This window comes from Candidatus Poriferisodalis sp. (assembly GCF_965215815.1).
GTDB lineage: Bacteria > Actinomycetota > Acidimicrobiia > Acidimicrobiales > Poriferisodalaceae > Poriferisodalis.
The window spans coordinates 1,147,314-1,204,369 of record NZ_CBDCEO010000012.1 but is presented as its reverse complement, the minus strand read 5'-3'; the positions used below and the strand labels follow the sequence as shown (position 1 = coordinate 1,204,369).

General features: G+C 65.7%; 53 protein-coding genes, 1 tRNA gene and 2 pseudogenes (1 of these 56 only partly in view). 31 read left to right on the top strand and 25 right to left on the bottom strand.

The window, feature by feature from the left end:
* Positions 1-34 precede the first annotated feature (34 nt).
* On the top strand, positions 35-655 hold the full coding sequence (locus tag ACOOHB_RS07350) for a hypothetical protein (RefSeq protein WP_420444142.1): 621 nt from the start codon (positions 35-37) through the stop codon (positions 653-655).
* Positions 656-771: 116 nt separating this feature from the next.
* On the top strand, positions 772-1,020 hold the full coding sequence (locus tag ACOOHB_RS07345; protein WP_420444141.1) for a hypothetical protein: 249 nt from the start codon (positions 772-774) through the stop codon (positions 1,018-1,020).
* A gap of 82 nt (positions 1,021-1,102) precedes the next feature.
* On the opposite strand, the gene ACOOHB_RS07340 is transcribed toward ACOOHB_RS07345, so the two are convergent.
* On the bottom strand, positions 1,103-1,357 hold the full coding sequence (locus ACOOHB_RS07340) for a hypothetical protein (protein WP_420444140.1): 255 nt from the start codon (positions 1,355-1,357) through the stop codon (positions 1,103-1,105).
* A gap of 167 nt (positions 1,358-1,524) precedes the next feature.
* On the opposite strand from ACOOHB_RS07340, the gene ACOOHB_RS07335 reads away from it, so the two are divergent.
* The gene (locus ACOOHB_RS07335; protein WP_420444139.1) at positions 1,525-2,034 is read left to right on the top strand and encodes a hypothetical protein; all 510 of its coding nucleotides are present in this window, start codon (positions 1,525-1,527) and stop codon (positions 2,032-2,034) included.
* Positions 2,035-2,070: 36 nt separating this feature from the next.
* On the opposite strand, the gene ACOOHB_RS07330 is transcribed toward ACOOHB_RS07335, so the two are convergent.
* The 4 genes from ACOOHB_RS07330 to ispH all read right to left on the bottom strand — a co-directional run bounded on the left by ACOOHB_RS07330 (position 2,071) and on the right by ispH (position 4,147).
* Complete coding sequence (locus ACOOHB_RS07330; RefSeq protein WP_420444138.1) at positions 2,071-2,343, bottom strand: type II toxin-antitoxin system Phd/YefM family antitoxin; 273 nt, start codon at positions 2,341-2,343, stop codon at positions 2,071-2,073.
* 106 nt (positions 2,344-2,449) lie between these two features.
* Entirely contained in the window at positions 2,450-2,806 is a 357-nt protein-coding gene (locus ACOOHB_RS07325; RefSeq protein WP_420444137.1) for a hypothetical protein, read from the bottom strand.
* Entirely contained in the window at positions 2,803-3,057 is a 255-nt protein-coding gene (locus ACOOHB_RS07320) for a hypothetical protein (protein ID WP_420444136.1), read from the bottom strand. The genes ACOOHB_RS07325 and ACOOHB_RS07320 overlap by 4 nt, the downstream gene beginning before the upstream one ends.
* Positions 3,058-3,094: 37 nt before the next feature.
* Positions 3,095-4,147 carry a 4-hydroxy-3-methylbut-2-enyl diphosphate reductase gene (gene ispH / locus ACOOHB_RS07315; RefSeq protein WP_420444135.1) on the bottom strand — a complete coding sequence of 351 codons (1,053 nt, stop codon included), beginning with the start codon at positions 4,145-4,147 and terminating at the stop codon, positions 3,095-3,097.
* A gap of 92 nt (positions 4,148-4,239) precedes the next feature.
* Here ispH and ACOOHB_RS07310 point away from each other — a divergent pair, with 92 nt between their 5' ends.
* From ACOOHB_RS07310 to ACOOHB_RS07285, 6 genes and pseudogenes are all read left to right on the top strand, one after another.
* Positions 4,240-5,814, top strand: a complete 1,575-nt coding sequence (locus ACOOHB_RS07310) for a DUF512 domain-containing protein (protein ID WP_420444134.1) — start codon at positions 4,240-4,242, stop codon at positions 5,812-5,814.
* Positions 5,811-7,202, top strand: coding sequence for a ribosome biogenesis GTPase Der (gene der / locus ACOOHB_RS07305; RefSeq protein ID WP_420444133.1), 1,392 nt, complete (start codon positions 5,811-5,813; stop codon positions 7,200-7,202). Before ACOOHB_RS07310 ends, der begins: the two co-directional genes overlap by 4 nt.
* Entirely contained in the window at positions 7,199-7,432 is a 234-nt protein-coding gene (locus ACOOHB_RS07300; protein ID WP_420444132.1) for a hypothetical protein, read from the top strand. The genes der and ACOOHB_RS07300 overlap by 4 nt, the downstream gene beginning before the upstream one ends.
* Positions 7,433-7,507: 75 nt before the next feature.
* A tRNA-Pro gene (locus ACOOHB_RS07295) sits at positions 7,508-7,585 on the top strand.
* A 24-nt stretch (positions 7,586-7,609) separates the two neighbouring features.
* Positions 7,610-8,224 (top strand): DUF6642 family protein, encoded by a 615-nt coding sequence (locus ACOOHB_RS07290; protein WP_420444131.1) that lies wholly within the window; start codon positions 7,610-7,612, stop codon positions 8,222-8,224.
* Positions 8,225-8,470: 246 nt separating this feature from the next.
* A pseudogene (locus ACOOHB_RS07285) lies at positions 8,471-8,767 on the top strand (DUF427 domain-containing protein).
* A 19-nt stretch (positions 8,768-8,786) separates the two neighbouring features.
* Here ACOOHB_RS07285 and ACOOHB_RS07280 read toward each other — a convergent pair.
* Positions 8,787-10,055 carry an NAD(P)/FAD-dependent oxidoreductase gene (locus tag ACOOHB_RS07280; RefSeq protein WP_420444130.1) on the bottom strand — a complete coding sequence of 423 codons (1,269 nt, stop codon included), beginning with the start codon at positions 10,053-10,055 and terminating at the stop codon, positions 8,787-8,789.
* A 265-nt stretch (positions 10,056-10,320) separates the two neighbouring features.
* On the opposite strand from ACOOHB_RS07280, the gene ACOOHB_RS07275 reads away from it, so the two are divergent.
* Both ACOOHB_RS07275 and ACOOHB_RS07270 read left to right on the top strand, forming a co-directional pair.
* Positions 10,321-12,729, top strand: a complete 2,409-nt coding sequence (locus tag ACOOHB_RS07275) for a ribonucleoside-diphosphate reductase subunit alpha (RefSeq protein WP_420444129.1) — start codon at positions 10,321-10,323, stop codon at positions 12,727-12,729.
* Between the two features lie 186 nt (positions 12,730-12,915).
* Positions 12,916-13,875: a ribonucleotide-diphosphate reductase subunit beta gene (locus ACOOHB_RS07270; RefSeq protein ID WP_420444680.1), complete on the top strand. Its 960-nt coding sequence runs from the start codon at positions 12,916-12,918 to the stop codon at positions 13,873-13,875.
* A 31-nt stretch (positions 13,876-13,906) separates the two neighbouring features.
* Here ACOOHB_RS07270 and meaB read toward each other — a convergent pair whose 3' ends face one another.
* Positions 13,907-14,896 carry a methylmalonyl Co-A mutase-associated GTPase MeaB gene (gene meaB, locus ACOOHB_RS07265; protein WP_420444128.1) on the bottom strand — a complete coding sequence of 330 codons (990 nt, stop codon included), beginning with the start codon at positions 14,894-14,896 and terminating at the stop codon, positions 13,907-13,909.
* Positions 14,897-14,952: 56 nt separating this feature from the next.
* On the opposite strand from meaB, the gene ACOOHB_RS07260 reads away from it, so the two are divergent.
* Positions 14,953-15,507: a hypothetical protein gene (locus tag ACOOHB_RS07260; RefSeq protein WP_420444127.1), complete on the top strand. Its 555-nt coding sequence runs from the start codon at positions 14,953-14,955 to the stop codon at positions 15,505-15,507.
* Between the two features lie 49 nt (positions 15,508-15,556).
* Here ACOOHB_RS07260 and scpA read toward each other — a convergent pair whose 3' ends face one another.
* The gene (gene scpA, locus ACOOHB_RS07255; protein WP_420444126.1) at positions 15,557-17,821 is read right to left on the bottom strand and encodes a methylmalonyl-CoA mutase; all 2,265 of its coding nucleotides are present in this window, start codon (positions 17,819-17,821) and stop codon (positions 15,557-15,559) included.
* Positions 17,818-19,317, bottom strand: a complete 1,500-nt coding sequence (locus tag ACOOHB_RS07250) for a methylmalonyl-CoA mutase family protein (protein ID WP_420444125.1) — start codon at positions 19,315-19,317, stop codon at positions 17,818-17,820. The genes scpA and ACOOHB_RS07250 overlap by 4 nt, the downstream gene beginning before the upstream one ends.
* A gap of 625 nt (positions 19,318-19,942) precedes the next feature.
* Between ACOOHB_RS07250 and ACOOHB_RS07245 the strand changes: the two genes are divergently transcribed.
* The 7 genes from ACOOHB_RS07245 (at position 19,943) to ACOOHB_RS07215 (ending at position 30,365) form a co-directional block, all read left to right on the top strand.
* Positions 19,943-20,611 carry a hypothetical protein gene (locus ACOOHB_RS07245; RefSeq protein ID WP_420444124.1) on the top strand — a complete coding sequence of 223 codons (669 nt, stop codon included), beginning with the start codon at positions 19,943-19,945 and terminating at the stop codon, positions 20,609-20,611.
* A gap of 550 nt (positions 20,612-21,161) precedes the next feature.
* The gene (locus tag ACOOHB_RS07240) at positions 21,162-22,793 is read left to right on the top strand and encodes an HNH endonuclease (protein ID WP_420444123.1); all 1,632 of its coding nucleotides are present in this window, start codon (positions 21,162-21,164) and stop codon (positions 22,791-22,793) included.
* A gap of 231 nt (positions 22,794-23,024) precedes the next feature.
* Positions 23,025-25,916 carry a leucine--tRNA ligase gene (leuS, locus tag ACOOHB_RS07235; protein ID WP_420444122.1) on the top strand — a complete coding sequence of 964 codons (2,892 nt, stop codon included), beginning with the start codon at positions 23,025-23,027 and terminating at the stop codon, positions 25,914-25,916.
* A 63-nt stretch (positions 25,917-25,979) separates the two neighbouring features.
* The gene (locus ACOOHB_RS07230; protein WP_420444121.1) at positions 25,980-27,662 is read left to right on the top strand and encodes a thiamine pyrophosphate-binding protein; all 1,683 of its coding nucleotides are present in this window, start codon (positions 25,980-25,982) and stop codon (positions 27,660-27,662) included.
* 291 nt (positions 27,663-27,953) lie between these two features.
* The gene (locus tag ACOOHB_RS07225) at positions 27,954-28,235 is read left to right on the top strand and encodes a helix-turn-helix transcriptional regulator (RefSeq protein ID WP_420444120.1); all 282 of its coding nucleotides are present in this window, start codon (positions 27,954-27,956) and stop codon (positions 28,233-28,235) included.
* Positions 28,236-28,237: 2 nt separating this feature from the next.
* On the top strand, positions 28,238-29,512 hold the full coding sequence (locus ACOOHB_RS07220; protein ID WP_420444679.1) for a HipA domain-containing protein: 1,275 nt from the start codon (positions 28,238-28,240) through the stop codon (positions 29,510-29,512).
* Between the two features lie 100 nt (positions 29,513-29,612).
* A complete protein-coding gene (locus ACOOHB_RS07215; RefSeq protein ID WP_420444119.1) occupies positions 29,613-30,365 on the top strand; it encodes an SOS response-associated peptidase in 753 nt (250 codons plus the stop codon).
* Between the two features lie 47 nt (positions 30,366-30,412).
* On the opposite strand, the gene ACOOHB_RS07210 is transcribed toward ACOOHB_RS07215, so the two are convergent.
* A complete protein-coding gene (locus ACOOHB_RS07210; protein WP_420444118.1) occupies positions 30,413-30,811 on the bottom strand; it encodes an HIT family protein in 399 nt (132 codons plus the stop codon).
* A gap of 97 nt (positions 30,812-30,908) precedes the next feature.
* Between ACOOHB_RS07210 and ACOOHB_RS07205 the strand changes: the two genes are divergently transcribed.
* The 7 genes from ACOOHB_RS07205 to ACOOHB_RS07175 all read left to right on the top strand — a co-directional run bounded on the left by ACOOHB_RS07205 (position 30,909) and on the right by ACOOHB_RS07175 (position 35,166).
* Positions 30,909-31,523, top strand: a complete 615-nt coding sequence (locus ACOOHB_RS07205; protein WP_420444117.1) for a CDP-alcohol phosphatidyltransferase family protein — start codon at positions 30,909-30,911, stop codon at positions 31,521-31,523.
* 75 nt (positions 31,524-31,598) lie between these two features.
* A complete protein-coding gene (gcvH, locus tag ACOOHB_RS07200; protein WP_420444116.1) occupies positions 31,599-32,000 on the top strand; it encodes a glycine cleavage system protein GcvH in 402 nt (133 codons plus the stop codon).
* 5 nt (positions 32,001-32,005) lie between these two features.
* Positions 32,006-32,458, top strand: a complete 453-nt coding sequence (locus tag ACOOHB_RS07195; protein ID WP_420444115.1) for an FHA domain-containing protein — start codon at positions 32,006-32,008, stop codon at positions 32,456-32,458.
* Positions 32,455-33,390, top strand: coding sequence for a MerR family transcriptional regulator (locus ACOOHB_RS07190; protein ID WP_420444114.1), 936 nt, complete (start codon positions 32,455-32,457; stop codon positions 33,388-33,390). The genes ACOOHB_RS07195 and ACOOHB_RS07190 overlap by 4 nt, the downstream gene beginning before the upstream one ends.
* 42 nt (positions 33,391-33,432) lie before the next feature.
* On the top strand, positions 33,433-33,957 hold the full coding sequence (locus ACOOHB_RS07185; RefSeq protein ID WP_420444113.1) for a bifunctional nuclease family protein: 525 nt from the start codon (positions 33,433-33,435) through the stop codon (positions 33,955-33,957).
* Positions 33,958-34,038: 81 nt separating this feature from the next.
* Complete coding sequence (locus ACOOHB_RS07180; protein WP_420444112.1) at positions 34,039-34,446, top strand: CapA family protein; 408 nt, start codon at positions 34,039-34,041, stop codon at positions 34,444-34,446.
* A 96-nt stretch (positions 34,447-34,542) separates the two neighbouring features.
* A complete protein-coding gene (locus tag ACOOHB_RS07175; protein ID WP_420444111.1) occupies positions 34,543-35,166 on the top strand; it encodes a MerR family transcriptional regulator in 624 nt (207 codons plus the stop codon).
* 41 nt (positions 35,167-35,207) lie between these two features.
* Here ACOOHB_RS07175 and msrB read toward each other — a convergent pair whose 3' ends face one another.
* The 6 genes from msrB to ACOOHB_RS07145 all read right to left on the bottom strand — a co-directional run bounded on the left by msrB (position 35,208) and on the right by ACOOHB_RS07145 (position 39,133).
* The gene (gene msrB, locus ACOOHB_RS07170; RefSeq protein ID WP_420444110.1) at positions 35,208-35,618 is read right to left on the bottom strand and encodes a peptide-methionine (R)-S-oxide reductase MsrB; all 411 of its coding nucleotides are present in this window, start codon (positions 35,616-35,618) and stop codon (positions 35,208-35,210) included.
* A gap of 130 nt (positions 35,619-35,748) precedes the next feature.
* A complete protein-coding gene (locus ACOOHB_RS07165) occupies positions 35,749-36,726 on the bottom strand; it encodes an RCC1 domain-containing protein (protein ID WP_420444109.1) in 978 nt (325 codons plus the stop codon).
* A 170-nt stretch (positions 36,727-36,896) separates the two neighbouring features.
* Positions 36,897-37,328: a type II toxin-antitoxin system VapC family toxin gene (locus ACOOHB_RS07160; RefSeq protein ID WP_420444108.1), complete on the bottom strand. Its 432-nt coding sequence runs from the start codon at positions 37,326-37,328 to the stop codon at positions 36,897-36,899.
* The gene (locus ACOOHB_RS07155) at positions 37,315-37,563 is read right to left on the bottom strand and encodes an AbrB/MazE/SpoVT family DNA-binding domain-containing protein (protein ID WP_420444107.1); all 249 of its coding nucleotides are present in this window, start codon (positions 37,561-37,563) and stop codon (positions 37,315-37,317) included. The genes ACOOHB_RS07160 and ACOOHB_RS07155 overlap by 14 nt, the downstream gene beginning before the upstream one ends.
* A gap of 65 nt (positions 37,564-37,628) precedes the next feature.
* Entirely contained in the window at positions 37,629-38,699 is a 1,071-nt protein-coding gene (locus tag ACOOHB_RS07150) for an LLM class flavin-dependent oxidoreductase (RefSeq protein WP_420444106.1), read from the bottom strand.
* Between the two features lie 59 nt (positions 38,700-38,758).
* A complete protein-coding gene (locus ACOOHB_RS07145) occupies positions 38,759-39,133 on the bottom strand; it encodes a hypothetical protein (protein ID WP_420444105.1) in 375 nt (124 codons plus the stop codon).
* 143 nt (positions 39,134-39,276) lie between these two features.
* On the opposite strand from ACOOHB_RS07145, the gene ACOOHB_RS07140 reads away from it, so the two are divergent.
* The 3 genes from ACOOHB_RS07140 (at position 39,277) to ACOOHB_RS07130 (ending at position 41,741) form a co-directional block, all read left to right on the top strand.
* Entirely contained in the window at positions 39,277-40,137 is an 861-nt protein-coding gene (locus ACOOHB_RS07140; RefSeq protein WP_420444104.1) for an enoyl-CoA hydratase/isomerase family protein, read from the top strand.
* An 89-nt stretch (positions 40,138-40,226) separates the two neighbouring features.
* The gene (locus tag ACOOHB_RS07135) at positions 40,227-40,523 is read left to right on the top strand and encodes a DUF1330 domain-containing protein (protein ID WP_420444103.1); all 297 of its coding nucleotides are present in this window, start codon (positions 40,227-40,229) and stop codon (positions 40,521-40,523) included.
* Positions 40,524-40,538: 15 nt separating this feature from the next.
* Positions 40,539-41,741: an aromatic ring-hydroxylating oxygenase subunit alpha gene (locus ACOOHB_RS07130; RefSeq protein ID WP_420444102.1), complete on the top strand. Its 1,203-nt coding sequence runs from the start codon at positions 40,539-40,541 to the stop codon at positions 41,739-41,741.
* A 30-nt stretch (positions 41,742-41,771) separates the two neighbouring features.
* Here ACOOHB_RS07130 and ACOOHB_RS07125 read toward each other — a convergent pair whose 3' ends face one another.
* The 7 genes and pseudogenes from ACOOHB_RS07125 to ACOOHB_RS07095 all read right to left on the bottom strand — a co-directional run bounded on the left by ACOOHB_RS07125 (position 41,772) and on the right by ACOOHB_RS07095 (position 51,662).
* Entirely contained in the window at positions 41,772-42,854 is a 1,083-nt protein-coding gene (locus ACOOHB_RS07125; protein ID WP_420444101.1) for a pyridoxal-phosphate-dependent aminotransferase family protein, read from the bottom strand.
* Positions 42,855-42,917: 63 nt separating this feature from the next.
* Positions 42,918-47,366, bottom strand: a complete 4,449-nt coding sequence (locus tag ACOOHB_RS07120) for a cadherin domain-containing protein (RefSeq protein WP_420444100.1) — start codon at positions 47,364-47,366, stop codon at positions 42,918-42,920.
* 150 nt (positions 47,367-47,516) lie between these two features.
* A pseudogene (locus ACOOHB_RS07115) lies at positions 47,517-47,648 on the bottom strand (oxidoreductase); the annotation flags it as partial.
* Between the two features lie 101 nt (positions 47,649-47,749).
* The gene (locus tag ACOOHB_RS07110; protein WP_420444099.1) at positions 47,750-49,342 is read right to left on the bottom strand and encodes a class I adenylate-forming enzyme family protein; all 1,593 of its coding nucleotides are present in this window, start codon (positions 49,340-49,342) and stop codon (positions 47,750-47,752) included.
* Between the two features lie 46 nt (positions 49,343-49,388).
* Positions 49,389-50,435 carry a peptidase M29 gene (locus tag ACOOHB_RS07105; RefSeq protein ID WP_420444098.1) on the bottom strand — a complete coding sequence of 349 codons (1,047 nt, stop codon included), beginning with the start codon at positions 50,433-50,435 and terminating at the stop codon, positions 49,389-49,391.
* Positions 50,436-50,514: 79 nt separating this feature from the next.
* A complete protein-coding gene (locus ACOOHB_RS07100) occupies positions 50,515-51,219 on the bottom strand; it encodes a histidine phosphatase family protein (RefSeq protein WP_420444097.1) in 705 nt (234 codons plus the stop codon).
* A 56-nt stretch (positions 51,220-51,275) separates the two neighbouring features.
* Positions 51,276-51,662, bottom strand: coding sequence for a hypothetical protein (locus ACOOHB_RS07095; RefSeq protein WP_420444096.1), 387 nt, complete (start codon positions 51,660-51,662; stop codon positions 51,276-51,278).
* A gap of 295 nt (positions 51,663-51,957) precedes the next feature.
* Here ACOOHB_RS07095 and ACOOHB_RS07090 point away from each other — a divergent pair, with 295 nt between their 5' ends.
* Positions 51,958-53,250: a serine hydrolase domain-containing protein gene (locus tag ACOOHB_RS07090; RefSeq protein WP_420444095.1), complete on the top strand. Its 1,293-nt coding sequence runs from the start codon at positions 51,958-51,960 to the stop codon at positions 53,248-53,250.
* A complete protein-coding gene (locus ACOOHB_RS07085; RefSeq protein ID WP_420444094.1) occupies positions 53,250-54,662 on the top strand; it encodes a mycothione reductase in 1,413 nt (470 codons plus the stop codon). The genes ACOOHB_RS07090 and ACOOHB_RS07085 overlap by 1 nt, the downstream gene beginning before the upstream one ends.
* Positions 54,663-54,715: 53 nt before the next feature.
* Here ACOOHB_RS07085 and ACOOHB_RS07080 read toward each other — a convergent pair whose 3' ends face one another.
* Positions 54,716-56,152: a hypothetical protein gene (locus ACOOHB_RS07080; protein ID WP_420444093.1), complete on the bottom strand. Its 1,437-nt coding sequence runs from the start codon at positions 56,150-56,152 to the stop codon at positions 54,716-54,718.
* Positions 56,153-56,241: 89 nt separating this feature from the next.
* Positions 56,242-57,056, bottom strand: the 3' portion of a protein-coding gene (locus ACOOHB_RS07075; protein ID WP_420444092.1) for an isopenicillin N synthase family dioxygenase. It continues 163 nt past the right edge of the window; the window shows 815 of its 978 coding nt (coding positions 164-978); its start codon lies off the right edge, out of view; it ends in the stop codon at positions 56,242-56,244.

Here is a 57,056-nt window from a genome sequence, read left to right as displayed (position 1 = left end):
CGCGAAGTCCTCTTCGCCGACAGCGATGGCGGTCATGGTGTCGCTGCCTGGCAGCGATGCTCCTCACGGGCTCGCCGCCGTCGACGGTTCCGGCACCGTGTCCACAGTGACAGCGACACTCAACGATGGCGAAGCGTTTTTGGCGGTGTTGATCATCGACGACGCCGACGATCCCACCGAGTTCCGTTTCCAAGGGGCTGTGCCCAGTGGACACACGGCCGAAGTGCAATCGAATGGATCTGTGACGATCTACGACGCAAGCGTGAACCCGGCCGGGGGATGGGCAGCACCTTGGGCCCAAGACGCTGAGGGCGCCTCAGTGTCGACTAGCTTCGCCGTGGAGGGCACCACACTGGTGCAGACAATAAACCACATCGGCCACGCCTACCCCGTGATCGCTGACCCGTGCGGAAGCTGGGCACAGTTCATTGCATGTGCGGCTGTGGTTGTTGCCGTCATCGCCGCGATCTCGGCGTGTGGATCCGGCGTTGGTGCGCCCGCTTGTGGCCTGGTGATCGCCGCAGCTGTTGTTGCTGTCGGTACGGCGACGGTAGCGCACATCGAGCCGACGCCATCGCCGCAACCGTCGCAACCGTCAACTCCTGAGACACGGCCGCGGTCTCAGCCGTCGTGCAGCAGACCCGGTTGTCGTTGACAGCAGCGCCGCCCGCTCGTCGGGCACGCGTGGCGCCCGCTGTGCTGTATGCGTCGGTGATGGTTCAATTGGTCGCGCATGCCCGCGCTGGGGTGTTCGGTTGGGGTGCACCCTGGATGGCTGCCCCCTTCGCTGGCGTCGCGGTGCTGTGCTGGCTGCTGCGCCGCTACGGCGGTGCTGGCGACGCGGCGGTCTTTGCAGGGAATGGGGCGGTCGCAATGGCGGTTTTTTTCGTGGCCACGGCCGGAGTCGACGACGCGAATGCGGCTTGGCTTCCGGTGGCGTGGGCGGCTGGGATTCCCATGCTTGCGGCTAGCTGCATCATGCTCATCGCCAGACGGCGCTCAGCCGGTTCCAACAGCTAGCCCCCTTAATCCGACCAGCAGTCCAATCTCGGGCATCTTTATCGCGTCAACGGCAGTCTTTGCGACGACTCGTCGTGAGTTGTCAAGCGACCGTTGCGGCCAGCGTGGCCAGCACGTTGCTGGCTGCGGTGGTGCGGTCGGCTGCGGCGATGCGAGCTTCTGGCGCGACAGCGAGGCTTGCGTGCACTGCGGTCTCCATCGCGCCCAGCAGGTTGGTGGTGGCGAAGCAGAGGTCCGAGCGGCCCGGCATCCAAACATCACCGAATCGCGCCTGTGCCGCATCGGCCACATCTGACCGGTCACGGTGGCTGAGCGTCGTCTGGGCCAGCACGGCCACGGGTCCATCGAAGCGGAATTGCTGAGAGCATTCGCGACTCCATACGGTACTTAGCAGTCGGTTCCGCCGTCGCCTCGATGTTCTGGTTTATTGCGATTCGTTCGCTTCGCAGCCTGCTGAACGCGCCCGAGGCACCTGTCCTGCCATCGAATCGACTCCGGATCGCCGTGAACCACCTCATGATTCCGGGGATTGCTGTGCCGGCTTTGCTGCTGTTGCTCGACTGCCGCGTGCGCGACTGGTGGAGCGTCGGGCTTGTTACGCTCACCGTCTCGGCCTTCTGGCAGATTGCGCTGACCCGGATCAGATTCGCCGACGGGATGTTCTGTCGAGGAGTTCGCATCGTCAATGCGAAGGGACTGCAAATTCACCCGATCTCACAGCCGGCTTGGTGGCAGTCCATTTTGCGAGCAGTGATTCTCGGAGCCGTCGTTGCACTTCCGGCGGGCATCGCATTCAGCATCGCTGAAGCACTCTTGTCTAGAGGCAGTAGTGGATTGCCACCAGACTGGCTCGCCGGTTGTTGCTTACTTCCGTCGCTAGTGCTCCTGTTGTCGATCATGCTCCATCGCAAGGGCCAAGGATTTCACGACCTCGTTGCCCGGACGGCCGTGGTTCCGGCGGACAAGGACAAGTGCGGTTTGCCCCGGCCTGACTTATGGCGACCCTGTTGGTAGGCCTAGGCACGGGCGCTGCCCCGATGGACTGTGCCGCTAGATCTCGTCGAGTCGAACGAATTCACCCGCTGCGAATTCGGCTTCGCCGTGCGCAATCGCGGCCATCGTGTCGTCGTCGCCCGGTATGTGCAGAGTCTCGGCAAGTGACTCGTACTCGTCACGGGTAACGATCACGGCTACGGGACGTCCGTGCTTGGTGATGACGCACTGTGTGCCGGTGCGGTTGATTTCATCGACGATCTCGCTGAGGCTGCTGCGAACGTCGGTCAATGCTGCCGTCGATGGGACGGGTTCGAGCCGCGATGACACAGGGAAAGCGTGCAGCATTCTGTACAGATTGTGCAGCAAGATCTCAGCCGACCGATGTCTTCCGTGTGGCTCGCATTCCCCAGATTGAGCGGGAGTTCGGTGTCGCTCAGAGCTCTGCTGCGTCGACGCCGAGCCTGCGCATATCGGCGGCGTCAGTGGTGAGGACCTTGACGCCGAGTTGGTCGGCAAGCACGGCAAGGCTGGCGTCGACGACATCGCTCGTGCCGGTCTGGGCACAACGCTGACCGACGACGCGAGGGTCTCCGAAGGGGTACACGTCCATCGCCTTGACCAGCATCGCCAACGGCACCTGCCTGGCAGGATCGCGCCATGCTTGGGCCAGAGCGGCATCATTCGTCGCCGGAACAACTCCGTCGGCTTGCATCTGGCGGACCAGCGCCAGGACGACTCGTCTTTTCGCAGGGTTGTCGAGCGCGATGAACGCGCCGGCATCGAGGATCACCGATTCGACCAGATCTCCTCAGCGCGGGCTGTCTCCGCCTCGGTCGGTTCTCCCCACTCGGTGATGGCCCACTCGACGAATTCGTATATGGCGTCGAATTGAGCGTCCCTCGCTGCCAAGAGCCGAAGCCCTTCTTCCACCGCCTCGCGTTCAGTGCGGCGTCGAGCGGCAGTCGACCTGAGGTCGCGCAGTGCCTCTGGCCCCAGGAACATGGCCTTGCGTCGTGGCTTGTCGAAGGCAACGTCAGGCATACAACAAGCATACATGAGGCGCTGTCTCCGTGAGCCGTCATTTCGTGTCGATCGATGTCGCAGCGAGCGAGGCGAGCACATCACTCGCAGCTGTCGTTCGGTCGGCGGCACTGACGCGTGCGGCTGGTGCCACAGCGAGGCTGGCATGCACGGCGATCTCCATGGCACCCAGCAGGTCTCGCAGCTCTCGTGGCGGCGGGAAGTACTCGTCTTCGTCGGTGATGGTCACCTCGGTGGTGCCTTCGGCAGGGGCAAGTCTCGCGATGACGGCTTCAACGAGCTCCTCCGGCGCGGAGGCCCCCGCAGTGACTCCCACCGAGCCGAACAGGTCGTCGGGTAGCTCGGCGGCAGCGTTCACCCGAAGTACCCGATCGCAGCCCGACTCCGCGGCCACCTTGGCGAGGGCCATGGTGTTCGAGGAATTCGCCGAGCCGATGACCACAACGGCGTCGCAGGTTCCGGCAATCTTCGCCAGCGCGCCCTGGCGGTTGGTGGTCGCAAAACACAGGTCCGAGCGGCCCGGCATCCACACGTCACCGAAGCGAGCCTTGGCGGCCTCGGCAACCTCTGACCAGTCACGGTGGCTGAGCGTCGTCTGGGCCAGCACGGCCACGGGTCCATCGAAGTCGTCAAGAGCGTCCACGTCGGCCGGCTCGGACACCAGTGAGATCGAGGCGGGCGCCACCGCCATGGTCCCCACTGCCTCGTCGTGACCCTCGTGGCCCACGTACACGACTCGGTAGCCCTTCCCAGCACGCACGCGCACCTCGTGGTGCACCTTGGTGACCAGCGGGCAGATGGCATCGACCACGTAGCCGCCCCGCTGGCGAGCCTCGTCGACGACCTCGGGCGCCGAGCCGTGAGCCGACAGCATCAGCGGCCGGCCAGCGGGCACTTCGGCCACGTCATCGACGAACACCACCCCAAGCCGTTCGAAGCGATCGACCACTAAGCGGTTGTGCACTATCTCGTGGTAGCAGTACACGGGCGGTGCGAACGTTCGGACCATCCAGGCGAGCGCCTTGATGGCCATCTCCACGCCGGCGCAGAAGCCGCGAGGCGCGGCCAGAAGCACCCGGTCGACTGCCACGACGACGACGCTACCGACCCAGTGCAGCAACACAGTGTGGCAATTGGGCCGAACCAGCAGGGTGAGCGGCGACAGCTTCCTATCCTGAACCCATGTCCCGGCCGGTTGTTGTGGCGGTGGAGCCCGGCTCGGCGGCCGAGGTTGCCGGATTGGCTGTGGGCGACGAGGTGGTTTCGATCGACGGCGTCGTGCCGACCGACGTGATCGCCTGGCAGCTGCTGCTTGACGAAGCCGATCCCTGCCTCGAAGTCGTGCGAGCCGGCAGCGCGGTCCAACTCAATGTCAGCAAGGACGCCGGGGTTCGGTTGGGCGCCGAGGTGAACGCCGCGATCTTCGACCGGGTCCAGACGTGCGACAACCATTGCGAGTTCTGCTTCATCTACCAGTTGCCGCCGGGGCTGCGCCGAAGCCTCTATCTCAAGGACGACGACTATCGGCTGTCGTTTCTCTACGGGAACTTCACAACGCTGACTCGCTTCACCGAGCTGGATCTCGAGCGGGTGATCGACGAGCGCCTGTCACCGCTGTACGTATCCATCCACGCCACCGACCCCGACGTGCGGTCTCGGATGCTGCGAAACCCGCGCGGAGCGACGAGCCTGCGATGGCTGGGCGCCTTGCTGGATGGCGGCATCGAAGTGCACGGCCAAGTGGTGGTGTGCCCGGGTGTGAACGACGGCGCAGTGCTGGCGGACACGCTGCTGGGCGTTCTGGACCGGTTCTCGTCGCTCGCAACATTGGCGGTAGTTCCGCTGGGTGTGAGTTCCCACCAGCGGGAGCCAGCGATGCGGCCGCACACCGCAGCCGAGGCAGCGTCAGTGATCGATCTGTGCGAAGAGTGGCAGCGGCGTTTCGGAGACGTGCTGGGGCGGCGCTTGGTGTTCGCCGCCGATGAGTACTACCTGCTCGCTGAGCGGCCCTTCCCGGACGCATCGACCTATGGCGAATTCCCGATGCACGAGGACGGCATCGGCATGGCGCGAGCCTTCGAGCAGGAGTTCAGGGCCTCAGCACCGGATGCACCCGACGACGGCAACGGGGCGCCACAGCTTCGCGCGCCAGCTGCCGGCTTCTTCTCATGGGTCGACGGAGCGCCGGCGGAGGGCTACCGGGCGGTCCGGGTGCCGGGGCACGGTGCCAACCGCAGCGGCGAGGTGGACGCCGACGGTTTGCCGCTCAGCCTCGGCTCGGTGTGGGTGGATGTGCCGGTGTCACGGCGGACGCGGCGAGCCCGGCCCGACGTCGACCGGGCGATCGGCATCCTCACCGGCACCTACGGCGCTGCTGTGCTCGAACCGCTGGTGGCTGCGTGGCGCACAGACGCGGCTGCCCGCGATGGGTCCGGCGTGCCTGACGTGCGCATCATCGAGGTCTCCAACCAGTTCTTCGGCGGCAACATCGGCGTGACAGGACTGCTCGCTGGTGCCGACGTCGCGACAACGCTGGCCGGCGAACCGCAGGGGAATCGTTATTTGTTGGCAGACGTGTGCCTGTCGGGCGGCAAGTTCATCGATGGCAGGACGACCGAAGAGCTGCCCCAGCCCGTCGAGATCGTCCCGACGAACGGCACCGCTCTGCGGCAGCTGCTCGATGCTGCGGTGCGATCCGAGCTTGCACGGGCGTCGGGCAACGAGGCTGTGCCTCACCCAGCGGGAGCAGCCCGATGAACGAGGGTCTGCCCGTGGTGGGGATCGTGGGGCGGCCCAACGTGGGCAAGTCCACCCTGTTCAACCGGCTGGTCGGGCGACGCGAGGCCGTGGTGGCGCCCGAGCCGGGTGTGACTCGCGATCGCAAGATGGCCCCCGCCGCATGGCGCGGGCACAAGTTCCTGGTGGTGGACACCGGCGGTTGGTCCGCTGCCGGCAACACACTCGACGACAAGGTGTCGGCGCAGAGCGAGCGAGCGATGGCCGACGCCGACGTGCTGCTGCTGCTGGTCGACGTGACCGTCGGCATCACCGAGGCTGATGCCCGCATCGCAGCCATGCTGCGCCGCAGCGGTCGGCCGACCCTGGTCGTTGCCAACAAGGCCGACAGCGGCACCCGTGACGACGGGCGATGGGAGTTCAACCGCTTGGGCCTCGGCGAGGCGTGGGCGACGTCCGCGTTGCACGGCCGCAACGTCGGCGACCTGCTCGATCAGCTGCTGGAACTGCTCGACGTGGATGAAGCCGATGCAAGCCTTGACCACGACGACGGTCAGTTGCTCAACCGCGGCAATGAGGCATCGCAAGACGAAGACCCGACCGCCCAAGATGAGTCCGGCCAAGATGACCAAGACGCCCAAGACAAGGTGCCGGCGGTAGTGATCGTGGGCCGCCCCAATGTGGGCAAGTCGACCTTGTTCAACCGGCTCATCGGCGACGAACGGTCTGTGGTGCACGACCGGCCCGGCACGACCCGCGACACCATCGACACCCTCGTGGAAACCGAGGCCGGGCCCGTGCGGTTCGTGGACACCGCGGGCATGCGGCGCAAGGCCCGGGTCGACGCGGACACCGAGTACTACGCCAACCTGCGGGCGCTGCGTGCCATCGACGCCTGCGACGTGACATTGCTGGTCATTGATGCCACTGAAGGCGTGACGGCGCAGGACCAGCGGCTTGCTGAGCGCATCGACGGCGCCGGTTGCCCGATAGTTGTGCTGATCAACAAGTGGGAGACGCTGGACGCCGAGCACCGTGAAGGCGTGCTCGGGGAATTGGCGCGTCGCCTGCACTTCGTGGGCGAAGCGCCGGTGCTGCGCATCAGCGCGCTCACGGGTCGGGGCGTGCACCGGCTGGTGCCCGCAATCGAGGCTGCCATGGAGGCGTATGAATCGAGAGCGCCGACGGCCAGGGTGAACGAGATCATCCAGCTGGCGCAATCCGCCCAGCCAGCCCCCGGCGGGGCACGGGTGCTGTATGCCACACAGGTCGCCACGCAGCCACCGACGTTCACACTCTTCGCCAACCGTGAACTGCCGGCAACCTACCTGCGTTATCTCGAGCGTCGCTTGAGGGAGGCGCTGGGCCTGGCCAAGACACCTCTGAGGCTGCGAGTGCGACGACGATGAAGCACCGTGCGCCATCCAGCGCGCAACGGCTGAACCGTCGCCCGCAGGCGGCCGATGTGGCCCACCCGGAACGACGGCCTCACGGCCGCGACGACCGTCGAGCGCAGCGGCGCAGCGGCGCCCCGTGGCATTTCTGGCTCGTCGTCGTTATGGCAACGGTGTATCTGGGCTGGCGGGCCATCGAGGGCGTCGTGTGGCTCATCGGGTGGATCGGCGGCGCGATCGGCTGAGCGTTCGGGCCGGTCGGATCGGAGAATCCATCGGCGGCTCGCAGCGCGAATGAGGCGGTATCGTGCTCGCCTACACGGGCTGTGGCGCAGTCTGGTTAGCGCACTGGTCTGGGGGACCAGGGGTCGGAGGTTCAAATCCTCTCAGCCCGACCACACTCAGACTGACCTAGGTCGTTCATGGCGAAGGATGCTGCAGCAACGGCGGTCACTCCCACTGTGGGGGCGACGCGGCGATTGGCCACCGGCGTGTTCGCATTCGAGGGCGACGACTCTGACGCCGATCTCCGCCAGCAATTCGGCGTGGCTTCGCTGCTGTATACCGTGCGTGAGCTCAGCGGGCTGAAGTTCATCCGCAGGGACATCGGAAGAGCAGGCGAGCTCTACTACTACGTGCGCAAGTGGACCCAGCAGCGCTACCGGGACTACCAGGTGGGCCATTTCGGGTTCCACGGCAAGCCCGGCGAGCTGTGGCTGAGCGGTTCGACCAAGGTGACCCTGGACGAACTGGCCGAGGTCATTGACGGTCGAGCCGGTGACCGCATCATCTACTTCAGCTCGTGCGAGATCATGGGCACCGACGACGCGGCATTGCGACGCTTCCGTGAACGCACCGGTGCGAGCGCAGTGATCGGGTTTCTCAAGCGGGTAGGAGGCAGTCTGGAGCTTCCGGCGTTCGAGCTCTTGCTGCTGCAGGCGCTGAGCAATGACGTCAAGATTGCGAACGTCGAAGGCCGTCTGCGCAGCCAGCATCCCTATCTATGCGACCTGCTCGGCCTCAAGATCATCCGCTGACCGCAACTGCAGTCTGATCTTCTCAACCCGTCCACCACCAAGAGTCGGTCTGCCAAGATGGAAGCGCGAACGGCGTGAAGGAGAAGCAACGATGAGCAGCACGGCGGGCTGTCGGGCACGCCGCCTATCCGCTAACGCTCTGAGCGTGGGGATCCTCGAAACCGGCCCGAGATGGATGCGTAGCCGGGGCGGTGTCGAATCCTCGAGGAGGAAAGCAGATGAGAGCCGGGTCGGTTGACCGTCCGGGTGGATGGCGTGGTTGTGGCGGAATCCACCTCGGCTGTGGTGCTCACGGAGGGGCGGTTGCCGCCGCGCCACTACCTGCCCGCTTCGGACGTGCAGATGGGCCTGTTCAGCCGGTCCGGCACATCGACCCATTGACCGTGGAAGGGCGATGCCAGCTACTGGTCAGTAGCAGTCAACGGTCAGAGTTACAGCGATGTCGTGTGGTCGTATCCCGATCCCATCCCTGAGATGTCCGGGATCGCCGGGATGATGAGCTTCTACGCCGAGCGCGACGAGGTTTCCCAGACCATTTCCTGAGCGCCGGCCCGGAGGACACTCAGCTCAGCGTGGCGGCTAGTTCGAGTGCTTCGTCCCAGGTGGGGTGGCTGGCCAGTAGGCGGCGGAATCGCACGAACGGCCTGATCGCATCGAGTGCCATGACAGCGCTCAGGCGGCCGTCGCGCCGGTAGCCGGCCAAGAACGAACGGTGCGACGCGGACCCGACCAGCACCTCGACGTCATCGTCGGCGTCGGGGTGTCCGGCGACCTGGATACGGGCGTCGTACTGGTCGGACCATACGAAGGGCACTGAGTTGTACGGCTGCGCCTCGTCGGGGACTACCAAGTTGCGCCCGACCGCCATGCCATGTTCGACCGCTGCTGTCCAGTGCTCGACTCGAATGGGCGCCTCGCCATACCACGGGCCGAACCACCCATTCGGAGCCCGGGCGACGTCACCCACGGCGTAGACACCCGGCGGACCGCAGCACAGTGTGGCGTCGCACACCACGCCATTGTCAATTTGCAGGCCTGAGCCTTTCAGCCATGCCGTGTTCGGGACGACGCCGATGCCCACGACGACGAGGTCGGCTTCGATCCGGCTGCCGTCGGCCATGGCAACCGCCTCGACTCGGTCTTTGCCCAACACGCTGGAGACACCGATGCCGAGCCGCAACTCCACGCCGTTCTGGCCGTGCAGCGCGCCGACCCGCGTGCCCATGTCCGCGCCCAGCCCGCGCACCAGCGGGGCCGAGGCCGCTTCGATGACCGTCACCTCACAGCCGCGAGCCTTCGCCGATGCAGCAACCTCGGATCCGATGAAGCCGCCGCCCACGACCGCAACGCGCGCCCCGGCGACGAGACCTTCACGGATGGCAGCCGAGTCGTCGAGGGTCCGCAGCGTGTGGACGCCTTCGATGCCCTCGGTTCGGGGCAACGGCCGGGCTGCTGCGCCTGTAGCGATCACCAGCGCATCGAATGGCACTGTGTCACGGCTCGCGCCGCCGGCAGCTCCGTTCGAAGTTGGGGCGACTGCAACGGTGCGAGCCTGCAGGTCGAGCCCCACTGCCGCGGTATCAAGCATCACCTCCACATCGAGTTCGTCGTAGGCGCCGTCGGCGTCCAGCATGAGCTGGGGAGCCTCCTGCTCGCCGGTCAGGAACTCCTTCGACAGGGGAGGCCGGTCATAGGGCAGATGAGGCTCGGCGCCGATGAGCGTCAGCGCCCCGTCATGGCCGGCTGCCCGAATGCTGTGCACGGCCCGGGCACCCGCGAGGGACGCTCCCACGACCACGATGCGCTCGGGCCGGTTCTCATCAGGTGACACACGGGAAGTGTGGCATCTCGCGCGATCGCGTCAGCACTGTGCCCGCATTTGCGGCCCTGGAACTAGGAGTTCGACGACGAGGGAGACGCCGCTTGACTCGTGCGCTATAAATGTCACTTACATCTCTGTAACTACAGTCATGTGATTCAACCGAGCGACACTCCGTTGGAACACGCCGAGCTGAGGTTGCGAGAAGTGAGGAGATCGAGGTCTAGGCGGTCCGCTCGGCATATCCGAGCGACGGCCTGCGAAGGGGCTGGGCAACATGAGCGTCACCGAGGCTTCGGCGACTGAAACACAGCGGCAGGACGCAGATTCGCCCGGAATGCGCGTGCAGAAGCGGGACGGTTCGATGCAGGCCGTCGATGTCAACAAGATTGTGCGCGCCGTCGAGCGATGCGCAACCGAGCTGGCCGGCGTCGACCCCATGCGTGTCGCCACCCGGACCATCTCCGGCCTGCATGACGGCGCTACGACCACCGAACTCGACGAGCTGTCGATTCGCACGGCCGCAGCGCTGATCTCCGAGGAGCCGAACTACTCGAAGCTGGCTGCCCGGCTGCTGGCCACCTACATCGACAAGGAAGTCCAGAACCAGAACATCTACTCGTTCAGCCAGGCCATCGATCTCGGCGGCGAATGCGGGCTCATTCACCCCGACGTGGTGGCGTTCGTCGGCGCAAACGCTCGCAAGCTCAACGACGCGGTCGTGCCGGAGCGCAATGGCGACTTCGAATTCTTCGGACTGCGCACCGTCTACGACCGGTACTTACTGCGGCACCCGCAGCGGCGCATGGTGGTCGAGACGCCGCAGTACTTCCTGCTGCGAGTCGCCTGCGGCTTGTCCCGCAACGCGGAGGAGGCCATCTCGTTCTACGAGCTGATCTCCAGTTTGCGGTACATGCCGTCGTCGCCCACATTGTTCAACTCGGGCACTACTCACCCGCAGATGTCGTCGTGCTACCTGCTCGACAGCCCCGAAGACTCCCTTGAGGGCATCTACAGTCGCTACACCGACATCGCCAAGCTGTCCAAGTTCGCCGGCGGGATCGGGGTGGGCTGGCACCGGGTGCGTTCGCGCGGCTCGCTGATCAGCGGGACCAATGGCCTGTCCAACGGCATTGTGCCGTGGCTCAAGACGCTCGATTCGTCAGTGGCGGCGGTGAATCAGGGCGGCCGGCGCAAGGGCGCCGCATGCGTCTACCTCGAGACTTGGCATGCCGACATCGAGGAGTTTCTGGAGCTGAAGGACTCCACCGGCGACCACGCCCGTCGCGCCCACAACCTCAACCTCGCCAATTGGGTCCCTGACGAGTTCATGCGCCGGGTCGAGAACGACTGGCAGTGGTCGCTGTTCGACCCCAAGCGCGTCCCGCACCTCACCGACCTCTACGGCGACGAGTTCACCGAGGCGTACCGGGAAGCCGAATCCGAGAGTCTCTACGAGGAGCAGGTGTCTGCCAGGCAGCTCTACACCCGCATGATGCGCACGCTGGCGCAGACCGGCAATGGCTGGATGACCTTCAAGGACGCCTCGAACGCCAAGTCCAACCAGACCGGCCAGGCGGGCAACGTCATCCACCTGTCGAATCTGTGCACGGAGATCCTCGAGGTCACCAGCAGCGCCGAGACCGCAGTCTGCAACCTGGGCTCGGTCAACCTCGCCAAGTTCGTACGCGACGGAGCCGTCGACTACCCCGCGCTGGGTGAGGTCGTGCGGAATGCGGTGCCGTTCTTGGACCGTGTCATCGACATCAACTACTACCCGACGCCCGAAGCAGCCCGTTCCAACGAACGCTGGCGCCCGATCGGGCTCGGCATCATGGGCCTCCAGGACGTGTTCTTCCAGCTCAACCTCGCCTTCGACTCGCCAGAGGCCTCCGAAGTGTCGGCCCGAATCGCCGAGGAGATCTACTACTGGGCGGTCTGGTCAAGTTGCGAGCTGGCCCGTCAGCACGGTCCGCATGCGGCGTTCAGCGAGACCCGGGCCGCTGCAGGAGAGCTGCAGTTCGACCTGTGGGGCGTCGAACCCAAAGATCCGCCGCGCTGGGCCGAGCTGCGCGAGCGAATCGGCCAGCACGGCCTGCGCAACTCGCTGCTCATGGCCATTGCACCGACAGCCACCATCGCCGCCATCTCCGGCTGCTACGAGTGCATCGAGCCGCAGGTGTCGAACCTGTTCAAGCGCGAGACGCTCTCGGGCGAGTTCATGCAGCTCAACCGCTATCTCGTGCGCGAGCTTCAGGCGCTCGGCCTGTGGAACGAGGCCATGGCGAACCGGATCAAGATGGCCGAGGGCTCAGTCCAGGACATCGCGGAGATTCCCGCCGAGGTGCGTTCGGTGTACCGGACCGCATGGGAGCTGCCCCAGCGGTCGCTCATCGACATGGCCGCAGAACGCGGCGCCTTCGTCGACCAGAGCCAGTCGTTGAACCTGTTCATGGAGAGCCCGAACATCGGGAAGCTCTCGTCGATGTACATGCACGCGTGGAAGTCGGGTCTCAAGACCACCTACTACCTGCGCTCGCGGCCGGCCACCCGCATCAATCAGACCACTACCGACACCGCGTCGCAGCCTGATGCGACAGTCGCTGCCATGCCCGAAGCGGCAGCTGCCGCTGAGGCAGTCGCGTGCTCCCTGGAGAACCCCGAGACATGCGAAGCCTGCGACTGAGCAGTCCCTGATCGACAAGAGGCCCACTAGGGAGAGCAGAGGATCCTCATGGCACTCGTCCAGCCAGAGCCCGAATTCGGGCCCGAGCCGAGTCCACAAGCCGTACCCCAACCCGTCCCGGCCGCCGAACCTGCTCTACGGCAGGGCAACATCTTGGACCCCGGTTTCGAGCTGACGCTGCGTCCGATGCGGTACCCGCAGTTCTTCGACATGTACCGCGATGCCATCCGCAACACCTGGACAGTTGAGGAGATCGACTTCTCCGACGACATCGTCGATCTCAACCGGAAGCTGGCTCCGGCCGAGCGGCATCTCATCAACCGGCTCGTGGCGTTCTTCGCAACCGGCGACTCGATCGTCGCGAACAATCTGGTGCTGAACCTGTATCAGCACATCAACAGCCCTGAGGCTCGGATGTACCTGAGCCGGCAGCTGTACGAGGAAGCGCTGCACGTGCAGTTCTACCTGACGCTGCTGGACCACTACATCCCTGACATCTCTGAACGGGCAGCGGCATTTGCGGCCATCGAGAACATTCCCTCGATCGCCGCGAAGGCCGAGTTCTGCTTTCGCTGGATGGACAGCGTTTGGTCGGTCGATCGACTCACGACGGTCGAGCACCGCAAGGCGTTCGTGCTCAACCTCATCTGCTTCGCAGCCTGCATCGAAGGGCTGTTCTTCTTCGCTGCCTTTGCCTACGTCTATTTCCTGCGATCGAAGGGGCTGCTGAACGGCTTGGCGGCCGGCACGAACTGGGTGTTCCGGGACGAGTCGGCGCACATGAACTTCGCTTTCGAGGTCGTGCGCACGATCCGGGCCGAAGAACCCGAGTTATTCGACGCGGATCTGGCTGAACGGATTCGGCAGATGGTCACCGAGGCGGTCGATGTCGAGACGCGATTCGCGCACGACGTGCTGTCCGGTGGCGTGGCAGGCATGTCGGTGACCGACACTCGTGCGTACCTGGAATTCGTCGCTGACCAGCGCCTCACCCAGCTCGGCCTTGCCAAGCACTACGGCTCGAAGAACCCCTTCTCGTTCATGGAGCTGCAGGACGTACAAGAGCTGACGAACTTCTTCGAGCGCACCGTCGCCAGCTACCAAATCGGCGTCGAGGGCGAAGTCGCCTTCGACGCCGATTTCTGAGTAAAGCTCGCCTTCGACGAGAGCTTCTGAGCTACGCGTCTTTCGAGGCGTCGAAGGCCGCCATCAGCTGATCAACGGCGGCAGCCGGCGTCAGCTGGTCGGACCGCACCTGTGTTTCGAGGTCGGCAAGCAGGTCGTGCACGCTCGCTGCGAGTTGGGATCGCATGCGCTCGGTCAGCATCGCCCGCATCCAGCGCACTCGCTGGTCGGCGCGGCGCGCTGCCAGCTCGCCGGAATCCGACATCAGCCGGCGATGTTCGAGCACGTGTTCCCACAGGGTGTCCAGGCCGTCGCCAGCCAATCCTGAGCATGTGATCACCGGGGGAGTCCATGTGGGCGAGGCCGGCTGAGTCATGTGCAACGCCAACTCGTAGTCACGTGCTGCTGCGCCGGCGCGCCCGACGTTGTCCCCGTCGGCCTTGTTGACCGCGATGAGATCGGCGATCTCGAGAATGCCCTTCTTGATCCCCTGGAGGTCGTCGCCGGCACCCGCCAGCATGAGCACGACAAAGAAATCGACCATGTCGGCCACGGCGGTCTCTGACTGGCCGACGCCCACCGTCTCTACAAGCACGACGTCGAAACCAGCGGCCTCGAGCACGAGGACGGTCTCGCGGGTCACGCGAGTCACGCCGCCCAGCTGACCCGCAGTCGGCGACGGCCGAACGAAGGCTGCCGGATCGTTCGCAAGCGCAGTCATTCGGGTCTTGTCACCGAGGATGGAACCGCCGTGCAGTGCCGAGGTCGGGTCGACTGCGAGAACGGCAACGCGGTGCCCGCGCCCAGTGAGCTTCGTGCCGAGCGTCTCGATGAGCGCGCTCTTGCCGACTCCTGGAACACCGGTGATGCCCACGCGATGCGCACCGCCGCTGTGGGGCAGCAATTCATGGAGCAGGTCCTGCGCCGGCTGAGCGTCAGCGGGCCGCTGGGACTCGACGAGCGTGATGGCCCGGCCGATGGCGGCACGGTCGCAGGCGCGCACTCCGGAGGCAAGTTCTGAAAGAGCTGCGGTGGCCGCCACTGTGTGCAAGGTATCGGGGTGCAGGGGTCCGTTCGGTATTCGGGCAGAATGTCACGGTGGGATTACTGAAGCGCATCCGCACCGCAGACCGTTCCCATCCCGCGGATGAGTTCCTGCACCAGGGCGACCATGTTCACGCGCTCGTGCCGGCACAAGGCGGCCTGCACCCGTTCACGCTGCTGCTGATCGGCGTGGTGGCGCTTGCGGGCATTGTGTTGACGGTGGACTTGCCGTGGGTGCAGATCAGCCTGATCTCGACAACGGTGTTTGCCACGGCAGCGGTGCTCAGCATGTCGCGCTACCGACTACTGGCTCTCACCGATGCGGACATTGTGGTCATGCGCACCCGGGCCCTGCGCCCGGCCAAACCCGTGGAGCTGCTCGAACGCATCGAACGCATCGAGCCATTCGGCATCCGGGGCTCAGGGTGGGGTCAGATCGTCGTGGGCTCGGAAAAGCTGTGGGTACACCGCCGCTACTACAGACAACTTGACGATGCCGACACGCGGCTCGCCGCTGCGCCGCGCGGCCTCCGCTCGGCGTCCAGCACGGCATACCGTGGTACCCGGGCCAAGAAGAAGATCCGCAACGTCGGCGGCCGCCACCGCTGAGCCGCGCTGTGTGGGTTCGCGCCGATGAATCGACGCAGGGCCAGATCAGCTAGTCGGCGGAATCGAGCAGGTCCAGCATTTCCGCTGCGGCGTGGGCAATTACCGTGCCGGGCGGATAGATCGCTGCGGCACCCGCAGCTCGCAGCGCATCGAAGTCCTGCGGTGGGATGACGCCGCCGACGACGACCAGGATGTCGGGCCGGCCCAGCTCGGTGAGCGCGTCCCTGAGCTCGGGGACCAGCGTGAGATGCCCCGCCGCCAGCGAGGAGGCACCCACGACGTGTACATCGTTTTCGACGGCCTGGCGCGCTGTCTCGGCAGGTGTGCTGAACAGCGGGCCGATGTCGACGTCGAAACCGAGGTCGGCGTACGCGGTGGCCACCACCTTTTGCCCCCGGTCGTGACCGTCCTGGCCCATCTTGGCGATCAGGATGCGCGGCCGACGCCCCGTCCGCTCGCCGAAGGCGGCCGCACGGGCGCGCACCGCATTGACCGTGGCCGCCATCGGATTCGTGCCGTCGGGGCCAGATTCGTTGCCAGCCATCTCGCTCCCGTACACGCCGCTGATCGTGCGGATCTGCGCAGTGTGCCTGCCGAACGCGTCTTCCATTGCCGCGCTGATCTCTCCCACGGTGGCATGGCAGCGCGCAGCGTCGATGGATGCGGCCAGCAGATTTCCCTCTCCGGTGCGCGCTACCTCGCGCAGCGCATCCAGAGAGCGCGTTACCGCGTCCGGATCACGCCCCGCGCGCAGCCGGTCCAGCTTTGCAAGCTGCGCGGCGCGCACCTCGGCGTTGTCGATTCGCAGAATGTCGACCTCGGCGTCGAGCTCGGACCGGTAGCGGTTCACCCCGACGACCGTCCGCTGACCCGCCTCGATGCGTGCCTGCGTGCGGGCGGCGGCCTCCTCGATGCGCATCTTGGGAATCCCGGCTTCGATGGCGCGGGCCATGCCGCCGAGCTGCTCCACCTCGGCAATGTGTGTTGCCGCCCGCTGCGCAAGCTCGGAGGTGAGGCGCTCCACGTAGTAGCTGCCGCCCCAGGGGTCGATCACCCGGGTCGCGCCGGCTTCGTGCTGCAGGAACAGTTGCGTGTTGCGGGCAATGCGGGCGCTGAAGTCGCTTGGCAGCGCCAAGGCTTCGTCGAAGGCATTGGTGTGCAGGCTCTGGGTGTGGCCGTCGACGGCGGCCATGGCCTCAATGCACGTCCGCACGACGTTGTTGTACGGATCCTGCGCCGTGAGCGACCAGCCTGAAGTTTGGCAGTGGGTTCGCAGCGAGGTCGACCGTGGGTTCTCCGGCTCAAAGGCAGACACCAGCTTGGCCCACAGCAGCCGGGCGGCCCGCAGTTTGGCGACTTCCATGAAGAAGTCCATGCCGATGCCCCAGAAGAAGCTGAGACGCGGTGCGAAGTCGTCGATGCCCATGCCGGCGCCGATGCCGCACCGCAGGTACTCGAGGCCGTCCGCCAGCGTGTAGCCGAGCTCGAGATCGGCTGTGGCCCCGGCTTCACCCATGTGGTAGCCGGAGATCGAGATCGAGTTGTAGCGGGGCATCTCGGCTGACGTGTACTCGAAGATGTCGCTGATGATCCGCATGGAGGGCTGGGGCGGGTAGATGTAAGTGTTGCGGACCATGAACTCCTTGAGAATGTCGTTCTGAATAGTCCCGGTGAGCTGCGCGGGGGCGACACCCTGCTCCTCGGCCGCCACGACATAGAGCGCCAGGATGGGCAGCACGGCGCCGTTCATGGTCATTGACACGCTCATGTGGTCGAGCGGGATGCCGTCGAACAGCGTGCGCATGTCCAGAATCGAGTCGATGGCCACACCGGCCATGCCGACGTCTGAAGCCACCCGGGGATGGTCGGAGTCGTAACCCCGGTGGGTTGCGAGGTCGAATGCCACTGACAGGCCACGTTGGCCGGCCGCGAGGTTGCGCCGGTAGAACGCGTTGGAGTCCTCGGCGGTGGAGAAGCCTGCGTACTGGCGGATCGTCCAAGGCTGGTTGGTGTACATGGTCGGGTACGGACCGCGCAGGTATGGGGCGAAGCCGGGAAACCCGTCGAGGTACGTGCGCCCCACCGGACCGTTCGGGTCGGGGTTCGTGCCGCCGTCGTACAGGCTGGCGATGTCCGCAGCGACGTACAGCGGCGCCACGTCGATGCCCTCTGGCGTGGCAATGGGAGCGGGGGAACGGCCGCTCTCGGAGGCGAATCGCTCCGCCCACGCAGCGCGGCTCGCGCCGTTGCTGCTCGGCTGTGCGAGCTCGGCGTCGTCGAGCTCAAGGTTCGAGAAGTCCCCGACGACGCTCATGGCCCTGCCGATCCGGATTCGTAGGGCGCTGCCCAGCGGTGTACGCCCAGTCCGAGGTCGAGCGTGGCTGCCGACGCTCCAGCGTGGGCGCTCGCTTCGGCCGAATCCACGAAGTCGGTGACGCCCACAAGCACCTGGTCGCCCGCCGCGATGCGTTCGTCGCGTTGCGCTCGTTCGTCAGCGATCAGTGCATCCAACTCGCCGCTCGCCACCGCAGCGCTGATGCCGCCGGCCGCTTCGATCTCTCGGAATCGGTCCCAGGCTGCGTGCGCCACCTTGCGCGTGAGGTCTTCGAGGTACCAGCTTCCCCCGGCGGGGTCGATGACCGATCCGATGCGGCTTTCGTGGCGAAGGATCAGCTGCGTGTTGGCCGCGACGCGCCACCCCAGGCCGCTCGACGCCGCCCCGGCGGTGACAGCGTCGAAGGGGCGAACTGTGATGGCGTCGACACCGCCGTTCGCGGCGCCGAAGGTTGCCGTCGTGGCGCGCAGCATGTTCACCCACGGGTCGAGGGCGCTCAGCATTGCCGTCGAGGTGACGGCGTGAAGGTGCATCGGCAACCCCTCTCCGCCTGTGCCGTCGACGCCGCATGTGCCCAGCACCCGGGTCCAGCACATGCGCAGTGCCCGGCACTTGGCGGTCACCAAGAACGGGTCGGGTCCTGCCGACAGCGTGAAGCCCAACAGGCGGGCACCCGCACCCGGGTCGAGTCCCGGACCGTCGGGGTTGTCGCAGATCGCACGCAGCCACGCAACCCCAGTTGCCAGCATCGCAGCCACCTCGGTGGCATCCGAAGCGCCGGCGTCGGCGAAGACTGAGCCGTCAGCTTCGAAAGGCACGGCCTGGGGCGAGCGCTGGGTGAATTCGGCGGCGCTGCGGGCTGCGTCGCACATCTCGGCCACGACCACGGTGCTGTTGCCGGCATCGGCCCCGAACCAGCCGCTGGCGACGGCTGCGATCGGGTCGAGACCCAGCCACGATTTCATGCGATCGGCGTCGACACCGTGTTGCTCAAGTACGTCCAGCAGCGCAGCCGCGTGCGCAGGCGAGGTGCCCGACTGCAGATGGATCGTCACGCCGGCCCCGGCGGCATCGCCAATGCCAGCCGCGAGCGCGGCGCGGTCACCTTCAGCATCCCAGCCCCGGGCGACGGTGACGGCATCCACGCCTGATGTCGTGTCGGTGGCGATGGCGTCGGGTGTGCCCGGCAGCGTGACGTCGTGGATCTGGCGCACTTCCCAGCCGCCATAGCCGCTGGTCGCAGCAGCCCCGCGGGTGTACGGCGCCGCACCGGGAACTCCCGCCGGATCACCCTCGGTGCTGTACCGGTGCGGCGAGTAGAGCGGGGCGGTTTCGATGCCCCCGAGCAGCGCCGAGTGCAGCGACGAAAGCAGCGCCCCGCGCAGCGCACCTTCGGCGGCCGATTCCCAGTCGTCTTCGGAGACGTGAGCGAAGCCGGGATCGGCGAGCAACGGGGGCTTGTGCGACGTGGGCACGGATCGCAGGGTAGCGGTGGCTCCAGTGGCGACTGTGGTGTGAGCGTCGGGTAAGGACCCGCGCGGGTCGGCGACCGGCAGCGCCACGGAATCCCAGACCCACGGGGAATCAAGTCGCCCAAGCTCACCCACGCGCTCAGCTCTTGAGCCTCGGGCCAAGCCAAGTTCGCAAGCGTCGGCGCAGGCCGGCTGTGCGTCCTCCCGAAGGTGAATCAGACGGCTCGTGTGGCAGGTGGCGTTGCCGTGGAATTCGTAGCGACCACTGGCGACAGCGATCGGCGTGCTGACCAGTGGTCTTGCATGTGCGCATCGACGATTTCGGCGAGTTTCAGCAAGCAGTCAGCGGAGTATCTCATCTGGTGGCGCTGCGGCAGACGTTCCAATGCAGCCCCATGGCCTGGCCGCGTGAATACATGAGCGGCTGGTTTCAATGTGCGGAGTATTGTCATCGAGCGGTCCAGTAGGGAGTTTGTCGAGGCGTGTTCGTGGCGGGCGTTGGGTTTCTGCGCTGTTGGCCGTGGTGCTTGCGGCCCCCTTGGTGCTGCCCGCCGCGGCAGGCGCCCAAAGCGGGGGTGCATTTCTCGGCGGTGCCGAGCCGTGGACCGAGTCGGACTGCGCTGGTGATATGCCGATCGTGGTCGGCTCTGATGCGGCTGCTCAGTCCGACATCTACAGCGCCGTGACGCTCGCTGGGGTGGTGGGCACGGATTGTCTGATCCTCGCGGGGCCCCGCGACGGCGCGATGCCAGCCAGCCAGCGGGCACGGCTCAACGCCGCAGCCGATGGCGGGTTCGTTCTCGGCGGCATCGCTGCGGTTCCCACCGCAAAGATCGAAGGTCGTGACATGACACGCCTTGGCGGCGAAACCCGTTGGGCCACGGCGCAGCTCGTCGGACGACGCGCCAGCGGTGACGCCGCCGCCGGCACCAGCACCGCAGCTGAGCCCACCGTTGAAGAGACCGAGGCGGAAGAATCCGAAGGGGAGGAAACGCGTGTCGAAGGCTCCCAAGAAGGAATTCCAGACCCTGTACAACCAAATCAGGCTTTTCTAGCTTATAGAGAAGAGGCTAGAGCCCTCTTTAAAGATTGCCGCGAAGGTGACGCAAACAAATGCGACATGCTGGTGCAGCTGAAAAGTGACTTTCTTGGCTGTGAGTTTTCTCTTGAAAGAGGGCTGTGTCAAGGATACAGCTACGATGAGTACTGGGCTTTAGTGAGTAGCTTAGCCTGTCCAGAAGGTTGGACTCTGGGTAATACCAGTCAAAAATGTTATCATCCCGACCTCTACGAGTAGCGCTGACACTCATCGGGGTACGCTCTTGAGCACCACCCCTCCCCCACAAAGAGGGGAGGGGTGGTAGCTCAATACTGCGCATGCCGAATCATGAGACCTTTGTTATAGCAAGGCGTTGAGATCCAGTCATCTTGGCCGCGAGTTCTCGCCTATCTTGCGTTAGCGTCGACATCGTTCAATAGTGCACGCATGGTCACTATCTGGGTTTTCCCGTGCAGACGTTGCGATTTGACGGTGCCAGGATTGCGATCAATATTCGGAACTCAAGGCAACTAAACAACTCGAGAGAAAGGACTTCAGGAATCAAGCGACGAGTGGCCCAGTCAACCCTGCCCGCGCCGAAAGGAGATGATCGGTATTCCGGTCCCTGATCGGTCCGTTCCATGTTTTTGAGCGTGGCGTGGTTATTGCGCAACGGAATCGATGTTTTGAGGCGGTAATCGACAGGAAAGACGGAAGATCTATATCTCGCATATACGGTGCAGGTATATCCCTAAACTCGTGGCTGTTTTTGCGTGTGATTGGTGTGGTACATGTGTATGCTATTGTCATGTTCGCCGACCTGTTGTACCGGCTCGACGCCGACGGCTCGGAACCTTCCGAGGCCGGGTTCGACGCTGCAGGTGCCGAGTTGGCGTGGCCGAATCCGGCGGCCATTTGGCGCTTCGACGACTCGCATTACGGCTGCGCCGATGCGACCAGGGCGCCGGACGGTGCTGGCGACATGGCGGATCCTTTGGCCGCGCGGAATGATTCGCTGGGGAACAGCTTGCTGCGCAGCGACAGGAGCGGGGTGGCGGCCGTCGTGAGCGAGTCGCCAGGCGATGCGGCCGAACGGGCTGGTTCGCGGTCGGACGCCGGCTGCGCCACTGAGGCCGGGTCCCCAGCCGGCTGCGTCGAGAACGAGGACCTGGGTTCGTTGGGTTACGGCGATCTGAAAGATCTCGTGGTCGAGCTGGCTGGCGAGCGCGCACGCATCGAAGGCCGCTATCTGGCCGCGGTGGGAGAATTGGCGTCGCGCAACGGGGCGCAGTCCGCTGCGTACATCTTGCGTGATCAGACGCGTCTGAACGCGTCGCAAGCCCGCACCGAAGCCCGTCTGGCCGAAAGCCTGGTCACCGGGGGCATGACAGCGACGCTCGACGCGTTGCAGGCCGGTGAGATCGGGTTGTCTCATGCGAAGGTGATCGCCCGGGAGGCTCCCAAGAAGCATCGTCGCAGCGAGGCAGAGTTCATCGAGTTGTGCCGGGCCTATCCCTCCGACACCGTGGCCCGTCACCCGCTGGCGTACCAGAGCCTGCAGGTGTTCGCGGATCTCGAAGCCGAGGCCGCCGCCGAGAATCTCAGCCCGATCGACGCCGAGCTCGCACAGCAACGTGCGCAGCGTTGGGGGTCGATGAAGCTGGGCGACGACGGCATGTGGCATCTCAACGGCAAGTTCGACTTCATCGCCGGACGCCAGGTCAACATCGCTTTGCAGGCCATGGTGCGGTCGCTGCGGCGCCGCGCCGAGAATAACGACGGCGCCGATAACGACGACGCCCTCAACGGCACGACGGCGGGTCACGATGACTCGAACGCCGACACCGACAGCGGTGCTGTGGTTGTTCCGACGAGGGCGCAGCTCACCGCCGACGCGATCAGCGACCTCATCGCCGGCACAACCAACATCCGTCGGGCCAAGACGAGCTTGGTGATCATCGCGGACTACGACATCGTCAACGACCGGCTCGTCAACCCTCGCCTCGATGACGGCACGCCTATCTCGGCCAAGATGCTCGCCGACCATGCGCTCGACGCCAACGTGCTGCCCGCAGTGTTCAAGTCGGACTGGTCCGAGCTGGCATTGGGACGCACCCGCAACGCCAACGACGCCCAGCGGCTCATCCTCGCAATGCGCGACCAGGGCTGCATCGGCTGCGACCTCACCCCGGAGCGCACCGAGGCCCACCACATCGACTACTTCGAGAACGGCGGCCCCACCGAGATACCGAACCTCGCATCGCTGTGCTTCGACTGCCACAGCGGCCTCCACCAGCACCACACCCCCATCGAAACCCCACCCCACGGACGGCCCCGCCTGCGACAACCCGAACCCGAAGGCAAACCACGCCTGCAGCCACCTGAACCCGAAGGCGCCGGGCCGCCCGCCCGAGCACCCGCCACCTCCCGCAGCCCATAGCCGCACTCCCGACGGTTTACATGCTGCATGACGGCGCCGAATTGCCGCACTTCGTCCAAATCCGCGCCCAGCAGTTCGTCGAGCGAGATAAGCACGCCCATATCAGCTGGCTCTTGCGAGCTGCAGCGATTTTGCGTCCTTGAGAAATCCTTTGACTCGATCACGTACTGTCCGCCGCGCTGACGCCAGCGGGCCGGGGGATTTGGGGGCAACCGTGGCATCCTTGCCCGCATGAATGCCCCCGCATCGGCGTACCGCTCAGGCGCGGCGACAGCCGCCGATTCTGAGTCCCCAGAGTCCGCTGCAGAGTCGGGTGGGGACGAGCTGCCGCCCTATCGCTACAACGCCGAAATGGCGAACGAGATTGAGATGCGCTGGCAGGCGCGGTGGTGCGCAGACGGCACCTACCACACGCCGAATCCCAGCGGACCGCTGGCCGGCTCGTACGACGCTTCGGCCCCGAAGCTGTTCATCATGGACATGTTTCCGTACCCGTCGGGTTCGGGCCTGCACGTCGGGCATCCGCTGGGCTACATCGGCACCGACGTGTATGCGCGCTTCAAGCGCATGAGCGGATACGTGGTGCTGCACCCGATGGGCTATGACGCATTCGGCTTGCCCGCCGAGGAGCACGCCCGCCAGACCGGTGAGCATCCCCGCACAAACACCGTGCAGAACATCGCCACGATGTCGCGCCAGCTCGCCCGTTTGGGCCTCGGCCATGACGACCGGCGTTCGCTGGCCACGACCGACGTCGAGTACTACCGCTGGACGCAGTGGATCTTCTTGCAGATCTTCAACTCCTGGTACGACGCCGAGGCTGAACGGGCCCGCCCCATCGCCGAGTTGATCGAGCAGTTCGAATCCGGCCAACGGGCCACCGCCGAGGGCACTGCGTGGGCCCACATGAGCGAGACCGAGCGACGGGTCGAGTTGGACCGCTACCGCTTGGCATACCTGGGAGAAGCGCCCGTCAACTGGTGCCCAGCGCTGGGCACGGTGCTGGCGAACGAAGAGGTCACCGCCGACGGTCGGTCTGAGCGGGGCAACCACCTTGTGTTCCGCCGGCCGTTGAAGCAGTGGATGATGCGCATCACGTCCTACGCCGACCGTCTGCTGGCTGATCTCGACCGCGTCGACTGGCCCGAGAGCGTCAAGATCATGCAGCGCAACTGGATCGGGCGCAGCGAGGGCGCGCTGATCAGCTTCGCCGCCGACGCGGGCCCAGACGTTGAGGTGTTCACCACACGCCCCGACACGATCTATGGCACCACGGCCATGCTGCTGGCGCCTGAACACCCACTGGCCGACAAGCTCGTCGCCGACCGGTGGCCGTCGAGCACCGATCCGCGCTGGATCGGCGACGCCGCGACGCCTCGTGAGGCGCTGGAGGCCTACCGGGCCCACGCCGCGGCGATGAGCGACCTGCAGCGGCAAGAGAACCGCGACAAGACTGGCGTGTGGCTGGGGGTCAACTGCATCGTGCCCACCACCGGTGAGCCGGTGCCGGTCTTCGTGGCCGATTTCGTGCTCATCGATTACGGCACAGGGGCGGTGATGTCGGTGCCCGGCGAGGACCAGCGCGACTGGGACTTCTCCGAGCAGTTCGGGCTGCCGATTGTTCGCACTGTGCAACCGCCACCCGACTATGAACCGAAGGCCTACGTCGGCGAGGGCCCGGCCATCAACAGCAGTTTCCTGAACGGGATGGGCTCAGCCGAAGCCAAGGCCGCCATCTGCGACTGGTTGGAGGCCAACGGCCACGGCAGTCGCACGGTCACCTACAAACTGCGGGACTGGCTGTTCAGCCGGCAGCGTTACTGGGGCGAGCCCTTCCCGATCGTGTTCGACGAGACGGGCCTGCCGCTGGCGGTGCCCGAGAGCGAACTCCCGGTGGTGTTGCCAGAGCTCATCGACTGGGCGCCGAGGTCCCTTGACGAGTCCTCGGATCCCGAGCCGCCCTTGGGCCGGGCAACTGAGTGGGTGACCGCCACCTACGACCTCGGCGACGGCGACGGCGACGGCGAGCGCACTTACCGTCGCGAGCTCAGCACGATGCCTCAGTGGGCTGGGTCGTGCTGGTACTACCTGCGCTACCTCGACCCGACCAATGACGAGGTACTCGTGGATCCCGACGTGGAGAGGTACTGGATGACCGACGCTGCCGGCGGCGTCGGCGGCGTCGACCTGTATGTCGGTGGCGTGGAGCACGCCGTGTTGCACCTGCTCTATGCCCGCTTCTGGCACAAGGTGCTGTACGACCTGGGGCACGTTGGGGGGCCCGAGCCGTTCGGTCGGCTCTACAACCAGGGCTACATCCAGGCCGCCGCGTACCAGGACCAGCGTGGCGTGTACGTCGAAGCGTCCGAAGTGGACGAGCGCGACGGGAAGTTCTTTCACGGCGATAACGAGGTGACGCGCCACTTCGGGAAGATGGGCAAGTCGCTGCGCAACGCTGTGACGCCGGACGACATCTACGGCGCGTACGGGGCAGACACGCTGCGGACCTATGAGATGTTCATGGGGCCGCTGGATCAAGGTCGGCCGTGGGAGACCCATTCGGTGATCGGCTCGCACCGATTGCTGCAGCGTGTGTGGCGGAACCTGGTCGACGAACAGACCGGTGCGCTGACAGTGTCAGATGACGAGCCTGATGCGGATCTGGAGCGCTGGGTGCACCGCACCATCGCTGCGGTCACCGATGCCATGTCGGATCTGCGCTTCAACTCGGCCATCGCACGAATTACCGAGCTGAACAACGAGCTGACCCGCCGTGACGGCCCGACTCCCCGGCCGGTCGCCGACGTGCTGGTGCGGCTGCTGGCGCCGCTGGTGCCGCACCTCGCAGAGGAACTCTGGTCAAAGCTGGGCAATTCGACAACGGTCGTCTACGCCCCGTTCCCGGTGGCTGATCCGGCATTGCTGGCGGCCGAGGTCATCGAGGTGCCGGTGCAGGTAAATGGCAAGGTGCGCAGCCGCATCACGGTCGACGCCGCCATCTCGACCGCCGATCTGGAGGCCGCTGCGCTGGCCGACGACCGCATCTGCGAGCTCACCGCTGGCGCCGACATCCGGCGAGTCGTGACCGTACCGGGCAAGCTGGTGAACATCGTGCTGGTGTAGGCCAGCAGCAAGAGACACGTCTGGTGAAAGCCAGCAGCAATCGATACTCGCTGGGGGACCAACATGAGCGGCAAGGAAAAACGCGCGCTGGGCGTCACGGCCACCGAGACTCACGGCGGCAAGCTCGCAGCGCGGGCGCTGAAGGCAGCCGGCGTGGAATGCGTCTTCACTCTGTCCGGCGGTCACGTCATGGGGATCTATGACGGCTGCCTCGACGAGGGCATCGACATCGTGGACGTACGCCACGAACAAGCGGCCGTGCACGCTGCCGATGCGTGGGCGCGCCTGCATCCGGGCAAGGTCGGCGTGGCCATCCTCACCGCAGGCCCGGGAGTGACTGACGGCGTGACCGGCGTTGCGAACGCCTGGCGTGCCAACTCGCCGATCTTGGTCTTCGGAGGTCAGGGACCGTTTCGTCACGCCGGACGGGGCTCGCTGCAGGAGATGGACCACGTGTCGCTCATGCGACCCGTGTCGAAGTGGGCGGGCGCGTGCCTCGAGACCCGCCGAATCGCCGAGTACATCGAGCTGGCGGTACGCACGGCGCTGAGCGGTGTGCCCGGGCCTTCTTTCTTGGAGATCCCCATGGATGTGCTGCACGGCAACGTGGATCTCGACGCGGTGGCCATACCGCCGTTTCGCGACTACCGAGTCGCGTCGGCCGCACCCGCCGATGTGCTTGGGGCCGCAGCAGAGATCATCGCCGGCGCCCGAACGCCCGTGGTGATGGCGGGCACGTCGCTGAAGTGGAGCGAGGGCGGTGCTGCGCTGGCTGCTTTTCTGGATGCCACGGCCATCCCCTGCTACGTGAACGGCATGGCCCGCGGCGAGGTCAAATGGGACCATCCGTCGTTCCTGTCGCTGACGCGGTCACAGGCGCTCGCCGGGGCTGACGTAGTGATCCTTGCGGGAACGCCGCTCGATTTCCGAATGAAATTTGGCCGTGCCATCCCAGCCGACGCCCGCATCGTGCAGCTTGACCTGGACGAGACGCTCATCGGGCAGAACCGTGCCGCCGAAGTGGGACTCGTCGGCAACCTGGGTGCCAACTTCGAGGCGCTGTTGGAATTGTTCAAGTCGACCGGCGTCTCGGTGGACGCCTCGGCGCACCTGGCTGCACTCGCCGCACGCGAGGCCAAGCTCGACGACGCTCGCAACGCTGAGCTGAACAGCGACGAGGTGCCCATCGACCCCCTGCGGCTGTGCCGCGAGATCGCCGATGTCGTGACCGACGACATGATCGTGATCGGCGACGGGGGCGACATTGTGGCCCAGGCATCCAAGGTCATCCGCGTGCCGCGCCGTGGTACATGGATGGACCCCGGTCCGCTCGGGACCTTGGGCGTGGGAATGCCGTTCGCACTCGCTGCGCAGAAGGCTCACCCCGACAAGCGGGTGCTGATCGTGTACGGCGACGGTTCGTTCGGCCTGAACGGCTTCGAGTACGACACGGCAGTGCGCTTCGGCCTGCCCATTGTGGGCGTCGTCGGCAACGACGCGGCGTGGGGCCAGATGCTGCGGCCACAGGCCAGCCTGTACGGCCAGGATCGGGTCGTCGCCACCGAGCTGAACTACACCCGCTACGACAAGGTGGTCGAGGCCATGGGCGGCCACGGCTCCCATGTCACCGAACCCGGCGAGATCGCACCGGCGCTGGCGCGAGCGTTCGACTCGGGTCTCCCGGCATTGGTGAACGTCGAGATCCGCCAGGATCGCGGAGCCATGAAGGGCTCCACTTACGTGTAACGACGCACAAGGTCGGGACTGACTGCGCGCATTCGAAGTAATGCACATCGTCTGATGTCAGCGGGCGCATTCGATACGCTGCATTCCGCACAACGCGATCCCATGCATCTAAAAGGCTGCACCGAAGCATTCGTAGTATAATGAATCGGATACAATGCAAGCACTCCTCCAGGACGGCCCGCAGCGATGACCGATGACGCAAACACACGTCCGACGAGCACAGGCCCGCCGCAGGTCCGGCCTGCCGGTGCCAAGCATCGACGCTCTATTGACGTCTACACGGTGGAAGGCATGGGTGCCGCGCTTGCCCGGCTGCGTCGCGAGACCGGGCTCACGCAGACCCAGTTCGGTGAGATGGTCGGCGCATCGCGCCCGTGGGTGTCCGATCTGGAGCGTGGCAACCTGCGCGGCGGACAGCTCGATACGGCACTGGCGTGCATCCATGCGTTGGGCTACCGCATCGTGCTGGCAGGCATCGATACCAAGCCCTCGGTGCTCGACGATCTGAAGAACAGCATGCGCCGCGGCCCCCTCGCCCGCCGCGTCGATTCAGGCAGCGAAAACCACCCGTGACGATGACGAGGCAGCTCGCAATCCTGCTGAACGGCAGGATGGCCGGCATGGTCCACGACGATGCCGATGGCGCCTCATTCGTCTACGACGACGATTACCTCGACGGCGGCCCCGATTCTGTCCCCCTGTCGCTCAGCATGCCGCTGACGCGACGGCGGCACCCCGGGGGTGCGATCAAGACATGGCTGCAGGGCCTGCTCCCCGACAACGCCGAACTGCTCCGGTACTGGCAGCAGGGAACCGGTGCAGCCTCGGTGGATCCATTCGATCTGCTCGCCACCGCGATGGGCCTCGACTGCGCCGGCGCGGTGCAGGTTTGTCCCGCCGCGGAAGCCGACACTGCACTGTCCCGCGGCGGGAGCTATGAGCCGCTGAGCGAGGCGGAGGTGGCGCGGCGACTGACGTCCATCCGGCACCGAACGCACCTCGCGAGAGATGTCTCTGTGCCCGGCTACTTCAGCCTCGCGGGAGCGCAGGCCAAGATCGCGCTCCATCGTCTCCAGGGCGCGTGGCATCAGCCGCACGGCACTGCCGCCACCACGCACATTCTCAAGCCTGCTGTTTTCCTGACACAGCACCAAGCCGTCATCGAGCACCTGAGCATGGCCGCGGCGAGACGCTTGGGGCTGCCCGCAGCGGGCACGGAGGTGGCCGTCTACGACGGCTGCGACACGGTCATCGTGGAGCGCTATGACCGTCGGCACGTCGGCGGCCGCGTGCTGCGGCTGCACCAAGAGGACATGTGCCAGGCCTTGGGCCTGGCCTCGACGCTGCGCTATGAGCAGCAGGGCGGGCCGTCGCAGGCCCGGATCGTGCGACTGCTGCGCAGTTACTCCACATTGCCTGCCGACGACATCGCCGACCTGGTTGATGCGTTGGTCTACAACTGGGTCATCGGTGCCCCCGACGGCCATGCCAAGAACTTCAGTCTTCTGCTGGACGGCGCTGAGGTGCGCTTGGCGCCGATGTACGACGTGTGCACTGTGCTGCCCTACCTGGATCCCGAAGAGACGCCCATGCATGCGTTCGCCGTCGGCGGCAGCCACGCGGTCGCTCCAAACGAGGCGGTGCTGTGCTGGACCCGCTTCGCCGCTGATGTCGACTTGCCCGCCGACCCGCTCCTCGTTCGCATCTGCGACATTGCCGCTGCTGTGCTTGACGCCTTCGCCGCTGAAGCAGCGCTGTTGCCGGGCGACCTCGCCTCCTCCCCCCGCGTCACCTTGCTGCTTGATCGCCTCGGCGCCCGTACAGAGGCCTGCCTCGCCCACGTGTGTTGAGGCGGTGATGTGTCAAGCGAGGTGCCCGGGTCACGATCCTGCCTTGGCCCGCCCGATGGCCCGTAGGGCCGGATTCGGCCGGCGGCTCTACGCTCAGCACATGTGCGGGCGCTTCGTATCAGCGGCGGATTTGGAGGCGGTGGCGGCGTACTTCGACACCCCATTGCCTGGCTTCGATGCGCCTCGCAGCTACAACGTGAGCCCGACCACCGACATCGTCGCAGTTGTGGGCGCGGAGGATTCCCGCCGGCTCGAAACGTTCCGGTGGGGCCTCGTGCCGCCGTGGTCCAAAGACCCCAGCAAGGGCCCGCCGCTGTTCAATGCGCGATCGGAAACGGCGGCGACGAAGAACTCCTTCCGCGGCCCGTTCAAGCGCCGCCGATGCATCGTTCCCGCCGACGGCTTCTACGAGTGGCCAAAGGCGCCCAAGGGCACGAGCAGCGACGACCGCCCGCTGCCGCACTACATCACCCGCGCCGACGGCGGCATGCTCGCCATGGCTGGCCTGTGGGAACGATGGTCGCCACCCGACGATGCCCCCAGCGACGGCGGCACCGGCGAAGGCGACGGATCGCAGACCGCTCGATCAGCGCTGCATTCGGCCACTGTGCTGACCACCGCAGCCAACGGTTTCATAGTGCCGATTCATGACCGCATGCCAGTGCTGTTGGAGCGTTCTGCGTGGGATGCCTGGCTCGACCCATCCAACGACGACGTCCACGAAATGTCGGCCATGCTCGTGCCCGCGGCTGAGGGGGTCCTGCGCTCGCATGAGGTCGGCCGTGCTGTGGGCAACGTCCGTAATCGCGATGCCAGTCTCATCGAGCCGGCCGAGTCGGATCAACTCTTCTAGCGCCCCTTCAGTGCCATCGGAGCCGCACCACCAGGTGGCGCCTGCGCTCAATCGACCAAAGCAGCTCGAATGGCCTCGGCCGGCCCGGCAAGTTCGGCGGGATCCGCCATCGGCAGGGCACGGGCGAAATTCATATCCGCCATGGAGTCCACCGGGCACACGTGGATGTGGCAGTGGGGTACCTCGAAGCCGGCGATGATAAGACCGATCCGCTCGGGCCTCAAAGCGCGCATCTGCGCCTCGCCAATGCGGCGGGAGACGTCGAACAGGTGTGCCTGCAGTTCGAGCGGGACGTCCAGCCAGTGGTCGATCTCGGCGATCGGCGCTACAAGCGTGTGGCCCGGTGACAGCGGGTTGACGGACAGGAATCCGACGCAGTGTTCGTCCCGCCACACAAACGTCCCGGGCAGTTCGCCTTCGATGATGCGCGTGAACACTGTGGCCATGCGCGCATCCTAAAGATGCGCCGTCGGCTCATGCGCGCATCCTCAGCGGCTTGGTTGTTGCGGCTCTGGTGTGGCTGGCGTCGGTACTGTGAGCCCGATGAGCGGGGCTGCGGATTCATCGTTGACCGAGAGTCCCGGGTGGCGGCCCTTCACGGTGCCGAACCTGATCAGCCTGGCTCGACTGTGCTGCCTGCCGTGGTTCGTGTGGCTCGTATTCGGCGCGGAGGACCGCTGGGCCGCCGCGCTGCTGCTTGGAGTGCTGGGCGCGAGTGACTGGGTCGACGGCTGGGTAGCGCGGCGTTTTAACCAAGTGTCCGAACTCGGCAAGATTCTCGATCCGACGGCGGATCGCCTGCTGCTGCTGGTGGCGCTCGTGGCGATGATCGTCGACGGCTCGCTGCCGATCTGGATTGCGGTGCTTGCTCTTGTGCGAGAGGGCGGGGTGGCCGTGGCAGCAGTGGTATTGGCAGCGGCCGGCGCCCGCAAGATCGACGTGACCTGGTGGGGCAAGACGGGGACATTCCTGATGATGTTCGCCGTGCCGTGCTTCCTGGCAGGTCTCAGCGACATCGCCGCAGCGGACGTGTTTCGTGTGCTGGCCTGGGTGTTTGTGGCAGTCGGGCTGCCCATTCACTATTGGTCTGCATTCGGCTATGTGCCCCAGGCGATCGCCGCTGTTCGGGAGGGACGCGCCGCCCGGCGAGGCTCCTGAACGCAGTGGGGCTGCTGATGAAGGGTTGGGTGCCACGAGCTATTCGTGTGACAGCGATCCGGTAAGTTCGCGAACATGGAGATTCCCGCCGAGCTTCACTACTCGAGCGATCACGAATGGGTACGCCCCACACAGGGGGGGCTGCAGGTGGGCATCACCGATTTCGCACAGGATGCGCTCGGCGATGTCGTGTATGTGGAGTTGCCAGAGATCGGCGCGGTGGTCACCGCCGACGAGGCAATGTGCGAGATCGAGTCGACCAAGTCCGTCTCGGACATCTTCGCCCCGGTATCGGGAGAGGTTGTCGAAGTGAACGTAGCGCTAGAAGACGAGCCGCAGATGGTCAACGAATCCCCCTATGGCGATGGATGGATGTGCGTGATCGCCCCGACTGATGACGCTGCGCAGGCGTCTGCGGAGATGGAAGCGCTGCTTGACGCCGACGGCTATGCCGCGTTGATCGCCGAGGACGTCTGATTGTCATGGCTGTCATCTGCGGTTCGTGCGGCAAGTCGAGCGCTGACGATGCCCGCTTCTGTTCCGGCTGCGGGAAGCGCCTGGACCCAACCGCCGATGCGCCCACGGAGGTGCTGTCGCCGGTGGGTGCCACCGAGATTCCGCCCTACAGCGGCGCGGGGGAGTTCGTAGTCACATCAGGGCACCGGTCGGGGACACGATTCGAACTGGCTGGCGACCGGGTCACCGTGGGGCGCCATCCCGACAGCGACGTGTTCCTCGACGACGTCACCGTGTCGCGGCGCCACGTGATTCTCGAACTGGGCCCCGCCGGTCACATCCTGCGCGACGTGGGCTCGCTGAACGGCACGTATGTCAACGGCAATCGCACTGACGGCGCAGTGACCCTGCGGGGCGGCGACGAGTTGCAGGTCGGCAAGTTCAAGCTGCTGTACCTGGTCTCCTCGGTCGGGCTGTGAGCGCCCGGTCCGAGCCTGAATCCAAGAGAGGGCGGCTGTCGATCGGCGAGGTCGTGTCCTTGCTGCGGCCCGAGTTCGGCGATCTGACCGATTCCAAGATCCGATTCCTCGAAGATCGCAAGCTCATCTCGCCGGCTCGCACGTCGGGGGGGTACCGCAGCTTCGGGCCCCACGACATCGAGGTGCTGCGCTGGATCCTGACTCGCCAGCGCGACCAATACCTGCCGCTGGGCATCATCGGGGAACGCATTGATCGAGGCGAGCACCTCGTGGACATCTGGGGCATCGGAGCCCACGATGCCGGCGAATCGCCAACCCCAACTGCTGCTGGCGAACCCGAGCCAGCGGCGGCCCACGAGCCAATGGAAGAGGCTGCAACGGCGACGCCAGCTGACAGCGATGACGCCGAGCGCTCCAGATCGACCGAGGTGCAGGCGACTGGCGTCGCAACACAGCCGCCGTGGACTGCTCCGGACGACTTCCGGACGTTCAACACGGCAGAGTTGAGCGCCGAGAGCGGGCTCACATTGGCCGAGGTTGCCGAGCTGACCGAATTCGGGCTGCTCGTGCCCCTCGACGAAGCCGATGCTGCGGGGGCCCTGCCGCGCGGGGGAGCGGCTGTGCAGGCTTCCCTCGAGCTTGAGCCGTCCGAACCCCGCTATGGCAGCGGCGCGTTGCTCGTCGCCCGCATCTCACGCGAGTTCTCCACGTACGGCCTGCAGGCCCGCCACTTGCGTGTCATCCGAAATGCCGCGGCGCGCGATGCCGCCATGTTCGAACAGGGCATACAGCCGGTCCTCCATGCCGGTGGCGCATCCGCTGCCCTCGACGCGCAACGCTCCCTTGGGCGCCTGGTGGCGCTGTGCGAGCGCTTGCGGTCCCAGGTGATGGGGGATGCGCTGCGCCGATACTGGCGCGACGCGGGCCCATAACCCGGGCTCATGGCTCACAGGGGCCGAAGTAGTGTTCGTCGCATGGTCGAGATGGAGCTTCTTGGCGTGCAGGTGGAGATGCCCTCGCAGAGCCCGTTGCTGCTGTTGCGTGAAACCGCCGGCTCCCAGCGAGTGCTGCCGGTTGTGATTGACACGCCTGAAGCCCAAGCGATCTACCGCGGCATTGAGCAGATCCGCGTGCCGAGGCCGCTCACGCACGACCTGATGGCGGCCATCTTGGACGTTCTCGGAGCGACACTCGTCAAGGTCACCGTCACCGACCTGCGTGACCGCACCTTCTTTGCCGAGATGGAGGTCACCATCGGCTCGGCCACCCATACGATCTCCGCCCGGCCAAGTGATGCAGTGGCGCTGGCAGTGCGCGCCGACACTCCCATCTTCGCCAGCGAGTCCGTGCTTGAGGAGGCGGGGCAGATCATCGAACTGCCTCCGGATCCTCCCGCCGATGTCGACCCCGATGAACTCCTCGACGAGTTCAAACAATTCCTTGATGACGTGCAGCCCGACGACTTCGGGCCCGCGGCGGAGGCAAGCGACCCAGAGTGAGACGCGGTGACCGGACCGCCGCCGCGGTCCGATCAGCGATGCGACCTCGCAGTCGGGCTCGAGTGACCTTCGATCTACGTCGTGAACGGCATCGTCATCGGCCACCTGTCCTACACCTATGGGCTCAACGACATTCCGTTGCCTTCCGACGGAGATTGGGCCGTCGACGTCATCGATCCCGATGCCATCGCGGCCGAGGCTCAGGCTGCAGTGGCCGCGGGAGCTGAATTCGTCATCCTGAGCATCCGGTGGGGCGCCGAATACACGAGTGTGCCCAGCGCCAGCCAACGCAGACTCGCCAACAATCTGCTCGCAGACAGCGGTATTGGACCGAACCGGCGCGGCGTGCTGGAGCGCTCGTGGCAGCGCACCGCCGGTGTGCTGCGTGCCGAGGGCGTCGATGTCGTGATCGAGGGCGACCCCGCAGGCACGCAGGCCATCTCGGGGGCGCCGGACATTCCATCCGTATGGCCCCTTGCGCGGCGGTGACGCGCCCCCGTACGCTCTTGGGAGGCACAGATCACAACTTGGTAGTTCGCAGAGTGTGATTTGCCGGGTGCTGCCTGGGCAGTGGAGGAGACACCAATGGCCGAACAGCAGCGAGCTCCCGCACCGATTCCGGATCGCCTCGAGGGCGATGTTGCGCCGATGCCGCAGCCGGACCCTCCCGCCGGACTAGCCGGCGCGGGCGCGCTCCCGGCGGCCGAAGCGGATGCGGCTGGAGCGATCATCGAAGGATTCTCCAGCAAGCAGGCCGAGAAGATCGTGGGGATCAGCTACCGCCAGCTCGACCACTGGGCTCGCAAGGGACTGGTGCAGCCGTCGGTCGCGCAAGCCGCAGGCAGCGGGTCGCGGCGTCGCTATTCCTACAACGACCTCGTCGAGTTCAAGATCGCCAAGAAGATGCGCGACCAGGGCATCGACCTGAAGTCGATCGCTAGGGCGTTCGACTATCTGCGCAACCAGCTCGGAGGCGAGGTTGCCTCGGCCAACATCGTCATCAGCGGCCGAGATGTGCTGTGGGCCGACGACGACCAGGTGCTCAGCCTGCTGCGCCAGGGTCAGGCAGCCATGCTGACAGTGCTGCCGGTGGCCGGTGTGCGGCGTGAGCTCGACGCAGACGTAGTCAAGCTGCTCCCCGACGAGCCCATTGCTGTGCAGCTCAGCTTCGACATCGGGGACGAATCCGACACTGACAGCACCAGCTGACGCCCCGCAAACGTCCCGGGCCGGTGCTCAGTCGGCTCTCTTCAGTCGGGCTCGTCGGTCGGCACGAATTGCAGCGACGCCGAGTTCATGCAGAAGCGGTCGCCCGTCGGCCGCGGTCCGTCGGGAAAGACGTGACCGAGGTGCGCCCCGCAGGCCTTGCACATCACCTCGGTACGGACCATGCCGTATGCGCGGTCGGCCTCGGTGTCCACCGCTTCGCCCGAGACGGGCTGAGTGAAGCTGGGCCAACCAGAACCGCTCTCGAATTTCGTCTCTGAGCTAAACAACTCGGCGTCGCACACCACGCAGTGGTATCCGCCTTCGTCATGGTTGTCCCACGTCTCGCCCGTGAACGGCCGCTCGGTGCCTGCCTCCTGGGTGACGTGGTACTGCGTCGGCGAAAGCCGCTCGCGCAGCTCGGACTCGGTGAACGTGACAGGGCCCTCGGTCATGGGCACCACGGTAGTGACGTAACGGACCGTCGGCAGGTCGCGGCGGCAGCAACCTCGACACGGATCGGGTGGAGGGCCACGAGCCGAATGCAGCAAGATGCTGGCAGGAGCAGCGTGCGACGGCCTGCCGTTAGCCCGGCAGGAGTACCGGGCGTGAGCCCCAGCAGATCAGCGCTCCGTCACTTCGTATCCCACACGAGTTCTCTTCATCAAGGCTGATGGCGGTGAATGTTCCCGATGGCGCATTTGTCTGGCCGTCTCGGTTGGCACCCCAGCAAATGGCGGTGCGGTTGGTGCGCAGCCCGCACGAATGGCGTTGTCCGATGCTGATTGCGGTGAATTGTCCTGGAGGCGCATCCGATTGCCCGTGGTCGTTGTTGCCCCAGCACGCGATGGTGTGGTCAGTGCGCAATCCGCAGGAATAGCCTATGCCGAGGCCAAGTGTTGCGAACGTCCCCGATGGCGCATCGGCCTGGCCGGCGCTGTTGCTTCCCCAGCAGGTGACGGTGCGGTCGGTGCGAAGTCCGCACGAGTGATATCGCCCGGTGCTGAATGTGGTGAATTCTCCCGGCGGCGCGTCCGAATGACCCTCTCTGTCCCCATAACCCTTTCTGTTGGCGCCCCAGCAGACGATGGTGTCATCGGCGCGCAACCCGCACGAACGGTGGAGGCCAGCAGCTACTGAGGTGAATGTCCATGACGGCGGGTCGGTTGTCATGCTGTCGGGCGTGTCGTCGGCGAGGTTGCGGGCTTGGTTGCCGACGAGCTGGGCGGTGTCCCAGCGGGTGGTGCCGGCGAGGCGTGTCATGTCGCGGCCGGCGAGTTTGGCGTCGGGCACTGCGGCGAGGCCGCCTACGACGTAGCCGCCGTCCGCGGCGTTATCGAGGCGCGCCTGTTGGGTGGCGGGCATGTCTGCGTCGCGGGGCCCAGCGAGCACGACGCAGTCCGTACCGACGATTCCCGCGAGGGTGACCGCCGAGTAGATGTCTGACTGCGCGGCAGCGTCCGAGCCCACCACGATCGGCACGTCGCCGTCGCAGTCCGACGCGACCCACGGCTCGGCGCCGTCGAGATACACACCGGGCAACTGCGCAGCGACAGCAGGCACCGGCAACCCCGACAACAGCACCACGGACAGTGCTGCGAACAGCCAGTGGAGATGTCACGTCAACGCGGCGTCCCCTTGGGTGTGACGAAGCGCCGAGCCTAATGAAGCCCGAGGTCGGGGACTCCAGTAGGCGGTGTTGGGTCGAGGCGGGCCCTTGTGCCGGTCTCAGTTCAGATGATGTCCACTTTGGGCGTGAGCGCCCGGACCAGAGCGGTGGGCCATCGACGGTCGGTGGTGAGGAGTGCGTCTGCTTGATGGACGATGGCGGTTGCGATGACGAACGCATCGGGGAGCTTCAGCGACGGATACTCGGCCCGTAAGCCGGCGGCGGTCCGGGCGACATCGGCATCGGCGTCGAGAACGCCGATCGGAATGGCTGCGAGCGCTGCTTCGAATCGTAGGGTGGCCTCACTGCCTGCTTGGGCCGGATAGACGAGGCACTCGGCGAAAGCCGTGACCGGCAGCGCTAAGCGCTCTGCAACCGACGCTGCTGCTGCAAGGGCGTGGGTGGAGGCATCGTGGTGCGGATTGGCCCGTTCGAGGTGACCGATGACCACCCCGGCATCAACAACCACCAACCCGGCTGTGCTACTCCCACTCACCGCGCAGCACCTCGACCGCGTTCTCGGGATAGATGCCGTCGAAAATCCCTGCGGTCTCGGCGAGCCGATCACCGACCCGCTCGAACAGCACGCGTCCCGGTCCCAGCGCTCTGCCCTGCAACGCGTCACCGGCGACCAAGCCCGCAGCGGCGAACGCCTCAGCCGGAATCGTGACCTGGTGTTTTGAGGTGATGGTTGTGCGCCCTCGCGGACGTTTCCTTACTTCTCGTGCCATAAGTAAGACTCTATCGCCCGGGCCTTGGGGGCCGCACCGTCGTCGACGCTTGCGCGCGGAGGCAGTTACAGCGACGCGCCGACAGGTTCAGCGTTGACGTTTCGTACGATGTCGATCATCTGAGCGAGCGTGTCCAACCGGTCCGCTGCCGTAGGTCCCTCGGGTTGCAGGCGCAGGACGTCCACGCCGGCGTCTCGATACGCGCGCACCTGATCGGTGACCTGTTCGTGGGTCCCCAAGAAGTTGGTCTCGGTGACCAGCCGATCCGGAACCGCTGCTGTGGCGGCGGCGCGATCGCCGTCGAGCCATAGGCGCTGCACCCCACGGCACTCCTCCTCGAAGCCCGCCCGGCGGTATGCGTCGTTGTAAAAGTTGGCCGTGGCCGACCCCATCGCGCCCAGCGTGAAGGCAACGCCGGGACGCCGCGGCGCGATCAGCACTTCAAGATCGTCACCGAATTCGACGGCACCCCCGGCCTGGCAGGCCACCGAACCTGGCGCACGCCCGGCCATCGCGGCCCCTTCGAGCACCTGACCCCAAGTGACCTCGGGACAGCTCGGCACGAAGCACACACCCACCCAGCCGTCGGCAGCCTCCCCGGTGTAGCGCAGCGACTTGGGCCCAAGGGTCGCGAGCCAGATCTCGATGCTGTCATTGGCAGGTTGCGCGAGACGCAGAGACTTGCCCTGACCGCCTGGCAGCGGCAGCACATTGTGGCGGCCTTCGTGGGAGATCCGCTCGCCGGCGAACGCCTGGCGGCAGATGTCGACGGTCTCGCGCAGCCGCCCCAGCGGGTCGGCGAACGGAACCCCGTGGAGGCCTTCGACGACTTGTGGCCCGCTGACGCCGAGCCCCAAGATGAAGCGGTCGCCCGTCATCGCGGCCATCGACAGCGCAGTCATGGCGGTCATCACCGGGGCCCGAGCCGATATCTGCAGGATTCCGGTGCCGAGCTTCACCCGTTCGGTGACTGCGGCAAGGTACGCCAGCGTGCTGACGGCGTCCATGCCCCACGCCTCGGCTGACCACAAGATGTCCACGCCAAGACGCTCGGCTTCGCGCAGGAATTCGACCTGCTCGTCCCAATCACGCCGCTTGCCCGACGCCGGCCCGCCGAATCCGATGGCTGTGCGCATCAGCGCACCCTAGATGGGCCGTCCGGCAGATGGTGGTGGCGTTGGAGGCGGGCGGCTGCTCAGGCGGGGTGCAAGGTGACGAGGCCGCCGAGCTGGGCGAGGTCTTGCAAGGCTTGGTCGTAGAAGAAGCGCGCCGAGCAAGCGTCACGCGCCCATGCTTCCTCGGCCGGAGTCGGGTGGCGCCCAATGGTGCCGATGCTCAGGCCGCCCGTTGTCGCAGAGCTGATCGCCGTGCGATTGCCGATGAGCAGTACCTCGAGCGCATCACTGCGATCGCCGGGTTCGTCGAAGACAAACATCCGCCCGCCATCGGTCACGAAGGGCGTGACGTAGTACGTCCGGTCACCAGCGGGCGTCTCGGTATCGAGCCGCAGCATGAGCACACCGTCAAAAGGGGCGAACGGTGCTCGGGAGACGTGCGGCTGGTCTGGCACGGCGCGCAGCGTATCCAGTGGGGTTGGCCGCAGTCCCAAAGAGCACCCCGAGTTGAGCGATCCCCATCGCCGCAGCGCAGCCGCAGGAGGCCAGATTCGTTAGGTTCGGGGCCACCGACCTGCGAGACCACAGGGGATTTGCCATGGCACAGCGTCAATCGGGCATAGGCGCCACCGAGTACTTCGGATTTGAGACCTCGTTGGCGGACAGCGGCGTCCTGACCGTCACGTTCAATCGACCCGAGGCGATGAACGCCTCGAACGCGCCGATGAAGCGGGACTTGGTCGAACTGCTCACCCAGGCACAGATGGACGACGACGTGCGCGTCCTCGTGTTCACCGGCCAGGGCCGGGCCTTCTGGGCGGGCGACGACCTGCGCGGTTACGAGGAAGCACATCCTGGGTCCACGGCGCCGATCTTCGGCGGCCACCACAACGCGCCGGGCACCTACAACGGACTGCGAACGATCTCACAGGCCGTCAACACAGCGGTCCGCCATCTGGACAAGCTGACCGTCGCCGCGATCAATGGCTTCGCCATCCAGACCGGCTTCAGCTTCGCCTTGGCCTGCGACTTCCGCATTGCGGCACGCTCGGCTCGCATGGGTTCTGCAACGCTTCGGTTTGGCCTGCTGCCCGACGAGGGCGGCCAGTGGCTGCTGGTACAGCACCTCGGTGTGGCCCGCGCGACGGACTTCATGATGCGCAAGCGGATCGTCGATGCATCGGTGGCCCATGAGCTGGGCCTGGTCCATGAAGTGGTCGATGACGACCAATTGCCCGCAGCCACGGCCGAGCTCGCAGCCGAGCTGGCCGAGGGCCCCCAGGTGGCGATGCGCATGCTCAAGCGGTCGATCCAGCTGGCGGCAGAGATGACTTGGGAGCAATCCCTCGACGAGATCGCTTCGAAGACTGCCATCACCGATCACCTGCCTGATGCAGCAGAGGGTGTCTCGGCGTTCCTTGCCAAGCGGCAGCCCGAGTTCAACGACTGGCTCCGCTGAGCCACGAAGAGCCTCGACGAGTCTCCTGCGAGGACCCTCGGTCCCGCACACCTCACTGAGAGTCGCGGCCAGATGGCATACTGCCGCGCATGGCTGCATACTTCATTGCTCAGTACGTCGTAAAAGACGCCGATGCGTATCGGCAGTACCAGAAGGCGGCAGCGCCCACGGTGCAAGCCGCAGGAGCCAAGCTGGTTGCGTTCGACGCTGCCTCCGAGGTGATGGAGGGCACCCCGCCAGGGCCTCAGACCATTGTCTTGGAGTTCCCCGATACCGAAGCCGCCAAGGCTTGGTACAACTCGCCCGAGTACCAGGAAATCGTCGGCATGCGTCTTGAGAACACCGAGGGTTTCTCCGTCCTGGCACAGTCGTTCAACGTCGGCTGAGCCGGAATTCTGGCCGTGAAGCGCGCCGAACAAATCGATCAGATCAAGACGCTGCTCGCGCGCCTCGACTCAGGCACCAACGTCGATGCCGGCGGTGTGCGTTACAACCCCACGTCGGCGTATGCCGATCCAGAACTCGCAGCGCTCGAGCAGCGGGAGTTCTTCGATCGATACCCCCAGATCGTCGGTCTGTCCGGTGACCTCCCCGCGCCGGGGTCGTTCATGACCTTCGACGAACTGAGCACGCCGATCCTGCTGACGCGCTCAGCATCGGGGGAATTCAAGGCGTTCGTGAATGTCTGCCGGCACCGTGGCGTCGTCGTCGAAACAGCAGAGCGCGGCACCAAGCGGCGTTTTGCCTGCCCGTTCCACAACTGGACCTACGACGGCGACGGGACATTGGTGGGATTGCCGAAATCCGACCAATTCGGGGAGCTGGACCGCTCAGAGCTCGGCTTGGTCCCGTTGCCTGCGGTCGAGAAGCACGGCCTGCTGTGGGTGCATCCGGTGCCCGGCGGCGTCATCGATCTCGACGCTCTGTTGGGTGCCGAATTGGCAGCCGACCTCGCCGATTGGGATCTCGGCGAGCTGAGGTGGCTCGGCGGCGACCGGTACGACGTGGCGTGCAACTGGAAGCTCGCCATGGACACCTTCGGCGAGACCTACCACTTTCCGGTGCTGCATGCCGACACGCTGTATGGGGCCTTCTACGGCAACGTGCAGTGCTACGACACCTTCGGCCGGAATCACCGGATGCTGCTGTGCCGGCGCGAGATCGACGACGTGCGCAAGCTGTCGCCCGACGACTGGGATCTGTGCACCGCCACGCTGCCCGTGTACTGGCTGTTCCCGAATGTCCAGTTCATCCCGTCGGGCAGTGTTGTGTACGTGGTCCGTGCCTATCCCGACGCCCGGGAACCGGGGCGGCACATCAGCCGGATCTCGTTCTACTTGCGATCTCACGTTTCGCTCGACACAGCGTCTGACGCTGCATCAGATGCAGACGCCGCTCACTTCGCCGAGGAGGTCACTCGTGGTTTCGGGAACATCATCCGCGACGAGGACTACATGATGAGCGCCAGCCAGCAGCGCTCAGCCAACAGCGGGGCGCTTGAGCACGTCGTGTTCGGACGCAACGAGCCGGCATTGCATCACTTCCACAACACCTACCGGGCAGCGCTCGGCAAAGATCTGCTGCCGTTGCACCCGACGCCCTGATTCGGCTTCAGACGAGGCACGGACCGCAGCTCAGGCTGCCACCAGCTCTTCGATCGCGCCGAGCAGCATGCGCACGTTGCGCATGCGGGCCGTGTGGCCCATGCAGCCGATGCGCCACACCTTTCCTGCCACGGGACCCAGCCCGCCGCCCACCTCGATGCTGTAGCGCTCGAGCAGGGTCCGGCGCCCGGCGACATCGTCGAGACCTGCTGGCAGCGTGACGGTGGTCAGTTCGGGCAGCCGGTGGCCCTCCTGGGCCCACAGCTCGAAGCCCAGCTCCGGCAAGCGGGCGTGCAGCTCATCGCCGCAGGCCTGATGGCGTGCCCAGGCGTTGTGGAGCCCTTCTTCGAGCACCGTTCCGAGGCCGGCGTGCAGCGCATAGAGCATCGAGATCGGGGCCGTGTGGTGGTAGGCGCGAGCGCCCTCGCCGACGACGTACGCACGGATCATGTTGAGGTCGAGGTACCAGCTCTGGGGCTTGGCCACGAGTGATTCGAGGGCGCGGTCACTGACAGTGAGAGGAGCAAGGCCCGGCGGCACCCCCAGGCACTTTTGCGTGCCGCTGTAGGCGATGTCGACGCCCCACCCGTCGATGTCAACCGGGATCCCGCCTAACGACGTGACGCAGTCGACGAGCAACAGCGCATCGCCCTTGGCCTCACCGAGCGGGGCGATGTCGTTGCGCACACCCGTGGAGGTCTCCGCATGCACAACCGCGATGATCTTGGGCGAGGGGTGTGCGTCGATGAGCCGCTGGGGGTCGATGGCGCGGCCCCACTGCTCCTCGACGGCGACAACGTTGGCGCCGCATCGTGAAGCGACGTCACACATGCGGGAGCCGAAGACGCCGTTGACGCCGATGACGACGGTGTCGTCAGGCTCCACGAAGTTGCAGAAAGCGGCCTCCATGCCTGCCGAACCGGTGGCGCTCACGGGGAACGTCAGCAGGTTCTGGGTCTGCCAGACAGTTCGCAGGCGCGCGTTGAGCTCATCCAGCAGAGCAATGAACTCGGGATCGAGGTGGCCGAGCACGGGTCTCGTGAAGGCTTCGATGACTTCGGGATAGGGGTTGGACGGCCCCGGCCCCATCAGAATGCGGTCGCTGTGCGTCACGGGCCCGCACGGTACCGCTCGAGCGGGGGAGCGCTTGACGACGCCGGGGCGGATTGCGGGCCCCTAGTCCCTCAGCAGGATTCCGCGGGCAACATTGACGGCGGTGTGAATCCGGGTTTGGCCGCTGGTGCGTTGTGTCCTGCCGCCCGACGGCAAGAGAGCCGCGATCTCGTTCTGAACGGTGATGGGAATCGCGTCGGTCCCGCCAATGATGCGAACCAGCCCTGGCTGGACGAGTCTGAGAAGTTCTTCTGTTTCGGCCGGCAGCATGCCGGGTGCCGTGTAGACGACGAGGGCGCCAGGCGTCCGCGCCGACAGCGCTGCTGCGACGCCGATGTCGGGCGGGCTCCAGCCGCTGGCCACGATGACGACCCGCTCGCCGGCAGCCACAGGCGCAGATGTTTCGTCGAGGTACTGCGCGGCGAGTTGTGCCGTGTGCGTCCGCTCTGGTCCACTGATGCGCTTGAGACTGGCGCTCGGTGCCACCTCCCGGATCTCATCGGTAACTGCCTGCGAAACTGCCGCCGTGCCGCCCACGACCAGAACGCTTCGAGGTGCCTTGTCAGCGATGAGCTGTCGAGACTCTGCGGGTAGCTCGCTGGCTTCGGTATAGACGACCGCCGAGTACGGAAGTCGGGCCGCCAGTGTCGCCGCGACGCCGATGTCGGGCGGGCTCCATCCATTCGCGACGATGATCACGGCGTTCTGCTCGCGTGCCCCGTCGAGAGCGAGGCGCGCGGCACGTGCGGCTGTGTCGACCCGTGAGCTTCCGGTGATTCGCTTGATGTCGGCGAACGGCTCGGCCTTGGCGAGGGACGCGAGCACCGCAGGGGAGATCGCGGTTTCGCCGCCGACAAACACAATGAGGTGCACGGTCCGGACATCGAGCAGTGCCTCGACGGCCGACGGAAGCTCGTCGTCGTGGGTATACGCGACGGCGGCACCTTTGGTACGCGCCGCGAATGCCGCGGACACGCCAACGTCCGCCGGACTCCAGCCGTTCGCGACAAACAACGTCGTGCCCTCCACACCGTCAACACCGCCGCCGCCTTCACCGCCGCCGCCGCCGGTGGCGTTCACGCGAGAGTTGCCGGTTGTGTGGGAATTGGTGCCGTTGTCGTTCGACGTGATCGACCTCATTGAGGAACCGCCGGAGCTGGTAGCCGACTTGACAGGTCCGTGGTCGTCGTCATAGACGGCTTCGGCCCGCAGGGTGTACCCGGAGTCGCTCCTGGTGACGGTGTAGGTGCTCGAGTCTGTGTCGGGGATCGGTGTCCATTCGCCGCCTGAACGTCTGCGTTGCCACTCCCAGCTCAGATTGGTGATGTCGCCGTCGGGGTCACTCAGGCTTGCTGTCAGCACGCTTCCCAGCGTGGGCTGTGTGCTTGACAGCGTCACGGTGCCCGGCTCGTCCAGATCGGCGACGGTGATCCGGACACCCTGGGACACTGTGAAGCTGCCGTCGAAGGCTTGGACGTCGACCTCGTAGGTGTTGTCGAGATTTGCATCGGCCGGCGCGTTGGCGTCCGGGAATTGTCGGAATCTGAGTTCACCGTGCGCGCTGATCTGAAGATCATGCTGGTCGGGTCCGCCGAGGCTCCAGCTGATTTGGCTGCCGTCAGGATCTCGTGCGCTGTACCACGCGACCCCTGCAGTGTCTTCGTTGATGTGCACGACGTGGGGGCCGGTCAACACGGGTGCTTGTGGATGGTCTTCCACCGTGATGTTGACGGGCCGTTGAGCCGTGGCACCCGACGGGTCCGCAGCGTTGACCGTCAGCCGGTACGTATGGCCCGGATATCCGTCGAGCGGTGCATGTGTCCGGATCTGGCCTGTTGCCGCGTCAATCCTGAAAGAGCTGTTGCTGAGGCCGCTCAATGAGTACACGAGAGGATCGCCTTCGTCGTCGTCGGCGCTAAAGGGGAGCCCGACGGCGTAGCCGGCTGGATCGGTCTCTCGCACCGATCGCTGCGCCGCCACAGTCGAGTCGAAGTAGGGATCAGTGTTGCTGGAGGGTTCGGCGCGCACAGCGCTGTTCCACGTGAACGGCTGCGTCTTGTTCTCGCCTTCACCGTCGCTGTAGCTGACATTGACGCGTAGGTACCGCCCCAGGTCGTCGGATGTCAGGTAGTACGAACTCGACGTGGCGTCGCTGATCGTCGACCAGCTGACACGGTTCGACGAGCGTTGCCAGCTCCACTGCGTACCTGTCACGCTGCCGTCGGGATCGTTGAGGCTCAGGTAGAGCGAGTTGCCTACTTGGGGGTACAGCCCAAAGGGACGCAGCTCCGGGCTCTCATCGACATTCGAGACGCTGATAGTCGCAGCAAGCGAACCCGTGTGGACGCCGTCGAACGCTTCGACGGCGACCGAGTAGACGTTGTCCCGGTTCGCATCGGCTGGCGACTCGAAGTTGGGTGTCTCAGCGAATCTCAGCTGGCCGAACGGATCGATCGTAAAATCAGCACCGTCGCTCCCCGCGACTTTCCACTGGACATCCCCGGACTCAGGATCGTCGGCGTAGAACCGACCGATGATCGAGGTGTCATCGGTATACAGCTCGTCTCGCTCGATCGAGGTGTCGCCGCTCACGGCCGGTGCCTCGTTCACATCGCGCACTCCGATGCGCACCGCCCGCGAGGTCGTCAGCGTGCCATCGGACGCCTCGATGCTGACCTCGTACACGCCGTCGCGATCGGCGTCGCCGGGCTGTTCGAAGTCCGGGGCGCTGGCGATGCTCAGCACGCCGTCGTCACCCAAGTCCAGTGATCCGGAGTCACGGCCGACCAGTGTCAGGGTCACCGTGGCATCTTCAGGATCGATCGCCCGGTACCGGCCCAATTCGCCAGAGCTGTTCTCCGACAGGCTGACTACGCGGGGGCCAAACAGCACCGGTGCTTCCTCGATGCCGGTGACGAACACCGCGACCGTTAGCGAGACTGTGTTTGATCCGTCGGATGCCTGGACCAACAGGTCGTAGCTGTTGTCCCGGCCTCGGTCGGTCGGAGACTCATAGTCGGGCGGAACGGCGAAACGCAGCGCGCCGCGGCTGTCGATTTCGTATGCCTGTCTGTCGACCCCTGCCACCGTCCAGGTGATCTCGTTGCCTTCAGGATCGACGGCGAAGTAGTAACCCAAGACGGTGTCGGCGTTCTCGGTTGTTGTTGCGGTGGCCGGACCGGTCACCGTGGGCTCCTCGTCCACGTCGAGGATCGTCACGGTCACGTCAATCGTCGTGTCGGTCGACGTGTCCGGTTCCCCGTCGCGATCAGTGCCGTCGTGCACCGAGACCGTGAGGGAGTGTGTCTCCTGGGCTTCTCGATCGAGGGCTGCCGCAACTCGCAGCTGTCCCGACGATGCATCGATCTGGAAATTGCCCGCGTCGGTCCCCCCGAGCGAGTACGTCAGCCGGTCGCCGTCGCGATCCGCCGCAGCCACGGGCCTGCCCACGGCGGTTCCCACGGTCGCTCCCTCTGAGATGCTGCGCAGTCCGGATTCCGAGGTCCGGAAGATCGGCTTGGCGCGGCAGTACGGGAGCCCGAGCTGCGCGATGTCGTTTCTCGAAACATACGACAACGATCCGGGCACGCAGCCGGTCAATACGTTGTCGGCGAGTCTGAGTTCTTCCAGCTTCACCAGGTTCTCGAGCTCGACGGGGAAGTCGCCCGTCAGTTCGTTGAGGTTGACCTGCAGCGATGTGAGGTTGGTCAGATTGCCGAGCGAGGCGGGAATGCTGCCGCTCAGGCCATTGCCCGTGAGGTAAAGCTCCTTGAGGTTGGACAGATTGCCGAGCTGCGAGGGAATCGTGCCAAAGTGCTGATTGCCAGCGAGGTGGAGTTCGGTGAGGTTGGAGAGATTTCCCAGCTGTGAAGGAATGTGGCCGAGCAGCTTCGTGCCGGACAAGTCCAAGGAGCGCAGGTTGGTGAGATTGCCGAACGAGGTCGGGAGGGTTTCGAGGAAGAAATTGCTCGTGAGGACGAGCGTCTCGAGGTTGGAGAGATTGCCGAGCTGCGACGGCAGCGGCCTGCGCAATTCGTTGCGCGCGAGGTTGAGGTGGCGGAGATTGGTGAGATTGCCAATCGATGCCGGGATGCTTCCGCTGAGGCTGTTCGAGGCCATGTAGATCGTGGTGAGGCCACTCAAGCTGCCCAGTTCGGTGGGGATGGTGCCGGTCAAACCGAGGCCGCTCAGCCGGAGTTCGGTCACGCGACCGCCCGACATCGTGATGCCCGTCCACCCCGTCATCGCACGTGACGCCGACCAATTGAGCCGGCCCGATCCAGCCAGCGTGGACTTGAGGTCGAGCAGTGTTTCGCAGTCGGCGACGAGGCTCGAGTTGTTGGTGGGATTCGGCACGGCGGTGCCGCTGCTGCACGTCAACGTCTGGGCCGACACAGAGGGCTCGCGAACCGGCGCCACAACACCTGCAAACGCCAGGGAGAACGCCGCCGTGGCGAGTACGGAGCGCCGTCTACGCGCCGTGGCCGCGCCGCGCAGGCCCGAAGTCTGCATGGCGGCTCCCACCAGTCGCATGGTCGAGACCTCGACCGCGTGATCACCAGCCGAGAGGACTCAGAGTAGAGAGCCGGATATGAAATGCAGCGGCAATCCAGGGTTGAGAACGCGACGTCCCCCGTGAGTGGGCGCTGGCCGCTGGACGGCTCAGTTGCCGTCTTGAGGGGGGCGCAGCAGGGCAATGAGGCTGGATGTGTCCCAGCGGCCGCCGCCGAGTTCCCCGATGCGCTTGTAAAACTGGTCAACCAGCGCGGTGACCGGCAACCGAGCGCCGTTGCGCGCGCCCGCCTCGCCGCCCGACGCCGGTGCGTCGACAAAGCCCACCCCACGCACATGAACACGATCTCCGCCCCGTCTGCGGCGTTCGAGGGCGTCTTGGCTCATCGTTCGGTCCTCCGGTGGTCGGGTGTTGCCGTGCGGCGCTCCGCCAGCATCGATTTCACCTCGTGCTTGCGTACCTTGCCCAAGGCGGTGCGTGGCAGCTCGTCGAGCCAGATGACGGCCTTGGGGTGCTTGAAGCGCGCGAGCTGTCCGTCGAACAGGCGCAGCAGGGCTGCCGCCGTGACATCGTCGGACTCGGCATCGTCAGAGTGGGCTTTGTGGCCGAGCGTGTCTGCAGTCGGTGCTGCACGCACCGCCACGATCACGGGAACCTCGCCCCAACGTTCATCAGGCACTCCCACGACGGTGGCTTCCGCGACGAGGTCGCTCCGGGCGAGCACCTCTTCGAGTTCTGCTGGGTAGATGTTCTCGCCACCGGAGATGATCATGTCCTTGCGCCGGTCATCGATGAAGATCCAGCCGCCGGCGTCTGCGTGACCGACGTCGCCGGTACGGAACCAGCCGTCGTTGAGTGCCTCAGCGGTTGCCAGCGGTTCCCGCCAGTACTCCCGCAGAACGCTTTGCCCGCGTACCCACAGCTCGCCATGCTCGCCAGGCAGCGCATCGGTGCCAGCGTCGGTGACGATGCGCACCTCGCACATCGTCGACGGCTTGCCGCACGAACCCGGATGGTCGGCCGCTTCGTCGCAGCGCAGGTGTACGGCGATCGGGGCTGTTTCAGTGGAACCGTAGATCTGCCCGACCGGCAGGTCCCGCTCGAAGTACGGCCCGGTGACGGCACTGGGAACAGGTGACGATCCCGTCATGATCCCGCGCAGCGAGCTGAGATCGGCACTCGCGAAGCGCGGGTGCGCGGCAACGGCGGCGAGCGCTGCCGGTACCAGCACCGTCCAGGTGGGCTGCCACTTCTCGACGTCGGAAAGAAACAGCCCGGGATCGAAGGCGCGATGGATCAGCACCGCCGCTCCGCCCAGCACTGCAGGGAGCGTCTGGATGTTCAGCCCGCCGACGTGGAACAACGGAATGGCCGTCAGCACCCGATCAGTGCTGCTGAGGTCGTGTGCGTGCGTGGAGTTGACGGCATTGGCTGCCATGGCCGCTTGGTCCAGCAGTGCGCCTTTGGGGTGTCCGGTGGTACCCGAGGTGTATGCCAGCAGCACCGGGTGTGCCGGCGTGCCCCGGCGCGCAGGTGCCCCTTCAGGGGCGCTGAAGCCGTGAGGCTCATCAGGCACGACGCGGGTGTCGCACAGCGCGCCGATCAGTGCTGCGTGCTCTTCGAATTCAGTGTCGACAGCCAGCAGGCTCGGGTCGGCGTGGTCGAGGATCCACCGGTGCTCGGGCGGTGCCAGGCGCGAGTTCAGGGGGAGGTAGATGGCGCCCAGCCAGGAACATCCGAGCATCAACCTCAGTGCGGCTGGCCGATTCGGACCGAGCCACGCTACGCGGTCGCCCTCGCCGATGCCCGCTGCTGCCAGCCAGCCGGCAGTCGCGGCGATCTGGTCGGCGAAGGAGTCATAGGTGTGCTCGACCCCTTCGAATGCGAGAGCGGTCGCGTCCGGGCAGTGGTCGGCCCAGCGCTCGACGCGAGCTGCGAGGTCGGCTCCGGTAGCCAGCGGGCGGGGGTCGCTCACAGTGCTGGCTGGTAGGGATCGGTTGGCAGGCCGCTGGCGTGAGTGCTCAGGCCAGATCACCTTGCAGCGCGCCCTCGATCACGACCGCCTCACCGTCGAGGAACACGCTGTGATTCCGCATCGGCAAGTCGAAGTGCCCGAGCGTGTGCCGGCCGGCGTGTTCGTTCGCCCCTGTGGAGTACAGGAAGTTGCCGGCGAAGGCCCGTTGTTCGGTGCCGTTGGTCTGGCTTGGGTCGTACATCGACATGGTGTCCCAGCGGGCGCCGGGGTTCATGCCCCATCCCACATGGCTGGTCGCGTATGCCTCGCGGTCGCCCCAGGCGTCGGTGTAACTGCGGAACAGCGCAGCGTCAGTGCCGGTGCCTTCCACCTCGACGACGTAGTCGTCGCTGATGTGCAGCGTGATCGGTGACTCGATATAGCGCTTGAACGTGAGGTTCATGTCGCCGCGGTCCATCACGATGGTGCCGTTCACGGTTCCGGCCTTGGGGAATGCGAGGCACAGACCGCCGGGCCAATGGCTGATCGTTCCCGGCCGCGAGGTGTACCCCCAGCCGCCCCCGCACGGGGCCTCGCTCACGTCGACGACCAGGTCGGTGCCTGCGGCCGAGGTGACAGCCATCTCGCAAGCCCCGATCAGCTTCTTGATGCCGACCTTCACTTTCGGCTCGAGGTCAGGCGCCGGCAGGAGTCGCTCCAAGGCCTCTGGGTGCTCGTTGGAGACCATCAGGATCCGAGTGCCCTCGCCCAGGATCTTCGGCAGCTCCGGTGCGTGCAGCAGTCCCTCCACCGTGCAGTCGACGACGAAGTCCACAGCGCCGAGGGCTGCAAGGACCGCTGTCGAGCCGGCGATCGCATCCGACGCTCCCGTTGACCTCACGGGTACCGGCGCCGACTGGCGCGGCGTGGGCACGATGACGTGGATGGGCGGTGCGCCGAGGCGATCCAGCGCCAGTTCGGCCAGGTTCACGTTGACGGCCCTGCTCTGGCTCTCCGACAGGATTGCGGCAGTTTGGGGCGGCTCGAGGCCGCACATCTCGAAGACAGACGCGAAGGCGTCGATCCACTTGGCTTCGATTCGTTCGACCAGCATCCGGTCCTCCAGTCTCCCGACAACGCCAAGCTAGAAGGTCGCAGAGCCTGCGAGTACTGCGACCCGGAGCGCGGGCTGCTCAGGCAGCTTCGACAGCAGCGAGATGGGCAACGTCGTTGAAGCGCCGCACCTGCCAGCGCCGACCGTTGTCGCCGTCGAGCAGCTCGAGCTGGGTAATCGACGTCACTGTCGTGACCACGCCGACGCCCGGATGTGCGGGTGAGATCCCGAACGCCATCGCCATCGCGGCGGAGGCGATCCCTCCATGGCAGCCGACGAACACCGTGGCGCCCGGGTGTGCGGCCGCAATGTCATTCAGCGCCTGCGCGACTCGGTGGCGGAACCCGGCCCGACTCTCGCCTCCGGGCACCACCGGGGTGTAGGGCTGCTGTGTCGGACGGATGAAGCCGAAGTGCTCGCGTGCGGCCTCCCACGTCATGCCGTCGGCGGGACCGAGGCGCATTTCTTCCAGATCGTCGTACGTGTGCACTTCGAGGTTGCCGCGTGTCGAACCGCTGCCCAGTACCGGAAGCACGATGTCGGTCGTCTCTCGCGCTCGGGGCAACGGCGACGAATAGACGACGTCGACGGCAGGTTCGCGTCCCGCGGCAAAGCGGTCACGCAGGGCTGCGGCTTGGGCACGACCACGGTCGGTGAGGCCGCGACACCCTTCGGGTCCGCCGACGATTCCCTCGGCCATCGCAACTGACTCTCCGTGCCGCACAATCAGCAGCCGCGAGAGCAACTGCTCGTCAGCCATTTCGCCTGCTGCCGACATCCACATCGGAGAACTCTAGGTCCGGCCTCGCGAGACCAGTCCCCTCCGGCGCTGGCTGCGGGCTAGCGCAACGGGAGAGGCGAACCGATGTGCTGGAAGCGACCGATTCTCCGCTGGGGCCGCGCCGGCATTGCAGCAGTCGGGTCGGTCGGCGTCGCATCGGCATCAAGGTCCATGGGCTCCATCGTGACGGGGTCGAACACCGCCACGGCACCGCTGCGGACGTTGCGGGCAATCCGCACTCCAGCGATGCACTCCGCGTCGGACGCTGCTGCTTCGACAGCATCGGCGAGGCGTTCTGCGGTCCGGGAGAACACGAGCGCCTGAATGCCGGCGCTTGCCGCAGCTGCGGGATGGGTATAGCCAGCTCGTTCCAGTTGTTCGACAGTCGAAGCGACGGTGAGGTCGGCACCTTCCGCAAACACACTGAATTCGTAGGTTCTCGTCACGTCCACTCCGCCTTCCGTTCCCACAATTGATGCCGGGACCTCAGGCCGGATGGCTGTTGGCCCGCCGAGCGTGCGCACTTTAGCCGTGCCGACTCGGTTGCTGTCAAGTGCATTATCCTCGATCTATTTCTCCAATGGCTGTGTTGTCTCGATCAATGTCGATATAACGCGCTCACCCCGACGCTCGAATTGCCTGTGCGACGGAGCGAGTGCTCGCTCACCCCTTGGCGACGCGCCCTCTGTGCACCTGCGCCGTAGCCTGCGAAACCGCAGCGCAGAACCGTCGGAGGCAGTGATGGGATCGATTGAGGCGGAAGTCGAGCCAACGGAGGTGGGGTTCGACCCTGCCCGGCTGGAACGCATCGCACCGCACCTGAATCGCTACGTCGACGATGGCCGCCTGCCCGGCGTCTCGGCACTCGTGACGCGCGGCGGCAAGATCGCGTACACCCACCGCTACGGCGATCGGGACTGCGAGCGGTCCCTGCCGGTCACGTCCGACACGATCTATCGCATCTACTCGATGACCAAGCCGATCGTGTCGATCGCAGCCATGCAGCTGTACGAACAGGGCCTCTTCCAGCTCAAGGATCCGGTGTCTCGGTGGATTCCGTCGTTTGCGAATGCGCGCGTATTCGCGGGCGGCAACGTGATGCAGTACCAGACAACCGAACCGGCCAGCGAGGTCACGATCCACAGCTTGTTGACCCACACCTCGGGCCTGACGTACGACTTTCACTTCTCGAACGAGGTCGATGCGCTCTACCGGGCGAACGGCTTCAACTGGGGGACTCCCGGCAATCTCGAAGAAACCTGCGAAGCCCTTGCATCGCTTCCGCTGCTGTTCGATCCCGGCACCGAATGGAACTACAGCTACTCCACCGACGTGCTGGGCCGGGTTGTCGAAATTGTCTCCGGCCAACCGCTTGACGATTACCTCGTCGAGCACGTGACCGGACCCCTCGGCATGACCGACACGGGCTTCGAAGTGCCATCCGCCGACGCTGAGCGCTTCGCAGCCAACTACACGACAGCCGTCCTGGCAGCGCGCGACTTTGCGGGCAACACGGGGCCATCAATTCCGGCGTACCGCCCCGACGATCCGGGCCTGCGGCGCGCCCTTCTGGACGATCCGCGCACGTCTGCCTACTTGGCGCCGCCCAAGATCCTGTCCGGCGGCGGCGGCCTGGTGTCGACAATGGGCGACTACCACCGGTTCACCCTGATGCTTCGCAATGGCGGCGAGCTGGACGGGGCCCGCGTCATCGGTCGGCGCACCCTCGACTTCATGGCCAGCAATCACCTGCCTGGTGGCACTGACCTCACCGAGTGCGGCCGGGCGCTGTTCTCCGAGGCGGTTTTCGATGGCGTGGGTTTCGGGCTGGGCTTCTCGGTCGTGCTCGATCCTGCGAAGGCCAAGGTCGTGTCCAGCAAGGGTGAGTTCGCTTGGGGAGGCGCCGCATCGACGGCCTTCTGGGTGGACCCGGTCGAGGACATCACCGTGGTGTTCCTGACGCAGCTGCTGCCCTCGAGCACTCATCCCATCCGGCCTGAGCTGAAGGCGCTCGTCTACCAGGCGCTCGTGTGATGCCAGCTGCGTCCGATCCAAACAGCTTCGATCTCGTCATCGTCGGCAGCGGTTCGGCAAATTCGATCCCGGGTCCCGAGTTCGACGACTGGTCGATCGCACTCGTCGAGCGTCACATGTTCGGCGGCACCTGCCTGAACGTGGGGTGCATCCCGTCGAAGATGTTCGTGTACGCAGCAGATGTGGCTGACACCATCCACACTGCCGCGACCTACGGCATCTCCGCCTCATTTGACGGCGCGGATTGGCCCGCCATCCGGGATCGAGTCTTCGGTCGCATCGACCCGATCGCCGAGGGCGGCAAGGTGTTCCGCTGTGGGACTGCCTGCCCGAATATCGACGTGTTTCTGGGCCAGGCGCACTTCGTGGGCGATCGTGAACTGGAAGTCCAGATGAACGACGGCGGCACGGAGCGCATCCGCGGCCGCCACGTCGTGCTGGGCGCGGGGGCACGGCCGTTCATGCCGCCGTTCCCTGGCCTCGATCGCACGCCGTACCACACGTCCGACACCGTCATGCGGCTCGACGAGCTGCCGCAGCGGATGATCGTGTTGGGCGGGGGCTACATCGCTGCCGAGTTGGGCTACGTGTTCTCAGCGCTGGGCACCGAGGTCACAATGATCAACCGCAGCGAGCGGCTGTTGCGGGCCGAGGATGACGACGTTTCCGAGGCATATACCCGTGCAGCGCAGCGACACTTCGATCTTCGGCTCGGCGCAACCGTCACCGGGGTGAGCCCAGAGCCGAGCGGCGGCGTCTCGGTGGAGCTGAGCATCGGCGGGGAGCACCAGCAGGTGAGCGCTGATGTGTTGCTCGTGGCCACGGGCCGGGTTCCCAACGGCGACTTGCTGAACCTCGAAGCGGCCGGCGTGGCCCAAGACGGCGGTCGCGTGCTTGTCGACGAGCATTTCCGTGCGAGCGCGCCGGGGGTGTGGTCCTTCGGTGATCTTGCCAGCGAGATCCAGCTCAAGCACCTCGCCAACGCTCAGGTGCGCGCAATTCGGCACAACCTGCTCGTAGCCGAGGGCGCCGCAGACGGGCCGATGTGCTCGGTGTCGGATCGGCTCGTTCCCCATGCAGTGTTCTCGCACCCGCAGGTCGCGTCGGTCGGCCTCACTGAGCGAGATGCCCGGGCGGCCGGTCTGCCGGTCTCAGTAGCGATCAAGCCGTTCGGACACACGGCCTACGGCTGGGCCATGGAAGACCACACCAGCTTCGCCAAGCTGATTGCACATGCGCAGACCCGTGAGCTGCTGGGTGCCCACATCATCGGTCCGCAGGCTTCCACGCTGATCCAGCAGCTCATCTCGGGCATGACATTCGGCCAGACCGTCGACCAGATGGCGCACGACCAGTTCTACATTCACCCTGCGCTGACCGAGGTCATCGAGAACGCGTTGCTCGAGCTGTAGCGAGCGCCTTAGCGGTCTTGGGAGTCGGGGATTTGCGCACGGCGCGCTTGCAGTCAGTTCGCATCGGGACCCTCTCCTTCCTCCGACGGCCGCGGGACGCTCTGGCGCCCCCGGTTTGTCGGGCTCGGTGCCCCAAGCCCCTCAGGGAGTCCCGGATCGCCGCTCAGCGTGCCTGGCTCGTCGCTGTCGTTCCTGACGGGTTCTGCTGGCGCTGGGGCAGGCTCCTTGAGCGTCTTGGGAGCTGGCGGGGGCACGTGCCGAATGTGCTGGACCGTCGTGCGGTAGAAGCCGTCCACGGCCTGAGCCACAGAAACCGCAAAACTGTTCTTTGCTGTAGCGGAGCGCGAGCGTCCCATCTCGGAGAGCTGAGTCACCCGGAACCTCGCGGGCGGGCGCTGAGTGCTCGTGAAGGCCCTCGCAGGGTCCTTTCTCAGCTGATCGAGCGTTGCCTGCTCCGGATTGGAGGATCGCTCCGCAAACGCCTCGATGACAAGCTCGCCGGGCGCCTCCCGCAGCTCTCGCAGGAGCCAGCTCACCCGGCCTTTGGCACCCTTGTCGGTCGGTGCGCCGAAGTCGGCTTGCAGCATGATCCGCCCTGACCTCAGGTCCGCAGTCACGGACAGGTCCGAGATGGCGCCAGGGATGCGGAGCTGACCTGTCAACTTCCCCTCATCGCACAACTGCTCGGCCATTTCCTTTTCCCTCAACGCAGGGTCGCTGCGGTGAGCGCGGGGAATGGGCTCGGACACATCGGAACGAAGCGCAGCGGCAAGGTCCAAAGCGCACGAATGCAGCAGTTGATCCCAGCGTTTGCAGATGTCGTGCACTTCCGCCGTAGGCCGCGACAGCAGACCGTCTCGAGTACCTTGCCAAACCGTCGTCCACCCCTTGCCCATGTCACGCGACTGAGCAACCCCAGACCTTCCGTGCTGCAAGTAGCGAATCAGTTCACCAAGCAGCCAAGCCTGCTCTTCGTCGGTGACCCCCTCGCTGCCGAGCTCCCGAATCGACTCCGACAAGATGCGCGCCCACGAAAGATGATGCAGCGCAACCCCCTTCGGAACGACAGCCCCTTTCGTCGGATGCGCTCCGTCAAATGCAGCCACCTCCGTCGAGATCGTCAGCACACAATCAAAGCCCTCGCGCTGAGCGAGCCTGAGGTAGTTCGCGAGCTGGTCAGCGTCCAGCCTGCTCGCCCCGGTCTTCACCTCAATCAGCGCTGTGAACGAACGCCCCCGACTGCTCACAGTCACAATCCCGTCAGGCCGCAACCCCTCCCCGTCGGCAGTCTCAAACGGCACCTCAGTCCACGCCAGCACCTCAGCCGAATCCGACAGGCTCGCCCCCAACGGACCGAGCAGACGTTTTGAGAGCGGGCGCACGACTTGCAGAACCGACAGCAGCGCCGAAGTCGCCCGGACCTCCTGCTCCGCCTCCTGTCTCAACCCCGACACGGCAAACAGACGCGCCCGAAACTGCTCCTCAATCATCGGCCTGTCCCTTCAGCCACAAGGCACGCAGTTTCGCGCGATCCCTCACCCATGAGTGTCAGATTTAGGATGTACGGCGGTGGGCGCAGCTAGTCGACGCGGCGGGCGTCGGGGATCAGGTTGATCTCCCAGATCACCTCTTCGAGCCGGTCTTCGGCCGAGACGGCCTCGTAGCGGCACGGCCGCTCGGCGGTGACCGTCGACGGTGCTGGAGTGAGCACTGTGGAGGGCCGGGGGTGGCAGAACTGCACCACGCTGAGCCGGCCGGCGCGCTGGTCAGGGTCGGCCTTCACCCGGTGCCAGCCGGCGCCGATCAGGCCGTTGGTGACGTGCTCCAGCATGATCCCCGAGTTGACGATGACATGGTCGGCTGGCGGAGCCGCGTCCACCCACTGGCCGTCGATGCGCACCTGCAGGCCGCGGTCGCTCGCGCGGGGCAGTGCAGTGATGAGGTTGATGTCGGTGTGTTCGTCGGCCCAGATGTGACCCTCAGCACCGCCGTCCGGGGCGCTCGACATCGGCGGGTAGTGGATGGCTCGGCTGAGGTGCGTGCCGTAGGTGGTCATATTGTCGAAATAGGTCTCGTGGGTGCCGATCCCCTCGGCGATGACCCGCAGGAATCGCCGTTGCAGGTCCACGAGCCGGCGGTGGAACTCGATGAGGGTCTCGCCTGCGCCGGCAATGTCGGCGTCCGGGAAGACCGATGGTCGGTACCAGCGCGCGTACTTGACCGTGAGCGGATGGCCGGCGGGCGGCAGGTCGCTCCAGTTGAACATCTCCTTCCAGTCGGGCAGATCTGAGACGGCGGCGGTCTCGGTGAGCGGTCCGGTGTAGCCGCGCGCCCCAAATGACTCAGTGTCGACATAGCGCGCCTTGGCGTCGGGTTCGAGCGTGAAGAATCTCC

Coding starts and splice junctions, on each gene's coding strand:
- ACOOHB_RS07350 (WP_420444142.1), top strand. CDS start 35: ATGGTGTCGCTGCCTGGCAGCGATGCTCCTCACGGGCTCGCCGCCGTC.
- ACOOHB_RS07300 (WP_420444132.1), top strand. CDS start 7,199: ATGAAGCACCGTGCGCCATCCAGCGCGCAACGGCTGAACCGTCGCCCG.
- leuS (WP_420444122.1), top strand. CDS start 23,025: ATGAATGCCCCCGCATCGGCGTACCGCTCAGGCGCGGCGACAGCCGCC.
- msrB (WP_420444110.1), bottom strand. CDS start 35,618: ATGACCGAGGGCCCTGTCACGTTCACCGAGTCCGAGCTGCGCGAGCGG.
- ACOOHB_RS07345 (WP_420444141.1), top strand. CDS start 772: ATGGCTGCCCCCTTCGCTGGCGTCGCGGTGCTGTGCTGGCTGCTGCGC.
- ACOOHB_RS07105 (WP_420444098.1), bottom strand. CDS start 50,435: ATGCTGGTCGAACGAATCGAAGCCAAGTGGATCGACGCCTTCGCGTCT.
- ACOOHB_RS07210 (WP_420444118.1), bottom strand. CDS start 30,811: ATGGCCACAGTGTTCACGCGCATCATCGAAGGCGAACTGCCCGGGACG.
- ACOOHB_RS07275 (WP_420444129.1), top strand. CDS start 10,321: ATGAGCGTCACCGAGGCTTCGGCGACTGAAACACAGCGGCAGGACGCA.
- ACOOHB_RS07220 (WP_420444679.1), top strand. CDS start 28,238: ATGACGAGGCAGCTCGCAATCCTGCTGAACGGCAGGATGGCCGGCATG.
- ACOOHB_RS07290 (WP_420444131.1), top strand. CDS start 7,610: ATGGCGAAGGATGCTGCAGCAACGGCGGTCACTCCCACTGTGGGGGCG.
- ACOOHB_RS07195 (WP_420444115.1), top strand. CDS start 32,006: ATGGCTGTCATCTGCGGTTCGTGCGGCAAGTCGAGCGCTGACGATGCC.
- ACOOHB_RS07155 (WP_420444107.1), bottom strand. CDS start 37,563: ATGGCACGAGAAGTAAGGAAACGTCCGCGAGGGCGCACAACCATCACC.
- scpA (WP_420444126.1), bottom strand. CDS start 17,821: ATGAGCGTCGTCGGGGACTTCTCGAACCTTGAGCTCGACGACGCCGAG.
- ACOOHB_RS07080 (WP_420444093.1), bottom strand. CDS start 56,152: ATGATTGAGGAGCAGTTTCGGGCGCGTCTGTTTGCCGTGTCGGGGTTG.
- ACOOHB_RS07185 (WP_420444113.1), top strand. CDS start 33,433: ATGGTCGAGATGGAGCTTCTTGGCGTGCAGGTGGAGATGCCCTCGCAG.
- ACOOHB_RS07100 (WP_420444097.1), bottom strand. CDS start 51,219: ATGTGGATGTCGGCAGCAGGCGAAATGGCTGACGAGCAGTTGCTCTCG.
- ACOOHB_RS07230 (WP_420444121.1), top strand. CDS start 25,980: ATGAGCGGCAAGGAAAAACGCGCGCTGGGCGTCACGGCCACCGAGACT.
- ACOOHB_RS07090 (WP_420444095.1), top strand. CDS start 51,958: ATGGGATCGATTGAGGCGGAAGTCGAGCCAACGGAGGTGGGGTTCGAC.
- ACOOHB_RS07240 (WP_420444123.1), top strand. CDS start 21,162: ATGTTCGCCGACCTGTTGTACCGGCTCGACGCCGACGGCTCGGAACCT.
- ACOOHB_RS07205 (WP_420444117.1), top strand. CDS start 30,909: ATGAGCGGGGCTGCGGATTCATCGTTGACCGAGAGTCCCGGGTGGCGG.
- ACOOHB_RS07120 (WP_420444100.1), bottom strand. CDS start 47,366: ATGCAGACTTCGGGCCTGCGCGGCGCGGCCACGGCGCGTAGACGGCGC.
- ACOOHB_RS07270 (WP_420444680.1), top strand. CDS start 12,916: ATGCGGTACCCGCAGTTCTTCGACATGTACCGCGATGCCATCCGCAAC.
- ACOOHB_RS07150 (WP_420444106.1), bottom strand. CDS start 38,699: ATGCGCACAGCCATCGGATTCGGCGGGCCGGCGTCGGGCAAGCGGCGT.
- der (WP_420444133.1), top strand. CDS start 5,811: ATGAACGAGGGTCTGCCCGTGGTGGGGATCGTGGGGCGGCCCAACGTG.
- ACOOHB_RS07245 (WP_420444124.1), top strand. CDS start 19,943: ATGCCGATCGTGGTCGGCTCTGATGCGGCTGCTCAGTCCGACATCTAC.
- ACOOHB_RS07215 (WP_420444119.1), top strand. CDS start 29,613: ATGTGCGGGCGCTTCGTATCAGCGGCGGATTTGGAGGCGGTGGCGGCG.
- ACOOHB_RS07310 (WP_420444134.1), top strand. CDS start 4,240: ATGTCCCGGCCGGTTGTTGTGGCGGTGGAGCCCGGCTCGGCGGCCGAG.
- ACOOHB_RS07225 (WP_420444120.1), top strand. CDS start 27,954: ATGGGTGCCGCGCTTGCCCGGCTGCGTCGCGAGACCGGGCTCACGCAG.
- ACOOHB_RS07140 (WP_420444104.1), top strand. CDS start 39,277: ATGGCACAGCGTCAATCGGGCATAGGCGCCACCGAGTACTTCGGATTT.
- ACOOHB_RS07085 (WP_420444094.1), top strand. CDS start 53,250: ATGCCAGCTGCGTCCGATCCAAACAGCTTCGATCTCGTCATCGTCGGC.
- ACOOHB_RS07175 (WP_420444111.1), top strand. CDS start 34,543: ATGGCCGAACAGCAGCGAGCTCCCGCACCGATTCCGGATCGCCTCGAG.
- ACOOHB_RS07135 (WP_420444103.1), top strand. CDS start 40,227: ATGGCTGCATACTTCATTGCTCAGTACGTCGTAAAAGACGCCGATGCG.
- ACOOHB_RS07320 (WP_420444136.1), bottom strand. CDS start 3,057: ATGCCTGACGTTGCCTTCGACAAGCCACGACGCAAGGCCATGTTCCTG.
- gcvH (WP_420444116.1), top strand. CDS start 31,599: ATGGAGATTCCCGCCGAGCTTCACTACTCGAGCGATCACGAATGGGTA.